Source organism: Neorhizobium lilium, from assembly GCF_004053875.1.
GTDB classification, from domain to species: Bacteria; Pseudomonadota; Alphaproteobacteria; order Rhizobiales; family Rhizobiaceae; genus Neorhizobium; species Neorhizobium lilii.
The window spans coordinates 1082789-1140459 of sequence record NZ_SBIP01000001.1; the positions used below are offsets into that span (position 1 = coordinate 1082789).

General features: G+C 59.7%; 50 protein-coding genes and 3 pseudogenes (1 of these 53 cut by a window edge). 20 read left to right on the top strand and 33 right to left on the bottom strand.

The window, feature by feature from the left end:
* A protein-coding gene (locus EPK99_RS05025) for a TetR/AcrR family transcriptional regulator (RefSeq protein ID WP_128441661.1) crosses the window boundary here: on the bottom strand, positions 1-623 show its 5' portion. Its footprint begins 28 nt before the window's first position; 623 of the gene's 651 nt are visible here — the first part of the coding sequence; the start codon lies at positions 621-623; the stop codon falls past the left edge of the window.
* Between the two features lie 158 nt (positions 624-781).
* On the opposite strand from EPK99_RS05025, the gene EPK99_RS05030 reads away from it, so the two are divergent.
* The 3 genes from EPK99_RS05030 to EPK99_RS05040 all read left to right on the top strand — a co-directional run bounded on the left by EPK99_RS05030 (position 782) and on the right by EPK99_RS05040 (position 5207).
* Positions 782-2932 (top strand): TonB-dependent siderophore receptor, encoded by a 2151-nt coding sequence (locus EPK99_RS05030; protein ID WP_128441664.1) that lies wholly within the window; start codon positions 782-784, stop codon positions 2930-2932.
* Positions 2933-3119: 187 nt separating this feature from the next.
* A complete protein-coding gene (locus EPK99_RS05035; protein ID WP_245455670.1) occupies positions 3120-4067 on the top strand; it encodes an ABC transporter substrate-binding protein in 948 nt (315 codons plus the stop codon).
* Positions 4068-4085: 18 nt separating this feature from the next.
* Positions 4086-5207: a siderophore-interacting protein gene (locus EPK99_RS05040; protein ID WP_128441666.1), complete on the top strand. Its 1122-nt coding sequence runs from the start codon at positions 4086-4088 to the stop codon at positions 5205-5207.
* A gap of 325 nt (positions 5208-5532) precedes the next feature.
* Here the strand turns inward: EPK99_RS05040 and EPK99_RS05045 are convergent, their stop codons facing one another.
* On the bottom strand, positions 5533-6591 hold the full coding sequence (locus EPK99_RS05045) for a nucleotidyltransferase family protein (RefSeq protein WP_245455740.1): 1059 nt from the start codon (positions 6589-6591) through the stop codon (positions 5533-5535).
* Between the two features lie 365 nt (positions 6592-6956).
* Positions 6957-7704: pseudogene (locus EPK99_RS05050) on the bottom strand (aromatic amino acid lyase); the annotation flags it as partial.
* Positions 7705-8133: 429 nt separating this feature from the next.
* Here EPK99_RS05050 and EPK99_RS05055 point away from each other — a divergent pair.
* The 3 genes and pseudogenes from EPK99_RS05055 to EPK99_RS25665 all read left to right on the top strand — a co-directional run.
* On the top strand, positions 8134-8523 hold the full coding sequence (locus EPK99_RS05055; RefSeq protein WP_128441670.1) for a DUF4260 domain-containing protein: 390 nt from the start codon (positions 8134-8136) through the stop codon (positions 8521-8523).
* A gap of 209 nt (positions 8524-8732) precedes the next feature.
* Positions 8733-9422 carry a haloacid dehalogenase type II gene (locus tag EPK99_RS05060; RefSeq protein ID WP_245455672.1) on the top strand — a complete coding sequence of 230 codons (690 nt, stop codon included), beginning with the start codon at positions 8733-8735 and terminating at the stop codon, positions 9420-9422.
* Between the two features lie 153 nt (positions 9423-9575).
* Positions 9576-9737 (top strand): annotated as a pseudogene (locus EPK99_RS25665) (NUDIX domain-containing protein); the annotation flags it as partial.
* A 351-nt stretch (positions 9738-10088) separates the two neighbouring features.
* Here EPK99_RS25665 and EPK99_RS05075 read toward each other — a convergent pair.
* The 7 genes from EPK99_RS05075 to EPK99_RS05105 form a co-directional block, all read right to left on the bottom strand.
* Positions 10089-10889 (bottom strand): SDR family NAD(P)-dependent oxidoreductase, encoded by an 801-nt coding sequence (locus tag EPK99_RS05075; protein ID WP_128441675.1) that lies wholly within the window; start codon positions 10887-10889, stop codon positions 10089-10091.
* Between the two features lie 27 nt (positions 10890-10916).
* On the bottom strand, positions 10917-11756 hold the full coding sequence (locus EPK99_RS05080) for a sulfurtransferase (RefSeq protein ID WP_164901698.1): 840 nt from the start codon (positions 11754-11756) through the stop codon (positions 10917-10919).
* A 36-nt stretch (positions 11757-11792) separates the two neighbouring features.
* Positions 11793-12647, bottom strand: a complete 855-nt coding sequence (locus EPK99_RS05085; protein ID WP_128441679.1) for an ABC transporter permease — start codon at positions 12645-12647, stop codon at positions 11793-11795.
* Positions 12648-12660: 13 nt separating this feature from the next.
* Positions 12661-13437: an ABC transporter ATP-binding protein gene (locus EPK99_RS05090; protein WP_128441681.1), complete on the bottom strand. Its 777-nt coding sequence runs from the start codon at positions 13435-13437 to the stop codon at positions 12661-12663.
* A 9-nt stretch (positions 13438-13446) separates the two neighbouring features.
* Complete coding sequence (locus EPK99_RS05095) at positions 13447-14811, bottom strand: NtaA/DmoA family FMN-dependent monooxygenase (RefSeq protein WP_128441683.1); 1365 nt, start codon at positions 14809-14811, stop codon at positions 13447-13449.
* 22 nt (positions 14812-14833) lie between these two features.
* Positions 14834-15832, bottom strand: coding sequence for an ABC transporter substrate-binding protein (locus EPK99_RS05100; RefSeq protein WP_128441685.1), 999 nt, complete (start codon positions 15830-15832; stop codon positions 14834-14836).
* 192 nt (positions 15833-16024) lie between these two features.
* Positions 16025-16927 carry a sulfurtransferase gene (locus tag EPK99_RS05105; protein ID WP_128441687.1) on the bottom strand — a complete coding sequence of 301 codons (903 nt, stop codon included), beginning with the start codon at positions 16925-16927 and terminating at the stop codon, positions 16025-16027.
* Here EPK99_RS05105 and EPK99_RS05110 point away from each other — a divergent pair.
* Positions 16915-17424, top strand: a complete 510-nt coding sequence (locus EPK99_RS05110; RefSeq protein WP_164901699.1) for a hypothetical protein — start codon at positions 16915-16917, stop codon at positions 17422-17424. The genes EPK99_RS05105 and EPK99_RS05110 overlap by 13 nt on opposite strands.
* Before the next feature lie 209 nt (positions 17425-17633).
* Complete coding sequence (locus tag EPK99_RS05115; protein ID WP_128441691.1) at positions 17634-17912, top strand: hypothetical protein; 279 nt, start codon at positions 17634-17636, stop codon at positions 17910-17912.
* Positions 17913-18384: 472 nt separating this feature from the next.
* On the opposite strand, the pseudogene EPK99_RS05120 reads toward EPK99_RS05115, so the two are convergent.
* Both EPK99_RS05120 and EPK99_RS05125 read right to left on the bottom strand, forming a co-directional pair.
* Positions 18385-18669, bottom strand: a pseudogene (locus tag EPK99_RS05120) (chemotaxis protein CheW); the annotation flags it as partial.
* Between the two features lie 65 nt (positions 18670-18734).
* Complete coding sequence (locus EPK99_RS05125) at positions 18735-19301, bottom strand: MCP four helix bundle domain-containing protein (protein WP_164901700.1); 567 nt, start codon at positions 19299-19301, stop codon at positions 18735-18737.
* Between the two features lie 899 nt (positions 19302-20200).
* Between EPK99_RS05125 and EPK99_RS05130 the strand changes: the two genes are divergently transcribed.
* The 6 genes from EPK99_RS05130 to EPK99_RS05155 all read left to right on the top strand — a co-directional run bounded on the left by EPK99_RS05130 (position 20201) and on the right by EPK99_RS05155 (position 26246).
* Positions 20201-21292 (top strand): Gfo/Idh/MocA family protein, encoded by a 1092-nt coding sequence (locus tag EPK99_RS05130; protein WP_164901701.1) that lies wholly within the window; start codon positions 20201-20203, stop codon positions 21290-21292.
* Between the two features lie 199 nt (positions 21293-21491).
* Positions 21492-22454, top strand: a complete 963-nt coding sequence (locus EPK99_RS05135) for an N-acetylglucosamine kinase (RefSeq protein ID WP_245455674.1) — start codon at positions 21492-21494, stop codon at positions 22452-22454.
* A 32-nt stretch (positions 22455-22486) separates the two neighbouring features.
* Positions 22487-23356, top strand: a complete 870-nt coding sequence (locus tag EPK99_RS05140) for an amino acid ABC transporter permease (RefSeq protein WP_245455676.1) — start codon at positions 22487-22489, stop codon at positions 23354-23356.
* Positions 23356-24141 carry an amino acid ABC transporter ATP-binding protein gene (locus EPK99_RS05145; RefSeq protein WP_281033442.1) on the top strand — a complete coding sequence of 262 codons (786 nt, stop codon included), beginning with the start codon at positions 23356-23358 and terminating at the stop codon, positions 24139-24141. Before EPK99_RS05140 ends, EPK99_RS05145 begins: the two co-directional genes overlap by 1 nt.
* A 73-nt stretch (positions 24142-24214) precedes the next feature.
* Positions 24215-25111: an ABC transporter substrate-binding protein gene (locus EPK99_RS05150; RefSeq protein WP_245455678.1), complete on the top strand. Its 897-nt coding sequence runs from the start codon at positions 24215-24217 to the stop codon at positions 25109-25111.
* A 124-nt stretch (positions 25112-25235) separates the two neighbouring features.
* Entirely contained in the window at positions 25236-26246 is a 1011-nt protein-coding gene (locus EPK99_RS05155) for an SIS domain-containing protein (RefSeq protein ID WP_128441697.1), read from the top strand.
* 110 nt (positions 26247-26356) lie between these two features.
* Here the strand turns inward: EPK99_RS05155 and EPK99_RS05160 are convergent, their stop codons facing one another.
* The 7 genes from EPK99_RS05160 to EPK99_RS05190 form a co-directional block, all read right to left on the bottom strand.
* Positions 26357-27562: an ROK family transcriptional regulator gene (locus EPK99_RS05160; protein WP_245455681.1), complete on the bottom strand. Its 1206-nt coding sequence runs from the start codon at positions 27560-27562 to the stop codon at positions 26357-26359.
* Between the two features lie 668 nt (positions 27563-28230).
* On the bottom strand, positions 28231-29271 hold the full coding sequence (locus EPK99_RS05165) for a 2,5-dihydroxypyridine 5,6-dioxygenase NicX family protein (protein ID WP_128441699.1): 1041 nt from the start codon (positions 29269-29271) through the stop codon (positions 28231-28233).
* 111 nt (positions 29272-29382) lie between these two features.
* On the bottom strand, positions 29383-30471 hold the full coding sequence (locus EPK99_RS05170) for an AbrB family transcriptional regulator (RefSeq protein WP_128441701.1): 1089 nt from the start codon (positions 30469-30471) through the stop codon (positions 29383-29385).
* Positions 30468-30875, bottom strand: a complete 408-nt coding sequence (locus EPK99_RS05175) for a nuclear transport factor 2 family protein (protein WP_128441703.1) — start codon at positions 30873-30875, stop codon at positions 30468-30470. Before EPK99_RS05175 ends, EPK99_RS05170 begins: the two co-directional genes overlap by 4 nt.
* 64 nt (positions 30876-30939) lie before the next feature.
* Entirely contained in the window at positions 30940-32430 is a 1491-nt protein-coding gene (locus tag EPK99_RS05180) for a 4-hydroxyphenylacetate 3-hydroxylase N-terminal domain-containing protein (RefSeq protein WP_128441705.1), read from the bottom strand.
* Positions 32431-32713: 283 nt separating this feature from the next.
* The gene (locus EPK99_RS05185) at positions 32714-32977 is read right to left on the bottom strand and encodes a hypothetical protein (protein WP_128441707.1); all 264 of its coding nucleotides are present in this window, start codon (positions 32975-32977) and stop codon (positions 32714-32716) included.
* 28 nt (positions 32978-33005) lie between these two features.
* Entirely contained in the window at positions 33006-33434 is a 429-nt protein-coding gene (locus EPK99_RS05190) for a hypothetical protein (protein WP_128441709.1), read from the bottom strand.
* 98 nt (positions 33435-33532) lie between these two features.
* Between EPK99_RS05190 and EPK99_RS05195 the strand changes: the two genes are divergently transcribed.
* From EPK99_RS05195 to EPK99_RS05210, 4 genes are all read left to right on the top strand, one after another.
* Positions 33533-34555: a putative B6 ABC transporter substrate-binding protein gene (locus EPK99_RS05195; RefSeq protein WP_128441711.1), complete on the top strand. Its 1023-nt coding sequence runs from the start codon at positions 33533-33535 to the stop codon at positions 34553-34555.
* Between the two features lie 90 nt (positions 34556-34645).
* The gene (locus EPK99_RS05200) at positions 34646-36229 is read left to right on the top strand and encodes a putative B6 ABC transporter ATP-binding protein (RefSeq protein ID WP_128441714.1); all 1584 of its coding nucleotides are present in this window, start codon (positions 34646-34648) and stop codon (positions 36227-36229) included.
* On the top strand, positions 36226-37335 hold the full coding sequence (locus tag EPK99_RS05205) for a putative B6 ABC transporter permease subunit 2 (RefSeq protein WP_128441716.1): 1110 nt from the start codon (positions 36226-36228) through the stop codon (positions 37333-37335). The genes EPK99_RS05200 and EPK99_RS05205 overlap by 4 nt, the downstream gene beginning before the upstream one ends.
* Positions 37336-37339: 4 nt before the next feature.
* Positions 37340-38272, top strand: coding sequence for a putative B6 ABC transporter permease subunit 1 (locus tag EPK99_RS05210; RefSeq protein ID WP_128441718.1), 933 nt, complete (start codon positions 37340-37342; stop codon positions 38270-38272).
* An 18-nt stretch (positions 38273-38290) separates the two neighbouring features.
* Here the strand turns inward: EPK99_RS05210 and ppaT are convergent, their stop codons facing one another.
* Positions 38291-39469, bottom strand: a complete 1179-nt coding sequence (gene ppaT, locus EPK99_RS05215) for a pyridoxamine--pyruvate transaminase (protein WP_128441720.1) — start codon at positions 39467-39469, stop codon at positions 38291-38293.
* 315 nt (positions 39470-39784) lie between these two features.
* Between ppaT and EPK99_RS05220 the strand changes: the two genes are divergently transcribed.
* Together EPK99_RS05220 and EPK99_RS05225 are read left to right on the top strand one after the other, a co-directional pair.
* On the top strand, positions 39785-40495 hold the full coding sequence (locus EPK99_RS05220) for a FadR/GntR family transcriptional regulator (RefSeq protein ID WP_245455683.1): 711 nt from the start codon (positions 39785-39787) through the stop codon (positions 40493-40495).
* Between the two features lie 133 nt (positions 40496-40628).
* The gene (locus EPK99_RS05225) at positions 40629-42161 is read left to right on the top strand and encodes a GMC family oxidoreductase (protein ID WP_128441722.1); all 1533 of its coding nucleotides are present in this window, start codon (positions 40629-40631) and stop codon (positions 42159-42161) included.
* On the opposite strand, the gene EPK99_RS05230 is transcribed toward EPK99_RS05225, so the two are convergent.
* The 13 genes from EPK99_RS05230 to EPK99_RS05290 form a co-directional block, all read right to left on the bottom strand.
* Positions 42148-43731, bottom strand: coding sequence for a gamma-glutamyltransferase (locus tag EPK99_RS05230; RefSeq protein WP_128441724.1), 1584 nt, complete (start codon positions 43729-43731; stop codon positions 42148-42150). The genes EPK99_RS05225 and EPK99_RS05230 overlap by 14 nt on opposite strands.
* A gap of 40 nt (positions 43732-43771) precedes the next feature.
* Positions 43772-44209: a RidA family protein gene (locus EPK99_RS05235; protein WP_128441726.1), complete on the bottom strand. Its 438-nt coding sequence runs from the start codon at positions 44207-44209 to the stop codon at positions 43772-43774.
* 27 nt (positions 44210-44236) lie between these two features.
* On the bottom strand, positions 44237-45295 hold the full coding sequence (locus tag EPK99_RS05240; protein ID WP_128441729.1) for an AbrB family transcriptional regulator: 1059 nt from the start codon (positions 45293-45295) through the stop codon (positions 44237-44239).
* On the bottom strand, positions 45295-46614 hold the full coding sequence (locus EPK99_RS05245) for an amidase (RefSeq protein WP_164901703.1): 1320 nt from the start codon (positions 46612-46614) through the stop codon (positions 45295-45297). The genes EPK99_RS05240 and EPK99_RS05245 overlap by 1 nt, the downstream gene beginning before the upstream one ends.
* A 17-nt stretch (positions 46615-46631) precedes the next feature.
* A complete protein-coding gene (locus tag EPK99_RS05250) occupies positions 46632-48020 on the bottom strand; it encodes an amidase (protein ID WP_128441733.1) in 1389 nt (462 codons plus the stop codon).
* The gene (locus EPK99_RS05255) at positions 48010-48888 is read right to left on the bottom strand and encodes a bifunctional riboflavin kinase/FMN adenylyltransferase (RefSeq protein ID WP_128441735.1); all 879 of its coding nucleotides are present in this window, start codon (positions 48886-48888) and stop codon (positions 48010-48012) included. The genes EPK99_RS05250 and EPK99_RS05255 overlap by 11 nt, the downstream gene beginning before the upstream one ends.
* Positions 48872-49534, bottom strand: a complete 663-nt coding sequence (locus tag EPK99_RS05260; protein ID WP_128441737.1) for an isochorismatase family protein — start codon at positions 49532-49534, stop codon at positions 48872-48874. The genes EPK99_RS05255 and EPK99_RS05260 overlap by 17 nt, the downstream gene beginning before the upstream one ends.
* An 84-nt stretch (positions 49535-49618) precedes the next feature.
* The gene (locus EPK99_RS05265) at positions 49619-50752 is read right to left on the bottom strand and encodes an ABC transporter substrate-binding protein (protein ID WP_128441740.1); all 1134 of its coding nucleotides are present in this window, start codon (positions 50750-50752) and stop codon (positions 49619-49621) included.
* Positions 50753-50867: 115 nt separating this feature from the next.
* Entirely contained in the window at positions 50868-51938 is a 1071-nt protein-coding gene (locus EPK99_RS05270; protein ID WP_128441742.1) for an ABC transporter substrate-binding protein, read from the bottom strand.
* A 107-nt stretch (positions 51939-52045) separates the two neighbouring features.
* Positions 52046-54073, bottom strand: a complete 2028-nt coding sequence (locus tag EPK99_RS05275) for an ATP-binding cassette domain-containing protein (RefSeq protein WP_128441744.1) — start codon at positions 54071-54073, stop codon at positions 52046-52048.
* Positions 54073-55002 carry an ABC transporter permease gene (locus EPK99_RS05280; protein ID WP_128441746.1) on the bottom strand — a complete coding sequence of 310 codons (930 nt, stop codon included), beginning with the start codon at positions 55000-55002 and terminating at the stop codon, positions 54073-54075. Before EPK99_RS05280 ends, EPK99_RS05275 begins: the two co-directional genes overlap by 1 nt.
* Before the next feature lie 90 nt (positions 55003-55092).
* Positions 55093-56127, bottom strand: a complete 1035-nt coding sequence (locus tag EPK99_RS05285; RefSeq protein ID WP_128441748.1) for a 2,5-dihydroxypyridine 5,6-dioxygenase NicX family protein — start codon at positions 56125-56127, stop codon at positions 55093-55095.
* 13 nt (positions 56128-56140) lie between these two features.
* Positions 56141-57616 carry a 4-hydroxyphenylacetate 3-hydroxylase N-terminal domain-containing protein gene (locus EPK99_RS05290; protein ID WP_128441750.1) on the bottom strand — a complete coding sequence of 492 codons (1476 nt, stop codon included), beginning with the start codon at positions 57614-57616 and terminating at the stop codon, positions 56141-56143.
* Between the last annotated feature and the right edge of the window lie 55 nt (positions 57617-57671).

The following is a 57671-nucleotide window of genomic DNA, read 5'->3' on the forward strand; positions in this document are numbered from 1 at the left end:
ATGAGCCAATGCCAAGTCCTGTCAAAATGTGCTTCAATATTCCGGCGCGAGTCAAACTCATTGCTTCCTATCAGTGCCGCGGTCGTCGGCAACACGACCATACAGTGAATGAGATGATGAGCGATCTCGGTAGCATCGCCAGCGCCGATGGCACCGAAGTCTTGCGCCTCGCCAACCGTCTCAATCAGCTTGACCATGATCGGATCTGGCTGCGGCGGTATCGGCCCGTTCTTCTCGAAAACAACGGCTTCACTGAAGGTGATACGCTTCAATGCGATGAGTTCCGGCTCCATATTCACGTGCAAGAGTTCGAGCATCAGTGATCGGAGCCGCTCAAGTGAGTTCCCGCTTGCCGCGGGCATCTTCTCGATCTTGGCAGTCGCGCACTGATGTGCGTGTTCGACGACCGCTTCGAACAGGGCCACTTTCGACGGGTAGCGGCGATACACGGTGTCCTTGCCAGCTCCGCAATGCGACGCGACCTGTTCCATCGACGTGCCCGCAAATCCCCTGCTGGCAAAAAGTGCGGTAGCCGCCTCTATAATTCTCTTTGCCGCTGCATCCTGTTTCGCTTTAGGGGGCCGACCCACTCGGGTCATCGTACGTACGTTTTCAGATGCCATCTTTTTCTCCGACTGTCCTAGGCTCGTCCCGTCTCAACACCGAGGGTTTGTTTGCCAGCATGAAAGCTGACGAAACCGCTCATATTTACTGGACAGGACGATCCCGTTTGATTTAATAGCCTACCAGATACTGCAAGCTGCGACCATGGGGGCGTTTCGTGAAGTACAGCATTTCCCTAAAACAGATACTGACGGCATCGACCTTTCTCCTCTTCGTCAACCAAGCCTGGGCTCAAGATCAGGTCACGCAATTAGCGCCCATCATAATCTATGGTGATGGAGCCACCAACGACACGTCCGGTAGTGTTCTCGTCAAATCTGCCCGATCCGCTACCAAGACCGTGACGCCCGTCGCAGAGACGCCGCAATCCATAACGACCATCACGCGCAAACAGATAGACGACCAGAACCCCCAAACAGTGAGTGAGGCGCTGCGTTATACGGCCGGCGTCCTTTCCGATCGGGATTCGAATTCGCGCTATGATTCGGTGTTTCTCCGGGGCTTCGGCGCATTCGGCACTGCCACGAACTATGTCAGCTATCTCGATGGCCTGAAGTTGCAGCGAGGACAGGCCTTCGCCACTCCGTCCATAGATCCGTTCTTCCTGGATCATGTGGACGTCCTGAAGGGGCCGTCTGCCCTTTTGTATGGGCAGATCAGCCCCGGCGGCCTCGTCAATCAGGTTAGCCGAGAGCCATCCGAGGTCCAATCAAATGAGGTCCGACTTGAGGTCGGATCGGACGGGCGGGTTCAGAGCGGACTTTACTCCACCGGACCTCTCACCTCCGATGGCACGGTGCAGTACGGGCTTGGGGTCATCGGCCGGTCCTCGGGCACGCGCTATGACGATGTCGACGAGCAGCGCCTTGGCGTGACGCCATCGCTGAAGTGGGAGCCGGACGCAGACACGTCGCTGGTGATCTCCGGCTATTATCAACGGGATCCGGAAGGCGGCTATTTTAATTCCCTGTATCCGAAGTTTCTGGCTCCTGCAGGCTATGCCGGTTTCCTGTGTCGCGATCTCAATGTTGGTGATCCAAACTATGACGCTTTCGAGCGCACCCAATACGGCGTTGGCTATAGGTTTGAACACAGTTTTGATGAACAGGTCACCGTACGTTCAAACTTCCGATATTCGGGCGTTGAAACTGACATGCAATCGCTCCAGATGAACGGCCCGATGTCGGCAACCGGTCTTATCCCTCGCTGGGCTGTGCATTCCATTGAAGAAGCGAGTGGTTTTTCGTTCGATAATCAGGCGGAGTTCAACTTCGAGACTGGCACCGCGCGTCATACACTTCTTGCAGGCCTCGACATCCAGCGCTCCAGCAGCAGTTGGGAGTATATGCTGGGTGGCGCGACGTCGCTTGATGTCACCAACCCCGTTTATGGTCAGCCGGTCGGCCCGTTCATGACTGCGATCGATAGCGATCAGACGCTTCGCCAGACGGGTATCTACGTTCAGGACCAGATTGAAATCGGCAGCCTGCGCGGTGTCTTCGGTGTCCGGCACGACTGGGCAAACCAGGATACGGATAATCGCCTCACCGGCACGTCAATCGAGCGATCTGACAGTGCGATGAGCTATCGAGCGGGCCTGCTCTATTTATTCGATAACGGCATAGCGCCCTACGTCAGCTACTCCACCTCATTCGAGCCGTCGACCAGCGTGGGAGCCAGCGGCAGTCCGTTAAAACCGACGGAAGCGCAACAATACGAGGTGGGTATCAAATATCAGCCAGCAGGGCTGGACGCCGTCTTTACCCTATCTGCCTTCGACATCCGCCAACAAAACGTCGTTTACTACAATGCTTCAACCGGCTTCAACGAACAGCAGGGCGAGATCCATTCGCGGGGCGTGGAATTTGAAGCCAGAGGTAACCTCACCAGCAATCTTGAACTGATTGCCGCAATGTCTCTGCTCGACACGGAAGTTTCCGAATCCAACATCGCGTCGATCGTTGGCAACCGTCCGCAGGCCGTACCGCGCTACTACGGTTCGCTCTGGGCAAACTATACTATGGACACCGGCGCGCTGGAAGGTTTGAGCATTGGCGGGGGCCTACGCTTCGTCGGGTCCAGCTACAGCAATGACGCGAATACGGTGAAGGCGGATGGCTACACGCTGCTCGACGCAGCGCTCCGCTACGATTTCGGAGCGAAGAACCCAAGCCTGAAAGGGCTTCAGGCAACGCTCAATGTCACTAACCTGCTCGACAAGGAATACTATTCCTCCTGCAGTTCCGAATATTATTGCCAGTACGGGAACGGTCGGACAGTCCTGGCCGGCCTGAGATACAAGTGGTGAGGCGGCAGTGACTTTAACAAGACGCCGTTTTTGCACCTCCATCGCGGCCGCGGGCATCCTTTCGGGGATCCGACCTGTGGCGGCGGAGGAACAATCACTGACAGTAACGGACATGGCTGGGCGCGAGGTGCGACTTCCCGCGCTGCCAAAACGGATCATACTTCTTGAGGCACACGATCTCCTAACCATGTCCCTCCTTCATGCCGATCCCGCCTCGCTCGTCGTCGGCTGGGCGGCTGTCGATCGGATCGATAGCGAGAGGCTGCAAGAGCGCCTGCTCAACGGCCATCCCGTCAGCACCGTCGGCAAGCAGTCTCCCGATACAGTTTCACTGGAAGGGTTGATCGGCCTCGCGCCAGACCTCATTGTCACGACAGCCTTCATGACGCCGCAGGGTGACGCCGATCCAATGGTGGAAAGGCTGAAGCAATTCGGTATTCCGGTGGTTTACAGCGATGCATCGAGCAATGCCATTGCCGGCGCGCAGGCCGCCGATCCTGTTTCCGAACTCAAGAACTCGATGAAAATGTGGGGCATACTCCTCGGCGCATCGGCAAAGGCAAATGCGTTCGCCTCCTTCTTTGAACGAGAGTTGGCAGGGATAACGGCACGCCTTGCAGGCACGACACCGGTCACAACCTATCTGGAGATCCAGTCCACCCTTGACGATTGCTGCTGGGCGGCAGGGCGGAAGGTCTGGGGCGATCTTCTGGCACTTGCCGGCGGACAACCCTTACCAGGCGTGACCGCATCTTGGTTTGAAAAGCTCTCGCTCGAATATCTGCTGTCCACGCCACACGACGTCTACATCGCCTCTGGTGGTGGATGGGCATCGGGCAGCCGGCCCGCGATCGGGCCCGGTATCGACCCCGCCCGCGGCCGGCAAGGTTTACAGCGCCTAGTCGACGGAAGGCCTGCCTTCGACCATTTGCCAAGCGTTCGCGCGAAGCGCGTTCATGGGATATGGACCGGGCTGATCACCAATCTTCCGCTCAACATCCTGTTCGTAGCCCAAACCGCAAAATGGCTGCACCCCGAACAATGCGTCGATCTTGACGCTGCGGCCATCCTCGATCGTATCAACCGCGATTTCGCGGCATTCCCCGTCGAGGGACCATTGTGGGCCTCGATCTGAATTCAAGGAGAAATCCGGATGTCACCGATCATCAACAAACGATATCGCGCAAGCGCCATGGTGAAGTTTGCGAACATCAGGGAATACGTCGAGCCGATCGTCGAATCGATCGCGACCCACGACATGACTGTTGAAGAAGCAGATGGAGTTCATAATATCCGCTCACCGTTCGGCGATGCCACGTTCGAAGCGACCGCAAACGGCTTCAAGCTGACGGCCGAATCCACGGACGCTGGCGGTCTCAATAGGCTTAAGCATGCGCTCGTCGGGCCGATCGGCTTCATCGCTGCCCGTGAAAAGCTGGAAATCCAGTGGGAAGGGGATTATGCTGAACCGGCTCTACCCGCCGATCTGCGCATCCTGCATGTGAAATCCGTAGAAGACATTGCTCCGCGCTTCCGCCGGCTAGTGTTCCGGGGGAAGAACCTGGAACGGTACGATCGCGACGACCAGTTCCAATGTCGACTCATTTTCCAGCCGCGTGGCACAGCCCAACCGCGATGGCCGATGCTTGACTACCGAGGCCATGTCGTATGGCCGGATGACAAAGCTGTTCCTACACGGGTCTACACGATCCGGCATATTGATGCCGCAAGCCAGGAAATCACGATCGACTTTGCACTTCACGCCAACCCCGGTCCGGCAACCCGTTGGGCCATGGACGCGCGGTCGGGTGATCTTGCAGGTATCCTCGGTCCGGCCGCCAATGGTCCCAAAGCCGCAGAGTTCTACGTCCTGGTCGGCGATGAAACCGCTTTTCCGGGTATAGCAAGGATCCTTGAGAACCTGCCCGTCACCGCGACCGGCCATGCGTTCATCGAGGTGGACACGAAAACAGACGAGTTACCACTTCGCTGCCCTATGGGCCTGAAGGTCGTCTGGCTGCATCGCAAGGGCGCTGACGCCGGCACGACGACGTTGCTGGTGGATGCCGTACGCTCAGTGAAATGGCCTGAGAAGCTCGATACGGTCTTTGTCTGGGGCGGATGCGAGCACCGGGCGTTCAGTGCTATTCATCGGTACCTGAAGAAGGATATCGGGCTTTCCCGCGATCGCTTCGTGCTCTACTCGCAATGGCACAAGCATCTCAGCGAAGAAGAAATCATAACCACAGGAGCAGAGGCATATTTGCCGCAGTGAAAGCCCAAAAGCTCTTTCTCGTCTTGAAGAGATTCGAACTCCTGTCGCTATATTCGCTGGGAGCAACTAGTCTTATCCCAATTTATTCTGTCAATTTGCCGTGCGAGGGAGAAGAAGCGCGTAAGGCTCAAGATCAAAATCCGAATATTCCCGCTCGATCTGTCGCCAGCTGGAAACAGACTGCCGAAACCTGGAGCTGGCACAGCAAAAGCGGAAATTGCAGCAGGAGGCGAGATCGTAAGCCCGAGGAGGAGCAGAAGGGTCCGGCACTTTAGCCTGCTCCCTTCCGAAACAGATGAGGCCTGCCTTGCCAGTGGGCTATCCATTATCTCTTGAGAATGCCAACCATCCGATTGACAGCGCCCCAATATTCCCGGCGCATGGTTTCGGCTGCCTCTGAGATCGCCTGCTTCCAGGCAGGCCCGCGATCCCAAGCCTCTTCCAAGGCGTCAGCCAGTGAAGGCCCATGGCCTGTGACCGGCAGGGCGTCGAATAGCATTCCTGCCTGTCTCATGTCTTTATCCCGTTTTGCCTGGCCGCCAGCGTCATTTTGGCGGCGGCCGGCAATGATGAGCTTATGCACTGCGTACCTGGAAGGATCAGGGATGACCACCGAGATACCGGCACCATGTAGCAGAATCGAACGAACGGGATCACGGATCAAAAAGTCCATGAATCTTAGCGGTTCGGCCGACGCGCCGCCGAGAGCAGGCATGCTGGCGGGCTTATCCGAATATTCTTCGGCTCCCCTGTTCGTCGTCATAAATTCGACCCTGTAGCCGGCTTGGTTCCGGAAGGCATGAGATTGAGGGCTACCGCTGATGTGCGGCACAGCCCGGAAAGTTGGATCAAGTCCTTTTAGGAGATCGAGGATCGGCGGCATTGAATCCGCCACTTCGGCGGAGATCGCAAAATCCTGGGCAAGGTCTGCATCACCTGTTAGGATCGCCGCCGAGGGCAGACGGATGCCGAGATATGCCGAGTAGCATTGAAAAGCGACCGTGCCGATGAGAACACCGCGTAGCCGGAACAATCCGGCCTTGGCAAGCGCTTGTACGACATCGCCGGTAAAACGATCAGCAGCGATCAAACCGGCTTCGCGCGTCAGCGTGGAAACGAACTTGCGGCGGGCCTTGTAGTCCGACTTCTCACCCTTAAACGTTTCGACCCGTTCTGAAATCATAGGATCGTCAGCAGGCCCAACATACCGGCGCTTCTGCCCCCCCTGGCCGTCAGGTTGGTCGAAATACCAGTAACGCCGATCATCCACATTCACCGGCACGAATCTACCCGCCGGAGGGAAGTCCTCCGCCCAATCGTCATCGAACGCCCGTTGTTGAAGCTCTGCGACCATGGTTCGGAACATAAGATCAATCTGCTTAATCATTACGACCTCTATATCGTTTTCGCAACTCTAGTATAGTCGCGAACTGTGAGCAAGCCGTGGTCGGTCCGACTCGATGGTACCGCCTCCCTCTATTCCTCGAACTTGCCACGAATGCTGCGGCATCGGCATTTTAACAAGCTCATCAACAGCAAGTTCGTAAGCGGTTCGAAGGTGAGATTTATCTCCATAAGGCACCCACGGTGCCCGTAATTGCTTTGGTATATAGCGCCCTGCCAAGGTTTGATCGCCTTCGTTTGACACGCAGACCGTCCTTATATTGGTTTTGCGAATCTAGTATAGAAACGTCAATCGTGTCACACGCCTTGACGGGATATGAACCGCCGTTATAATCAAGATGCGGAAATCGTCAGTGCTTTCCAGGCGGCCGGTGTGGCGTGGGTGAGAATATCCTCTTGCAATGCCGATGTGATGCCTCCGTCCAGACTTGCGGGTGCGGCCAGCCGGCGGTTTTCGGCGACAAGTGATGTCGCCGCATATTGCGCGGATCATATACCCGGAGCAGACGCCACTATTAGGCGCCAGGAATGCGGGCAGACCACTGACCAATGGGTTCACTAGGCGGTCGAGAAGCCGCTCAGAGATGGCGGCGAGCTGGGCAGCAGCGACGGAGAGGCTGTCCATCGCGAGTCCAAGTGCTGCGCCGACGGCATGGGCTTGCGAGAAGACGCGCGGTTCAGCGCTTGTGCCCGCGACGGTCGGGTTGTCGGTCACACTGGCAAGTTCGCGGTCGACCACCTCACCCACGTGATCGAAAACGTCACGCGTCGCGCCGTGAACATGCTGTATGCCGCGCAAACTGAGCGGATCCTGGGTCAGAGCCCCCGCGGTTTCCAACAGTATGGCACTGTCTTCAAGATAGTCGCGAAAGCGAGCACCAACGGTCTTTAGACCGAGGGACCGCCGCAGAGCCAGTGGCTCCTCGCCAAAAGCTTCGACCTGAATGCTGAGATTTTCGTACGTCAATGCAGCGGCGGCATCTGCCCAGTCTGCAAGTCGAGCCATGCCGGAAAGAGCAAGACGGGGAAGACCGGTAGCGCAAGGCGAACCGTTGACGATGCTTAGTCCCTCCTTGGCTTCCAACACCAAAGGGTCATGCCGATACGCCAGCCACCTGATCAATGCTTGGCACGCGCGGGCGATCTGCGGCCGCAACTGCTCGGCGGCCTGCAGGCTTTTTTTATGGCTCAGCCCAAGCCGATGCAGAAGTCGGCTGGCCGTCGAGCGGACGACCAAGACGCCCCGCCCCGCCAGTTCGACGCACAATTCGTCCAGCGTCGCTATCGCGTCCCTCGACCGAATAGCAGGCATCATCCGCGATGCTCGCGCGACATTGATATTCGAGCACGACCGGCAATCGGTGAGCCTTTTGCCAGCGTTCCGGAGGCTGCCGCTTGAAAAATTTGCTCTTTACCGGGTCAGGCAAGAGCGGCATCCGGTAGCATCTTGACGCCAAGGTAAACCGTGAAGCATACAATCAGTGAGGTGCCTGGAGATTTTATACATCGGCGAGATAACGCAATGAACGGCTTTGTTACCGGGACACCCAGAACTCTGCTGCGCCTTGAGGGGCTTCTGGTCCTTGCCGGCGCGACCATCGTCTATTCCAGACTGGAAGCCGGCTGGTGGTTGTTCGGCATCCTATTTTTTGCACCGGACGTGTTCATGGTTGGTTATCTGCTCGGACGGAAGGCTGGGGCCGTGGTCTACAATTTTGGCCACTGTTATGCTCTTCCCCTCGCGGTGGCCGGCATAGGCGTTTTTTGGGCTATACCCCAGGCCACGGCGATCGGAGTGATCTGGGCAGCCCATATCGGTTTTGACCGCGCGTTGGGTTATGGGCTAAAATACGATGATGGCTTCAGCTCAAATCATTTGGGACAGGCCGGTCAGGGCCGCTCTGCGTCATGAACTCCGAGCCGCAGCTCTCCGGGATCGACGACATCAGGTTCGCAATATACGTCTAGGCGTGGAGCTGTCGCTTTGGACGTTCTGTTCCTCGTCCGTGAATGACGGCTTGGTGGAACGCGGTTGGCCAAGTTGCGAGTTGGGATTGCCCCGCGCAGTGCTTAATCACGATGCAAGATGTGAGCTATTCAATGCCCAATTCTGACGTCCCAATGTTTAAATTCGATCCCGCCCCCAAGGTCATCACCTTCGACTGCTATGGCACACTCGTTCAGTGGTATGAGGTGCTGCTGCGGGAGATAGGAGTTGTTCTCGTCGCGCAAGGCCGCGACGCGGCAGACGCTTCCGCAGTGCTCGACACGTTCTCGGAGAACTCACGCCGCCTTGAGGCCGAGCGACCCCACCGGCTTTACAAGGACATCTTGCGCACCGGATTTCGCGCGGCTTTGACGGAGCACAACCTTGATGCCGGCCAAGATGTCGTAGAACGGCTCGCAACCGCGATTCCCACCATGGGCCCGCATCCTGAGGTCCCCGATGCCCTGCGGCGGCTGCGCAAGCGTTACAAGCTCGCAATCTTCACGAACTCGGATGAAGACATTATAGTTCAGAACCTGGCGCACCTCGGCGTGCCCATCGACTACGTCATCACCGCCGAGCGGGCGCAGGCATATAAGCCGTCGCCGAAACTCTTCGAGCATGCTTACCAAACGATGGGAGTGACAAAGGACGAAACAGTTCATGTCGCAATGGGCATGTTCCTTGACATGAAAGCTTGTCACGAACTCGGAGTACGAGGCATTTGGGTGAACCGGCGAGGGCAACGCGGCAACCCGAACTGGCTGCCCTACGCGGAAGTCTCCGACTTGGATGAAGCCGCAGCATTACTCCTACCAACTTGAGACAGACTTGGCTGCGCTCAGGCCGTCAGCCGTTCGCCTATAGACCGCCTGCTTTTCGAGGCTCGGACAATTGAAATTTCAGTCGCTGAATTACTGATTTTTCGCCTATTGCCGCGGATCGCGGGCGGAAGGAATAAAAATGATCGAGAAAGCCTGATTTACGCCACCAATTCCCATCGGCTTTTGGTGTTTGACGAACCCGATTTTTCTGAAGTACCTTTACAAGTACCCGGAGGCTCCGTGGAAGAAGGGGAACCGGTGATCGACGCCGCCAGCCGTGAATTCGGCGAAGAGACTGGATTGTTTGATCGAACGGGGTTTCAGCTTCTAAAGCCTGTCGCCATTTTTACGATTCAATCTTCTCAAATCGGCTTATCCGTGATTCCCCTTCGCTGTGAAGGAAATCATCATGGGCAAGTCACATCCGATTGCGTTGCGTGAGCGTGTGGTATGGTTTGTTGAAGAAGGCCATGGCCATCGCGAGGCGGCTCGGCATTTTCGGGTTCTGTGATCGAGATCGCCGGGGACGCATTCGCCACGTTTGTCGCGCCGTACAACTGAACTGAATTGACGCACTTGGTGTGATCGCCGGGTGGATCAAGCCGATTTCAGGTGCCGCCAGCTGCTGAAGCGTGTCTTGTGAGGAATGATTTAGCAAGGCCAGCATTACGCACCCGCAGTCTTGCCACCATCGATGGGAATCACTGTGCCGGTGATATAGCTGGCCGCGTCGGAGGCTAGCAGCAGCGCCAGTCCTTTGATCTCTTGAGGCTGGCCGAGCCGGCCAAGTGGAACGGTCGCCGCCTCCCCTGCCTCGTTATCCGCGTTGAAAAAGCGGCCATTGTTGATGTTCGTCTTGAACGGACCCGGCGCAAGTCCGTTGACGTTGACGCCGTACGGCGCCAGCTCGAGAGCAAGTTCCTTGATCAGAAGAACGAGGGCTGATTTCGAGGCGGTATACGAGTAACCAATCGATGGGTTAGCCCTCAAGCCGGCAATCGAGGCGGTCACTACGATTTTACCCGAGCGCTGTTCCTTGAGCATCGGCACGACCTGCTTGAGCGTTCGGATGACCCCTGTCAGATTGATCTCGATAGTTTTTTGCCAGGCTTCGAGGTCGATATTCTCGAACAGCCCTGCTTCGTTCGCGCCTGTGGCCGGGCCATATCCGCCTGTCACACCAGCGTTTGCAAACACGATATCAACGCCGCCGAGGTCAGACACCGCAGAATGGATAACGCTTGCTATCACGTCCTCTGAGACGTCTCCGGAGTACGTGCGAACATGAAACCCCCTGCCCGCCAGCCTGTCCTTTTCCGCCGCCAGGCGCGCTTCGTCACGATCGATCACCGCGACGTCGGCTCCGTTCTCAAGCAGGCCTTCGGCGATCGCGCGCCCAAGTCCGCTCGCGCCGCCGGTCACGATCGCTTTCTTGCCTTCAACCGAAAAAATTTGCTGTATCGTCATGTCAAATCCTCAGATTATTTTGCAAAATCAAACTTCAACGGGGCGGTTTGGGTCGGATGTCCATTCCGACCAAGAGCCGGGATAGAGCGCGACATCCTTGCCGATTTGTGCGAGCGCCAGCGTGAACAGGGAAGACGCTATCCCCCCGCCGCAATAAGCCGCCAAGGGTCGGTCGATGTCGATATCGGCGTCTCGCAGCCGCTGCCTGAGTTGCTCTTCAGCGACGAACTTGCCGTCGGGATCAACCAGACGGTCGGCGGGGAAGCTTTTGGCCCCCGGAATGTGTCCCGTCCCCTCTCCGCTGAAGGCGGCGGCAGGACGCACATCGACCAGAGTCCCGTGTTGCGGGAAGGCAGCGACCTGCTCGACGTGGAGACTCACCAATTTGCCCGGTTTCAGTTCGATGTCTCCGGGCTGTACGATACCGATCTCGCCGCTCGCGCGCGGGTAACCTGCGGCTTTCCAGGCCGAAATCCCGCCTTCGAGAATCCGAACCTCGGCCACTCCTGCCCAGATGAGCGTCCACCAGGCCCGCGCTGCCGCTGCGCCGTTCGTGTCGTCATAGACAACGATTTGACTATCGCGGAATACGCCGAGCTTTCGAAGGTCGTCTTGCAGGTTGGACACGGCAGGCAACGGATTGGAGCCACGCCCCTGTTGCCGGGCAACAGGATCTGCTAATTCTGTCGGCAGATCAATGTAATGGGCCTCCGGCAGATGGTCTTGGAGGTAGCTCTCCCGGCGCCCGGGCTTCCCCGGCGTGAACCGGACATCGAGCAGGACAAGATTCGCAGCTTTGCCCAAAAGAGTAGAAAGATCCTCCGCGCTGATGGTGTTTGCGCGGCGCAGATAAGGGTTTGAGGTCATGATCTGTCTCATTGGATTGAGTTGGTAAGGACGCCTTCAATGCTGGCCGGATGAGAAGGTGCGCCAACGGGTCAATCGGTGCTCGATGACAAGGAAGATTGCGTTGAGAACGTAGCCGACGGCCGCGACGGTCAGGATGCCCGCGAACAGGGCGCGGATGTCGAGTACCTGTTGGGCCTGCAGAATGTAGTAACCGATGCCGCTGTTTCCGGCGAGCATCCCGGTTACCACGGCGATGACGAGTGTTACGCCGAGGGCCTGCCGCATGCCGACCAGAATATAAGGAAGAGCGGCTGGCAACCCGATTTCGAGTTGGGCCTGAAGCCAGGAGAGCTGAAAGGTCTGCGCTGTCTGCCTCATCGTCTTTGAAACACTACGTGCGCCTGCGAAAGTGTTGAGCAGGATTGGAAAGCTTGCGGCAAGCACGACGATCGTGATCTTGAAACTGTCTGCTATGCCCAGATAGAGTATGAGCAGCGGGAGCAGTGCCGAGATCGGTATTTGTCTAACAAGCTCGACGGATGGCTCCGCCGCCCCCCAGATCACCGTAACCCGGCCCATCAGGAAACCGAGAATGATCCCGACGACCGTCGCGACTACAAAGCCGATCGCCGTGATCCGCATCGTGTCCGCAAGGGCGACGATAAGATCGCCGTTGACGACCTGCTCGACCCAGGTCCTGTAAATGTCGCTAAGGGCCGGAAGCTGCGGCATAGGGTAGATCGACGCAACGATCTGCCACACCGCCAACAGGACGAGAACGATTGTCCAGCCAAAAGCGCGGCTGGAAAAGAACGTTCTGGCAAATCCCGACGCGGAGTCAGACAGGAAATCCGATCGCTGCTTTTTCACTGGCGAAACCGCTTCTGAAAATACGTCAGATGATGACATTGTGTGATCCGTTTCAGTGCGCGGAAAGGACGCGCCCGAGAAGCTCTCGGCGCATTTCCAGGAAGGCCGGTTCCGAGCGTGTTTCGATCTGGTTTCGCGGCCTTGCAAGATCAACGTCGACGTCAAGCTGGATCCCGCCCCCGTTCGGAGCAAGAATAACGACCCTGTCGGAGAGATAGAGAGCTTCGTCGATGTCGTGCGTGACGAATACGATCGTCAGCCTGTGAGCTTCCCAAACCTTCAGAAGAAGATCCTGAAGGTTCGCGCGGCTCAATGCATCGACCGCCGAGAACGGCTCGTCCAGCAGAAGCACCTTCGGATTGGCCGCGAGCGCCCGCGCGATCGCCACACGTTGCTGCATGCCGCCGGAAAGTTCGGCCGGATATCGCTCCGTGATGCCCGACAGGCCGACTTCTTCGAGCTTTTTTTCGACCAGGCTGCTGATGTCAACGTCTCGGGGTGGCGCGCCGTGACAATGCCGCAGCCCGAAACGGATGTTTCCGCCCACCGTTTTCCATGGAAGCAGCGATTCGCTGTAGTTCTGGAAGAGGTAGCGAACGCTGGCAGGCGGGCGGACAATCTTTTCATTGCCGATCGACGCACCCCCCGAAGACGGAGTCTCAAGACCTGCCAGCAGCCGGAGCAAGGTCGACTTTCCACATCCGGAGCGACCGACGACCGAGACGAAAGCGCCCTCGGCAATCGAAAGAGTGACCGGCTTCAGCCCTGTCACGTCGTCGCCTCGCGCACTGCGATAGGTCTTGCTCACTGCCGAAACCGCAATCGTCATGCTTGTTCCTCACTCGGCCGCAAGGCGGCTGGCGCCTTCGGTAAATCTGTTGGCCGGACGTTCGATGCCGAGATGGCCGCGAAGCGTCGAGGCCTCGTATGACGTCTTGTAGATCCCAAGTCGCTGAAGTTCCGGAACGACAAGGTCGACGAACGCATCGAGCGGGGTTCGGGCGTAAGGCGGAAAGAGCTTCACACCGTCGAGCGCGCGTGCCTCGAAATTCTCGGCAATCCAGTTCGCCACCGTCTTCCCGCTGCCGACGACCGGCGGCTGGTTGAGGTGCCCCTTATTGGCGATGTAACGGAAGAGATCACGGAACGTGACCTGTTCGTCGCCGAAAGCCGCCAGCGCCGTTCGAAGCCACTGGTGCTTCTCGAAATCCGAAGTATCGAGCACATCGACGATCTTTTCGTGCCCGTCGATGCCTGAAACGTCTCTGCCAACGAGTGCGGAGACCTGGGCGGGTGCGTATTGCGAGACCACGAGGTCCTGGACTTCACGAAACTTCCGATGTGCTTCCACGTCGGTGCCTGCGACAAAGAACGTGATCCCCGGGATAATGAAGAATGAATCAGGATCGCGTCCGAACGGCTCAAGATAGCTTTTCACCTTCCTGTAGTATTCGATGTTCCACTCTGTCGAGACAAACGGACTAAACCGGATATCGGCGAACTCGCCGCCATACTGGAAGGATGCCTCGGAGCCGCCTGCGTGGATGATGGGGATTTGGCCCTGCGGCGGACGAGGAAGGTTGAGAGGACCCCGAACGGAAAAATGGTCGCCCTTGAAATCGATCGCGTGTGCTTTCGACGTATCGATGAACCGACCGGCGGCGCGGTCATCAAGGAAATATCCGTCTTCCCAGCTATCGCTCAGACCGTTGATGACCGAAATGAATTCGCGCGCCTTCCTGTATTTTTCGTCTCCGGTGATATGTTTCACTTGGCCATAATTCTGTGCAGGGGCATCCACACCCTCAAGCCCCGTGACGATGTTCAGCCCTGCCCTCCCGTTGCTCAGATGGTCGAGAGAAACGATGGCGCGCGCTGTGTCGAATGGGTCCTGATAGGAACTGTTGACCGTGACGACGAGACCGACGTTCCGGGTAATGGCCGCGACATAGGACGCGACCGTGAACCCTTCCAGTTTAAAGACGTCGTTGTGCCAGAACCCCTGCGCGTCCGGGGTACTCGAAATGGCATTGCCCATGAAATAATAGTCGAAAAGCCCTCTCTCTACCGCACGGGCCGTGTCGGCGAGATAGACGGGATCGACGGTCCCGTTATTGAAGGCCTCGGGCAGACGCCAGGCACTTGCGTGCCTGGCGGTCGGCCATGCGGAATAGGCGAGCTTCAACAGGCGCTTCTTAGTCATGACAAATCTCCGGGTATTGCGATCAGTTCTTCGCCGTCGCGAAGATGTGCTTGTTCAGATCGACGTCGCCAGGGACTTTGGCGTATTGCGTGCCGACCGCGACCCATTGGCGGAGATTGTCGAGGTCCACCGGCTTACCGAACCCGAAATACTCGGTGGCAGCATCGAAGACGCCGGGCGTTTCCTTTTCCAGCTCGGGCAGATCGATCTTGGTCTGCGTCTTGATGTATTCGGACTGCTTTTCCTTGGGCAGGCTTGCATACCATGCAACCGTCTCGCGCAATGCCGCCGTGAAACGCTTGGCCGAGTCCTCATTTTTTTCATACCAGGCGGTGGTCGCCCACCATCCGGCGATCGGAGATTGGTCGGCGATCTTCAAGTCGCGTGTACTGGTCTCGCCTACGCTGCGGAAGCCGAATTGGGCGATCCATTTGTAGGCATTGACCGCCGAGGATGTGAAGACTGCATCGGCCTGATCGCTCTGTAGCACCGCTCCGAACGTGGTCTGGTCCGGCACGATCGTGAATTTTACCAAGGCAGGATCCCCGCCCTGCGCCTTGACAAGCGAGGAAGCAATCACCTTGAACTGTGGCGGCGCGCCAAGTGCAATGTTCTTTCCTTCGAGATCCTTGACCGTCCTGATCGGGCTGTCCGGCTTTACCAAGATGAACTGGTAGGGGCTCAATCCGTTGTGAGGCGCAACGAAACCGATGTCGAAGCCGTTTTTGATCGACGACAGGCCTGCGAAAATATCGGCGTAAGCGATATCTGCGGATCCGTTCACAGCAGCTGTGATGTTGTTGGTGCCGGTTGCCAGTTCACTGATCTCGAGTTTTATTCCATGTTTCTCAAAAATTCCCTCGGCGATTCCCGCCCTGAAATCCTGAGGCATCACTGAAGCCGAAACTGCGGAGATCTTCAGAGTTACGAACTTGTCATCCGCGTCAGCGATATGCGCCGAGAAGGCTACGACAAACGAAGCAATGGTGGCAGTAACGGTTGACCGCAAAGTGAACAGCATTTGACATCCCTATCCAGAAACTCGGTTGCCGGGATGATGTATATTTTAATTAGAATTGTAAAAATCAAAATTCATGGATTTTATAGAGTTCTAAGAAAATCTAACTATCTCTTTGCCGATACTGAGATTTTGTCCTGGATGCGGAGGTCGGGGGCGAAGACGGAACATAAAGAACTGTCTCGAACTAAAATTTTATTTTGAATTTGTTATGTCCACTGAGCCGAGACCCGTTTCCATCTGAAGGTTCGGGTCGGCCAACCATTCGTTCAGCGAACCGTCGTACTCTACAGTGTTTTCGTAACCGATCACGTCCAGTGCCAGCGCGCCGTATGTGGAGGCGACACCTCCCCCACAGTAGGTGACAATCCGCTCACCCCGAAGCGGTGTCACCGAGCGAAACACATCTTCAAGCCGTTCGCGCGGAAGCATCGTGTTCTCATGCGTGTCGATAAGCTTCGTGAACGGTAGGTTCACGCTTGCGGGAATATGTCCGGCACGCGCTCTCACCGAGATTTTCCCGGAAAAATCGTCCGGTTGCAGGAGGCAAATGAGCTGCCCGTCGATTTGTCCGGATGAGATCGCCACCACTTCGGCCTTCTCGGCACGGGGTTTTTGCGCGTTGGCGATACGGTAAGTAGTCTTTTCGTAAACCACGAGATCCATCTCCAATTCGCCGCCAAGCGCCTTGTATCGTTTCAGCCCGCCATCCAGCACGCTCACATTGGAATGACCCAGTGTGCGGAACACCCACCACAAACGCGCAGCCCATTGTCCCGCCAGGCCGTCGTACACGACCACATGACTGCCGGGCTCGATCCCGAGCCTGCCCGCCGCACTTTCGAACTGGTCAGGATCGGGCCGCATGAACGGGAAGGGAGACGTCGGGTCGGAAAATTCCGTAAAGAGGTCTGCGAACCGGGCTCCTGGGATATGACCCGCGCCCCGAAACTGGTCGACACCCGAGCGGAACTCGCCGCGCGCTGCACCGGAGGGCGCCGGATCAAGGTAGACGCTGGCATCGAGGATAACCACGTCCGGTCCATCGAGCCGGGGCACCAGCCACTCGACCGGGACCAGGGGAGATGTCCGCTTCACGATTGGCGCTCTTTCCTGCTATGCTGGGACACTTTACCCGCCGACGTTTCAGAGTTAGAACTCTAACTAGAAAACCGGCGGAACTTCAAGCCTCGCCAAGCGCGGTTCAGCCGGAACGATCAGTACTTGCCACAAGGCCCATGTCGGGGATTCGTATTTCGTTGAACAAGCGGTATTCGGACGAGCTGCGCGAACGAGCGGTGGCACTGGTAGATGAGCGGCGCATCCGAAATCCCCGTGACCGGACGATTTTCCGGGTAATTGCTGATGAGCTCGCCGTCGGTGAACAGTCACTTCGGCTATGGGTCAAACAGTTCGATAAAGCTCGTGTCGGTGCTTCGGAAAAAAAGAGAAAACTGCATACTCATAGTGATCAGCCTCCAGAACATGTCGAGGCGGAACTCGAAATCCTGAGAAAGAAAATAGAAAAACTACAAGCGGAGAACGATGTGTTGAAACGAGCTTTTGTCGTTTTCTCTTCGGAATGGTCGGAGTAGCTGCTCGAACAGATAATTCGGCCGAGGTTCGACGATCTGTTGAGATTACCTGCTTGATCCAAACTAGGGCGTCGATTGGTGTGATACTGCGGGGCGCGCCTGGGCGACGGCACAACCAATCCGGACTGGTCGGCTTAGTACTGATTCTGCGCTATTCCACATCAAGTCCGAAAAACGAAAACCGCCCGCTTGATCTGCCTGGACAGGCAGTGGCCATCATTGCGCTGGCATCGCTGGCAACAGCGCTGCCAGACGCGGCGCATCTGGGCTGGACACATCCACAGGTTCTCGTCGTTCTTCTTGTGACCGCCGTTTCCGCAATCGGCTTCATCCTGATCGAGGCAAAAAGCCGTGCACCGATGCTCGCTTTCATGCATGGCATGCATCTCTCACTGATCGTCGCTGTGGTGCTGCTGTTTCTGGGCGCGGCGCTCTCGTTCTTCTGTCTCAGACAGGAAGACAACACTCTCGTGAGTACCGGAAAATAGACGTCAAGCCGCGAGATGCTTTTGCGTTTCGGGCGTCTGGCCTCTTGATCAAAATCGCGAAGCGCTAAAGGTAAAGCAGATTACACGCGAAATATACGAAACGAAGATCGATCGGTGGATCAAATTATGGATCGAGCTCGCAATCGTCGGCTGGGATCAATAATTGTGGCAAGCAGACTTTCCACACGGTCTGTCCGATTAAAGTTTGAATTTTGCGTCCGGGTTTTGCGCCGTCTGAGAATGAGGACTTTTGCGACGGAATCCATGCCCTCACAGCCGTGAGCATTGTAGGCCGATCTATATGTGATAATGTCCTGTATCACTCATAAGTAGTGCGCTTCGGTGGTCCTGCAAAGGGCGGCATGTGTCTGCCGCGCCTCATGCACTCTTGATTGGAAACATGTCTTCTTGCGTTCTAGCTCGTACGGTTCACCGGATGATCCCCAGCATATCCTTGGGATGCACGCCATGACTATGCCGCGACCATCTGCATTGCCGCCACCTTCTCGAACATGTGTTCGAGGTTGAGGAAGCAGATCATTCCATCTGGTTGGGCGATGATGCCTTCGGCATAGCGCATGCCTGATGAGATGCTGATTTCCGGGACCGGCTGAAGCAAGCTTTCGGAGATCGTCAGGATGTCCGAGACACGATCGACGACCAGCCCCATAGCCATGCCATGAACCTCCGCCACGACGATGGCGCTACGTTCGTTCGGCTTGGTGCTAGGCATGCCCAGCTTGTTGGCGAGATCGATACCCGAAAGCGCGAACCAGATGGAGCAGGCGATAGCTGCCAGGCAGGTTCCGATCGTGACGAATGTCAGCACCAGCGATGTGTTATAGACCTGCTGGCTTCCCGCGAAAGCCTCTTCCGCTCCCTTCTTGTTTGTCTCGACAAGTTGCGCTGCCGCTGCAGAAATTCTGTCTCCGATTGGTGATGTCTCAGTATAAGCGCTGTGATCGCCTTTTCATCTTGCCCTTGACGTGAAAAATCAAGCAACCGGGCTCCAGACGCGGCGTATGCCTGCAAGTCCGCGCGGATTCCGTCGGTAATTTTGGCATCCTGGTTCGTCGTATCCAAGCTCTCATAGGCGGCAATGGTGCTCTGAAGTGCATTGTTTACATCGCTGATGCGTGTTTCGGCTTTGGACCGTCCGGCATCATCAGTTGCCAATATATGGTCGCGATATGCGACTCGAAGCTGCCAGACGTTGACAGCAATCGTTTGCGCGCTCCCGGTGCTGGGCATCCAGGCCGTTGCCAGATCCCCCACATAACTATTTGTTTTCTGTAGGCATATCACCGAATAGGCCGCAAAGCCTGAAAACATAATGCCCATCAGCATGAACGCTCCGGCAAGAGCATTTTTGATTTTCGGACGTTTCATGACGAGCTCCGAGCAGAACGACGCTGCTGCAATTGACACAACGGCCGGAAGCAAAATCATTCTGCCGGAGGCAATGAAAAGGCGAATTCAACTTTGCCGATGATGCGTGAGACGACGATCTAACGTGCCGCCAGTCGTGGATGCGCGTTTCCAATCGTTCGGTGACATATTTCATGCGATCGCGCGATGCTCTGCGGCTATGAGGATGTCGTTCGCGCAACATGCATTTTCAGACGCAGTCGAGACGTAGACAGATCTGCATCAAACCGCCGAAACGGAATAATCACTGATATGACGGCTTTCTTTGAAGAAATTCAAATAGATTCTTGTTCTCGTTCAAGGAACGTCTTTTATTTCTGGAACTTAAGTTCAGATCATCCCATCTGTTATAGTTGCCGCGAACATCATCGATTTCATATAATGAATATAAGATAAGATAATTACACAATCATTAACTAGAGTTCTATTTGCTAAAAATTCTATGTAATCGAAAGCGCGTTGGGCACAAAGAAGTGCTGCCCATACTTAGCCTCTTCACCGGGAAGAGGCCGGGGCGTCCTTCATAGCCTGCGGCAGCTGCTGAAAGAAGGCCCTCTCCGATCGAGGCCCATCGTGCGTATCAGTTTTCCGTGTCCCGTGGTCAGCCCGAGAGGTTAACTCCAAAACCGGCTCAGTTCCGCGTGGAAACCAACATTTATCGTGAGTTTTAATTCAATTGCTATTCCGCCCCGCCTTATCGAACGCCCGGACAAAAGAGCAGTAACACCACAATTGACCGTTCCACGCGTTCTATCATGTTTCAAATCTCCTATAATTAGTTTAGTAGCTTTCCAAACTAAAGCGGAGAAGTCAGCCTCTGCGGCTCGGCACCCCCAATCAAGATGACAAAGGCAGTGGACATGAAAATCGGTGTTATTGGAACAGGATTTGCGCGCAAAGCCCATCTGCCAGCTCTGCGAACGGTGAAGAACGCTGACGTAGTGGCAGTGGCGAGCGCTCGCTTGGAAAACGCACAATTGACGGCGGCGGAGTTCGGTATCCCCCATGCCTATGGCGACTGGCGGACGATGCTGGAGGCGCACGATCTGGATCTCGTCTGCGTCTCAACACCTGTGTCCACACACTTTTCGATCGTGAACGCTGCGCTGGCGGCCGGCGCCCATGTTCTGTGCGACACGCCAGCTGCCATGGATGCAGTTCAGGCGCGCACCATGTCGGATCATGCACGCAGCGCCAGCCGCCAGCTGCTGATAAACCACGAGCTCCGATACGATCCGAACCGGCTGAAAATCCGGCAGCTGATCCTTTCCGGGGCCATCGGCACGCTGCGTCACATTCGGATCCAGAATGTGACCTCCGGCTGGAGCGATCCCGCCGGCCGTTCTTCCGACGATTGGTGGTCGTTCTCCGACAAGGGCGGCGGCCGCCTTCTGGCGAATGCGCCGCACCAGATCGACCTGCTGCGCTGGTGGGGCAGCGAAGTGACGGCCGTTTCCGGGCGCCTTCACACGGTCGTCAGGGATCGCCGCGATCGTAACAGCGGACAGGCATGGACCGCGACCGCCGACGATTTCTGCGAGATTGCTCTCGATCTCCACAACGGCGCAACCGCCTCTATCTCTCTGTTTTCCGTCTCGCACAATGAGCTCGGCAACCATGTCCAGATCTTCGGCTCGGCCGGGACCCTGATCCTCGATGAGCACGAACGATTGAGGCTTTCACAGGACGGGCAGGATTTCGCCGACATCACCGCACCCCTTGCTGACGTGCATAGGCACGACGCGGCAAGCTCGATCTGGAGCCGTGGCGTCATGGCGCTCCTGCCCGATGTCGTCGCGCATCTGGCCGCCGGCCGGCCCTTGCCCGAGGGAGTAGCGTTTCAAAGCGCCATCGAAAATCAGGTCGTGCTCGACGCGGTTCGCCAATCATCCGACGACCGTCGCTGGATAGAACTGGGGACCGGCACCGAAAGGGAAGACTCTATTTCCTGACATCGCATTCCGGCAAAATGCGGCCGCCCGAAAGCCCCGCGTGGCTCGATCTGGCGCGCCGCCGTAAGCCTTGCGACGAGCAGGTTTGTGTGCCCCGGCCTCATCGGAGGTTTTTTCGGGATTGGCGAAATAAGCAGTTGTCAACGTCATATTGGTTAGTTAAGTTTCCTAATAATATTTACGAAATGGAATGACCAGCATGGAACTGCATATCGGTGTGGATGTCGGCGGAACGAAGACGCACCTTCTGGGCGTTGCGGACGGCATCGTGCGCTTCGACGTCACGCTTGCCACCAGCGCGTGGCGCGCCCGTATCGATGCGGACGCGGACGCAGCGGCTCTCGTCGCTGAAATTCTCCGCCAGACGGCGGGTGCGGCTCCGGCAATCCTGGTCGTCGGCTCGCATGGCTGCGACAGCGACGCGGAGTGCATGGCGCTGCAGCAACGCCTGGCGGCGATTCTTCCCTCCGTCATCCTTGTGCTCAACGATTCCGAACTGCTGCTGCCGGCCGCCGGAAGGCAAGACGGTATCTGCGTCATCTCTGGCACCGGCTCCATCGCCGTCTCGCGCGACAAAGCCGGTGCGATGATGACATCAGGAGGGTGGGGCTGGTTTCTCGGCGACGAGGGCAGCGCTAGCGGCATCGTCCGCGACGCCGCGCGTGCCATTCGTGGATCCCTGGATCGTGGTGAGGCGCTGGACAGGCTCGGCCAGTCCCTGCTGGCCGCCATCGGCATCTCCAACCCCGCCGAAATCAGCCATAGCCTCGTCGAAGAAGGAAGCGCGGCCAGGATCGGCCGGTTTTCCCCGCTGGTCTTCGATGCCGCCGATGCGGGCTCCGCCATCGCGCAAACCGTCATCGACGAGAGTGGCCGGGCTCTGGCGGAAACGGTGCTGCGCCTCATTGAGCGCGGTGCGCAGGGCAACATCGTAGTGGCGGGCGGCGGTGTCATAACCCGGCAGCCCCGGCTGATGCGCGCCTTCAGCACCACTCTTTCTTCCATGGCACCCGGCTGGGGCATCGTCCTTTTGCGCGAACCGCCCGTCACCGGCGCCATCGTTCTTGCCGGAAGAATTGCGCGCGGGGAAGCGATCGGCCGTCTGCCGCAGCCGCATGCGGACGGCAAACCGCAAAAAGAGCGTCAACGGAGAGCGATATGATGCCGGCATTCGCGATGCAAGGAGAGGCAGACATGGCGCAGGAGATGAAAATCGTTCCGGCGAGGCACTGGGGGCAATGGCTTGTCGCCGTGATACTGACCGCCGCCGTCGGGTTTCTCGGCACTATGGTGCTCAGTAGCCCCAATGTCGCCTGGTCCTCGATTCCGCTCTATCTTTTCGATGGAACAATTCTGGAAGGCATCAAGCTGACCATCCTGTTCACCGTGCTTTCGATGGTGATCAGCGTCATTGCCGGGGCCGTGCTGGCGATGATGCGGCTCTCTTCGAACCCCGTCATCAACGGATTTGCCTGCCTCTATGTCTGGTTCTTCCGCGGCACACCGCTCCTGGTGCAGATCATCTTCTGGTTCAATATCCAGCTCTTCATACCGAGCATCGACATCGGTCCGCTGCATGTGGAAACCAACGCGATCATCACGGCCTTTGTCGCCGCCCTACTCGCGCTCAGCCTGGATGAAGCAGCCTATATGGCGGAAATCATGCGCGGCGGCCTGCTGGCCGTCGATGACGGGCAAAGGGAAGCGGCGGTCGCGCTCGGCTACACGCCCTCGCAGACGATGCTGCGCATCATATTCCCCCAGGCGCTGCGGGTTATTATTCCGCCGATCGGGAACCAGACAATCTCGATGCTGAAGACCACCTCTCTCGTCTCCGTCGTGGCCGCACAGGACCTTCTCACACGGGCCCAGAACATCTACGCGAAGAACTTCCTCATCATCGAACTGCTGATCGTCGCCAGTATTTGGTACCTGGTGATGACCACGGTTGCCTCCATTCTTCAATATCTGATCGAACGTCGCCTCGGCCGCGCCACCAACGAAGCGCCAGTGATCTGGCGGACGGTGCAGCGGCTGTTGCGGGCCGAAGGGAGCAAAGGCTGATGCAGCACACATCGACACACTCGGAAAACCCCATGGTCGAGGCCATCGGCGTCAGGAAATCTTTCGGTCTGCTGGAGGTCCTGAAAGGCATCAACCTGACTATCCACAGGGGAGAGGTCGTCTGCCTTCTAGGTCCCTCCGGCAGCGGCAAATCGACCTTCCTGCGCTGCGTCAATCATCTTGAGCGCATGTCGGCCGGGCGGATCGCCGTTGAAGGGAAGCTGATCGGCTATCACGAGCGCAACGGCAGGCTTCACGAGATGAACAGCAGGGAGCTGGCCAGCCAGCGCCGCGATATCGGCATGGTCTTCCAGCGCTTCAATCTCTTTGCCCACCAGGATGTCCTGACCAACATAACCCAGGCGCCGATGCTGATCCGCGGCGAGACGCGAGAAACCGCGGTCGCACGAGCGCGCGATCTCTTGCGGCTGGTGGAACTCGAAGGACGCGAGGGCGCCTATCCCTTGCAGCTTTCAGGTGGGCAGCAGCAGCGGGTCGCCATCGCTCGGGCGCTGGCGATGCGCCCCAAGCTGATGCTGTTCGACGAGCCGACATCCGCGCTCGACCCCGAATTGGTCGGCGAGGTGCTGGCAGTGATGCGTAAACTCGCCTCCGAAGGCATGACCATGCTCGTCGTCACGCACGAACTCGCCTTCGCACGCGAAGTCGCGGACCGTGTGATCTTCATGGATCAGGGCGTTGTCGTCGAGGAAGGTCCGGCCCGGGAGGTGATCGACACGCCTAAACACGAGCGGACCAAAGCTTTTCTCAGGCGCATGCACTGACCGGACCCGGCCGGCCGCATTCTTCCAAAAGCCGCACGTCTTCCACGTGCACAACAAAAGGGGAATAAACAATATGAGAAAGAAACTCCTGCAAATGTCTCTTGCCGCTGCTGCCATGATCGCCGTGGGAGCGTCGTCAGGCATGGCCGCGGAACTGGACAAATCGCTTCACGACATGCTGCCCGACGACATCAAGACATCGGGTGAGGTCAAGGTCGGCACCGAACCGCAGGCGCCACCCTATGATTATTACGCCAATGACAACACCACCATCATCGGCCTCGAACAGGATCTGATCGCCGAGATGTCGGCGCGCCTCGGTATCAAGTTCACGGTATTGCCGTCGCAGTTCGCCAGCATCATTCCCGGCATTCAGGCCGGCCGCTTCGACATCGGCATGTCCGCCATGGGCGATTTCGTCGAACGGCAGAAGATCGTCGACATCATCGACTATACGCTCGAAGGCACGAGCATCGTCGTGCTCGAAGGAAACCCGCACAACATCGCCAAACTTAAGGATGCCTGCGGCCTGCGCGCCGGTGCCGTTCAGGGCTCCATCCCGCTTGAGTTGCTCGACAAGCAAAAGACCCTTTGCCCGGCCGACAAGCCGCTCGAGGTCATGCAGTTTCCGTCCAACGACCAGATCAAGATCGCGCTGCGCAGCGGTCGCGTCGACCTGTCCATGGACACGACCGGGGTTGCAGCCTTCAGCTTCGCCAATCAGCCGGCAAGCGACAAGAAACTCGCCCTGGTTGAGGGCGTGAAATATGCCGCCGGTTACCAGGGCATCATGGTTGGCAAGAAGGACACGCACCTGCGCGACGCAATCGTGGCGACGCTGCAGAAAATGATAGACGACGGCAGCTACGCCAGGATTTTCGACAAGTACAAGCTTGGCGAGAACATGATCAAGACGATCACGGTCAACGACGGCGCCCGGTTCGCCGACTATCTGAAACTCGACGAGTAACAGAACCGCTGGCTGCGTCCCGCAACGGGCGCAGCCGTATTTCCCACCCAGGCATGCCGCCGGGAAGGAACGACCGAGCACCCCTTCCCGCGACATGCAGACACCGCGACATGGAATCCAAGATATGAGCGACGACATAACCTACCGCCAGGCCATCGCCTTGCAGCCGACTTCCCTCGAGGCGAGCCTTTCGGCCGTTTCGGCCGCACTGGAAACGCTGGACGTCGAACCGTTGAAAAAGGGCACGACCGTCATCGTCGGGATCGGGGCCAGCCTCTATGCTGCCAATGTCGGCGCCGCGCAGATGCGTTCACAGGGCATCCGCGCATTTGCGCTTCCCGGCACCGATCTTTATGACGCGTCAATCGATGCCGCCGATGCCTATATCGCCCTGTCGGCCTCCGGCCGCAGCGTCGAGCCCGCCCGCGCCGTGGAACTGCGGCCCGACGCACCGACCTATGGCATTGCAAAGGCCGTGGAAACGCCGCTGTCCAAAGTTGTTCGCTACACGCTCGCCACCCAAAGCGGAGCCGACAGCGGACCGAACACGACCAGCTATCTCGGTTCCCTGCTGACCATGGGGCTCCTGGCCGACAAGGTGGGCAGCGCTTCCGGCACCGATTGGCAGGCCCTTCCGGCCGCCGCTGCTACCGTCCTTGCCGCGGTGGCCGGCCAGGTGGAAAAGGCTGCGAAGCTGTTTTATGGTCGCAAGGCGATCGATTGCGTGGGCTCGTCCTGTGCCTATGGCACGGCCGGTTATACCGCGCTGCTGATCCGCGAGGCCGTCCGCGTTGCGGCGCAGGATTGGGATACGCTGAATTTCCTGCATGGCCCGATGGAGCCGAACGATAGCGAAACGGGCGTCATTCTCTTCGGAAACGGCCGTGAAGTCTCACTCGCGCAGACGCTTGCCGGCTTCGGCATTCCAGCTCTGCTGATCACCGATCGCACCGACATTTCCGATGCCGAAAATCTCGTGGTCGTTCATGTCCCGGCATTTTCCGCCGGTCTCGGCGATGCCATACTGCAGGCCATTCCGGCGCAATTGCTGGTCGCCAGCCTATCGGAAGCAGCCGGCCTTCCCGTCTGCGAGTTCCGCTACCGGCAGACGGATACCAAGCTGACACCGGCATAACGGAACGGAGCGGACGAGCAGTCTGCTCCAGATCGACGACCGAACCCAAGGCAGCCGATGCACTCCATCGGCTGCCTGTTCTGCAACCGGTCATCCGAATGGCCGGTATGTTACGTCCTGATGCCGTTCTCGGACCAACCGGCATCGTAGACGAAAACGGCGCCACTATCCTCCCCGAGCAGGCCACCGACGGCAAAGTCAATCGCCAGCCGCACTGCGCCGAGAACGGTCGCCTTGCGGGGCAGATGGCTAACGGCAATCTCGACCGGCCAGCACAATTCCTCCACCACCTTTTCGACACCCTTGATCAAGATCGTATTCTGCCCGACACCACCGCCGAGCACGACGAGTTGGGGGTCGAGCACGCTGACGCATGTCGCCACCAGGCGTCCGACGTCGTCGGCATGCCTGTCGATACAGGCCCTGGCAAATTGCGATGTTTCCGCGCGGGCAAACAGCTCGGCGGCCGTCTCCGGCGGCGCTCCATCTCGCATCGGCCAGCCGCTGCGGCAGCGTTCGATCAGTTCGACGGAACCAAGATAGGTTTCCAGCCCCTGAAACACCGGCCTTTCCGTTTGCGACCACGGAAAAGCCATATGGCTGATTTCGCCGGCCCCGCCGCGAAAGCCGCGAAACAGCTTGCCGTCGACGACGATGCCGAGGCCAATCTTCACGCCGATCTGGAGATAAATGGCGAAAGAATGATCCTTGGCGGCACCTTCGTGATATTCTGCAAGTGCGGCGCAGTTGACGTTGTTTTCCAGCAGGATCGGAACCGCGTAGGCGCGGTATAGATCGGCCAGCATCTCAAGCAGGCTCTCCTTTTCGCCCAGCCGCTCCATCGATCTGGATACGATGTTGGGCAGGGCGATAGTAATCGCCCGCAAGGGACCAAGGTTCTGGCATTGGGCAATGACGACTTCGACAGCCTGCCTTACCATAGCGAAACGGGAACGATCGGAATTCGTACTTCGATCGTCGAGAGAGGTTTCGGTTTCGAAGATACGCTGTCCGTCGAGCCCGGAGGCAACCGCATTAATCTGTGTCGTGCCACAGTCAAGCCCGATCACGAAGCCCGAGCGCGGCCCAAGGCCGTAGGTCACGGCGCTACGACCTAAGGCGCCTTTCGAAACACCGTGCGAGGCTACCAGCCCCTGTGCTTCAAGCTCTCCCACAGCAGCCGACATGGTTGGTTTTGAAAAGGCCAGAGCCGAGCTCAATTGAGGGCGGGTTACGGGACCGCTATTCACGATCATCTTCAGGACAGCACGGGCGCTATCGGTGAGCAAGGGAAGGGTCTCGGCTGTCTGCAGCAAGGAGTTTTTCAATTCAGGACTTTTCGTGATTGATGCGGATAACCCGACAGATATAGCCACAGCACCGCAAACTCAAAGCGAGTATACGAATTTGGAAGGATACTTTACGATTTTTGTAATGCTATACCAAGGATCTCGATTACCGCCTCCAAATGCACTGCCGGGCGGCGGCTGGCGAACCTGCGGGTCGCTTGGCGAGAGCGAGACACGGCATTCTCGAGCTGGAGCGAGATCGGGTCCATCGAACTCAGGTTTCTGCGTTCTGCATGCAGGCGGGGTTGGCTGGCCACGCCAGACGATGATGATCGCCTGCAACTCCTCTATGGAAAGCATCGGTTATCGCCGATGTACCATCGCGTGGCAGTTGAGGCAGACAGGCTTCAGGTCACCGATCGGATCGTCCTTGAGGTCTTCTTGATCTGCCTTGGTGGAACCAAGTGATGCACGTGCATAAAGTCGCTCCCATGCTCACCGCATCGGGAACCGAAGTCCATTCCGCATCCCTGACAGACGGCGCCGTAGTGGGCGACACATGCCTCGCGGGCGCCCTTATTTCTCTCGTAGCGGTTGACTTTGACATCGACGCTGGTGCCTTCAGTATTGTTAGCTTCATCCTTGGGCGCCCCTATGAATGCCCGTGACATTGCTGCGCCCGACCGACAGGGCAATTACATCGGCGGCTGAACGACCTTTCCCTCAACCGTCATTGCCTCACCATCCAGGGACAACGAACATTTCCTCAGCGGAATGTCGAGGTGGCAGGGCACGTCGCGCTTGCCGCCGGCTTCCGTGTTCGGGCCGGTTGAAAACAGGAAATTGCCGGCGAAGGTGCGGGAATCCATGCTGAGCCCGGATTCCCGATCGTAGAGGCCGAGCTGCGTCCAGGAAGCCCGTGGCTCGAGGCCCCAGCCGACATGCGCCATCGCATAGGCTTCCGGCGCGTTGAAACTGTCCATGAATTCCTTCATGTAATCGGCCGTGAAACCGCCGTCGATCCTGGTGACGAAACCCTTTTCGATAGTCAACACAACTCTGTCGCGCGCATACATCTTGAACGGGAGCATGATATCCCCCTCGTCGATGACGATCGTTCCCTCACAGCTCCCTTCATCCGGCCAGCGGGCGACGAAGCAGCTCGGCCAATGGTCCCAGCGGCCCTTTTCATCGGCAAGGCCGTATTGCGTCAGCACCGGATATTGGCCGAGGGCGCAACGGAAATCGGTGCCGGCCTTTGAGGTGACCGTCATCACCTTTGCCTTTTCCAGAAGCTTTTCGGCCGCCAAAACCCGCGCCTTGCCTTCCATCGTCGGCATCATACGCAGCATCACTTCCGGCGGCTCGACGGCCAGCAACATGCGGGTACCGCCCCTGAGGATCTGTTCCTGTTCCGGCGAAAACAGCAGCTGCATCGTGTCGATCACCATGTCGCTTGCTTTAAGGCAGGCGAGTGCCGCGCTGTTGAAGGCAAGCGCGGTTTTTCCGACATAACCGGACTTGTCGCGGCTGAGCGCCTTTTCGCCATTCATCGGCGGCAGGTTGAGAAGCGACACCACCGCGCCGATCTGGGTGGCGGCGATCCGGCAGGCGCCAACGATCTGCGGATTGGAGTCGTCGCTAGTCAGGATGGTGAGTTGCTCGCCGGCCGTGACCTTGCACATGTCTAGAACCTGCTTCCATGCGATGACGAGATCCGGATCACTGATTGCCATAGCTTTTCTCCAGAACGGGCTCTTCAGAGCCTATGAAATTGACGATCAAAATGAACGAGCGGCAGCGCCGGGCGAACCATGTCGGAAAGATCGGGCCACTCTTCCATCATGTCAGGATCTCCAGATCGGCAGCCGGGCCAACTCTTCCATGATCATCGGCCCGAATAGGACGACGACGAACATGCGCACGGTCTGGAAGGCGAGCACGACGGACACTTCCGCATGGCCGGCCACTGCAACGATCGCCACCGTCTCGGTGCTTCCGGGTGCCGTGGCGAGCAGCGCCGTCAGCGGATCGACCGGCATGACGAGACGAAGCAGAACGGCAAGCAGGCTGCCGAGTACGAGTAAAGCAACACAGGAGAGCATGATTGCCGGGATCATCCGCGCGAGTTCAGACAGTGAGGCGCGGGTGAACTTCAGGCCGACCTCAAGACCGATCACGGCGAAGATCAGCGCGACTACCGGATCGAGCAGAACGATGTGGAACGTGCCAGACGCTTCCAGTACCGCGCCGACGATCATCGGAAACAGCATGGCGGCGGCCGGGAGAAACCGCAATCGAACGGCAACCAGCGCACTTGCCGCCAGCAGTACCGAGATCAGCACGGCCGGCCAGTCCGACCATTGGATATCGGCCGTTTCGGCCGCCGCACCGGCACCGATATTCGGCAGGAAATGCGTCATGAGCGATACGGCGGCAATGACGCTTGCGAGCCGCGTATATTGCATCAGCGCTACGACACTCCCGTCTATGCCGCGTTCACGGGCAATGATGACCATGGCGCCGGACATGCCGGGCAGGCTGCCGAGTATCGCCGGCATCTTCGGCACACCGCCCCAGCGGTTCAGCATCCAGCCGACGAAGAAGGCGCAGAAAAGCGTCAGGATGGTCATGACGATCAGAATCGGCCAGTGGGCTGCGACATCGACCAGGATGGACGGCGTCAGGCTGCGGGCGATGAAGATCCCGGCAAAACCCTGGGCCAAAGTATAGAGCGGCTTCGGCACGGACAGCTGGGTGCCGCCGACGCCGAAGGCGATCCCGGCAAACATCGAACCCAGCAGCGTGGCGGCCGGAAAACCGACCAGCACGAGCAGATAGGAAAAGACGGCCGCGAGAACCAGGATCGGCAGCCATGCGCGAATGCGGCGCATTCCTGAAAGACGATCCGGCAGTTCGTTGAGAACCGGCGTCATGCGATCTGCGCAAAAAATTCGGCCTTGTCCCAATAATCGCGGCTGACGGAAATCAGACCATCGGCGATTTCGAGGACATGCAGACCGATCAGGGAGACGGATTTGGGAGGCGCTTGCGGCGGCACGCCTTCTTTTAGTTTCGGCGTGAATGTGCCCGTCATCTCGTAGAGGACCGCAACATGCGCTGCAGAACGGATGCGTTCGCGCTCGCGCCAATGCACGTCGGGCATCATCGTAAACAGGCCGCTCAGTCCTTTCCTGAGATCCTCATGACCATGCCGCTCGGACCCGAAAGCGATTTCCTCATGGCGTGCACCGTGCGCATAAAGACCGACCACGGCATCGGCATCATGATCGTTATAGGCGCGATAAAAGGCATCGACGACGGTGTCGGCGTTCTGCATGTCAAAACTCTCTTAAAGGGAATGCGGACGGCGCGACGATGCGCCGTCCTTTTCTGGCGTCCGCCTACCAGTCCATGCCGGCGAGCTTCTTCACCTGGGCGACGAAACCGTCGCGCTTGACCTCTTCGTAGAGGCGGGCGCGCAACCGCGGCGCCGGGCTGGAATTGACGTTTTCGAAAAGCGCTACGCGGCCGGCGAGCGCGCCGCTCGTCATGTCCCAAATAAAATTCATCAGCAGTTCCTTCTGCATGGCGGAAACACCGTGGCCGGGCAGAAGGTCCTTCAGGTAATGGCCGATATCCGGGTTTTCGAAGGCAGCCTTGCCGAAGCGCATCACGAGGCCCTGGCCGCAAAGTTCCTGCAGCGTGTGGATGATGCGCGGATAATGCTGGATCGAATAGAGCCGTCCGGCGGTCAGCATGCCGACATCCGGCGCCATGACGTCCGCTTCGGTCGGCTTGGCCAGCGCTTCGGCAGCAACGATGAAGGCGCGCAGCGTCTGCGCATATTCGATGAGTTCGCCGAGCATCATCTGCACGGCCGGGATCTTGTCGGTGCCGAGCACTTCCAGCACCATCTGGCCGGCGCCGACGAAGAGTTCGGCCTTGACCGCAAGGCGCGTCAGTACGTGCCAGTGGGCGAAGACGCAGACCGGGCCGTACCAGGACATGGCGCTCGGATCGCCGAGGTTGAAGATGCGGTCGGTCGGCACGAAGACATTATCGAAGACGATGAACTGGTCGGCCTCTTCGCCGAGATGCGAGATCGGATGGTCGAACGGATCGGCCCCCGGCTCGGACACCATTTCGCGCGAAATCATCTTGATGCCAGGCGTGTTGATCGGCACCGAACCCCAGACGCAGGCATCTGCCGGCGTCGACTGGATGCCGCCGAGATTGGTGAAAAAGATCTCGTTTGCCTGGGCGGCGATGGAACCGACCGTCTTTGCGCCGGAAATGCGGATACCGCCGGCCTCGACCGACTTGACGCGCAGGAGGGAGCCTTCGGCAGCTTTCGGATCGGAACGGTCGGTCTGCGGGCCGGCAAGGCTTTCGGATGCAGTCAGGTTGTTGTCCCGGCCATAAGCGATGTAATGCTCGATATTTTCGGCAAAGTCGGGGCTGCAGCCGTCGATCAGCGACTTCTTCTTCTTGAAAGTCGGCAGATAGGCGGCAAGGCCGACGGCGATTGCCGGCGCCAGATCCGGCGGACGCCCGAATGTACCGCCTGTCTTGAGGCTGGTATATTCGATCATCTTGCGGCGATCGACGAGATCCGCCTGACTGCGCGGCACCTGCCAGGAACGGCTGACGATCTCATTGGTCGTCGGCTCCAGATAGGTGGTCGCATCGGCATATTCTTCGGTGAACTGGTCATCGAACATAGACGCCAGAAGATCGACGCCGGCTGCGAGCGCCGGCTCGTCGGTCACCTTCTCGATCTTCTTGCCGCCAACCCAGATCTGGCGACCGTCATCGAGCGAGGCCTTGAATTCTGCGCCGGTCTTCAGCCGGTGGGCAATGCCCGCCTTGGTCTTCGACACGCTCGTGTCCATCTGCATTCTCCCGAATGATAACCCCTCGACATCCGCTCGCATCCGGGCGCGGTTGGCGCACTGTCGGAACCACGGCGAACTTGTGCGCTGAGGCTACACATCCCAACCATTATAAATCAACCAAAATTATTGGTTTTAACTTTTTTAAGTCTGCACAATGTGTAAGCTCATCCGAACAACGTGCCGCTTATCTCGCCACAAAATACTATAATCATGCAAAAACGCCCAAATTCAGCGATTTCTCCTGCCCGCTGATCCTTCGCCATTGATCAAAAAACCAGCATCACAATTTTGTATTTTTAGTCCAAAAATTTTCAACCAGAAAAAATGGTTGGCCTCTGTTGACGATGATCGAACCGGGCATATAGTCGGTCATCGAAGGCCGGACGGGCGGATAAAGAATGCCGAAACACGCCGCCAGCCAGCGCTTCAAGGCCCGATGATGGGCACGCTTCCAATTGAACGACTTCGGATGGATCGCAAGGGAACAGGACGGCAATGGTTCGGCGCGCGGGTCAAAAATCGAGCGGTAAAAGGCGCCTGCCATGGCAGACGCCGATCCGGTTGACATCCGCTCAGCCCGGATGGCAACCGGTTCGCTCGGCATTCGCCTCGCAAGTCACCGTGATCGTGCCGATCGTCTCGCCGCGGCGCCGCTCCAGCGGGATTTCGCTGCGGGTTGCCCAGGACTGCCCGTCCCTGCCGCACCACAGGCGCTCGACCGGCATCCGGTCCTCGAGTTGGTTGAGCAGGAAAACGGCGCCGGTCTCCCGCTGCAGCCAGAGACTGCTTTTCATCACAGCGCCCGGCGCGACCGTGCCGATCGGCTGGGAATACCAATGAGCCAGCGTCGCGCCGCAGGAGAGGACCTCCTTGCCGGCATTGGTGACGGCCAGCGAAATTTCATCGAGCCCGGCGCGACCACGCTCCAGCTTGGTGGCGGAAGCGTTTGCCGCGACAAGGCCGGCCGTGGTGAGGAACACGAGGAAAGCAGATTTTTTCATGTCAGCAACGCCTTTCATCTATGAAAAGGATTGCTAGCAGCGTGAAAAGATAAAGTAAATACGGTTTTAAATCTCGAAAACAAGGGGAACTTCCTAAAATGAAAAGTATAAAATCGGCATATATTGCAATCTTCACTGCAACTATGCTTTCGAATGCCGCCTATGCCGCGGATATCAAGTCGATTGCCATCCTCACTCCTGAACAAGGCACGGATTTCGGCTGGAACCAGCAGGGTGTCGACGGTGCCAAGGCCGCTGGCAAGGCAACCGGTGTCGAGGTGATCACCGCCGAAAACCTCGGTTATGGCGACGTCCGACCGACGCTGCGCGAGCTTGCTGAAGACGGCAACACGCTGCTGATCGCCCATGCCAGCGGTTATAATACCGCAGCACCCGAGATCGGCGCCGAAGCCAAGGTCAAGGTGGCGATCGTCGACAGCCCTGCCGCGCTGAAGAAGGACGCGATCGTCGATTATACGGCAAGCGGCCATTCCGGCGCCTATCTTGCCGGCCACCTAGCCGCCAAGATGAGCCGCACCGGCACGGTCGGTATCGTCGTTTCCGGCGAACCGCCGTCCTGGAATGCCCAGTCGGCCGCGTTTGCGGAAGGCGTGAAAGCCGAAAAACCGTCGATGACCATTCGTTACGCAGTGATCGGCCCGGCCGCCTATTCGGATGCCGCAGGCGGCAAGCGCGTGACGGAATCGCTGATCGCAGCCGGCGCCGACATCATCTTCGGTCAGGGCAACGGCTCCTCCTTCGGCATGCTGCAGGCTGTCGAGACGACCAAGGCAACCGATGGCGGCAAGGTGTTTTTCATCGACGTGATCGGCGACAAGACCAGCATCGACAAGGGCTTTCTGCTGAGCTCGGTGCTGTGGAACCTGACGCCCGTCTATACGGCGATGATCGAGGACATCAAGGCGGACAAGTTCGGCACCCGCAATTACGGCATCTCGCTTGCCGATGGTTCCGTCTCGCTTCTGAAGACAAAGCAGATCCCTGACGACGTCTGGAAGTCAGTGATGGATATCCGCGACAAGATGATCAAGGGCGAGATCAAGGTCGAACCTAAGTTCGATGCTCCCTCCGTTCATTCGCTGGTCAGCCAGCTGAACTGATCCGATCCTCAACATGGATAGGGCCGGATGCGACCCAACGCGCCCGGCCCCATTCCTGGCATTCCAATTCCATGCCCGCGGGATAGTTTGATGACCTTATCTTCTCAGCCGGCAGACGATGCCAAGCCGCTCGTGTCGCTTAAAAGCATAACGAAGCGCTTTCCGGGCATCGTTGCCAATGATTCCATCTCGATCGATTTCTTTCCCGGCGAAGTGCATGTCCTGCTCGGCGAAAACGGCGCCGGCAAATCGACGCTTGTCAGCATGTTGTCCGGTCTGCAGCAGCCGAGCGAAGGCAGTATAATGGTCGACGGCACCGAAATGCCGATCGCCTCGCCGCAAAAGGCGCTGGCGCTTGGCATCGGCACCGTTTTTCAGCATTCGATGCTGGTGCCCAGCCTGACGCTGACAGACAATGTCAATCTCGGCGGCGCCTGGTGGAAAACGCCGGATCGCGAAGCGATCGCCACCCGCATGGAAGAGACGGCGCGTTCGATCGGCGTCGAGGTCAATCCGACCGCGATCACCAGCAGCCTGTCGCTCGGCGAGCAGCAACAGGCCGAGATCGTCCGCGCCCTGATGCGCGGCAGCCGGTTCCTCATCCTCGACGAGGCGACAGCCATGCTGACACCGAAGGATGCGGAAAAGCTCGGGCAGTTGATGCGCCGTCTGGTGGCGCAGGGGCTGGCCGTCATCTTCATCACCCACAAGCTCAACGAGGCGGTGGCCTATGGCGACCGCATCTCGGTCCTGAGGCTTGGCCGCAAGGTCGGTGCGCTTGGACCGGACGAACTGAAATCGCTCGGGCCGGAAGCGGCCACCAAGGAAATCATCCGGCTGATGTTCGGATCCAACGGCAACCAGGCCGCCGTGACGGCCAAGGCGGATGGCGCGATGCGTCCACGCATCAACGGAGCTGGAACCGGGGCCGCTCCCGTCCTCGAAATCCTGGCGCTGGAAGTGGACGACGATTCCGTCCCCGTATCCGGCATCGAACTGAAGATCGGCGCCGGGGAGATCGTCGGTATTGCCGGCATAGACGGCAATGGACAGAAACAGCTTGCCGAAGCGCTGGCTGGCCAGCGGCCCGTCAAGAACGGCCGGATCTATCTCGACGGCCAGCCGATCGAGGATCTCCCCATCGGCGCGCGGCGCCATCGCGGCCTGCGTTATGTCACCGATGATCGACTTGGCGAAGGCACGGTCGGCGCCTTCCCCGTCTCGATAAACCTGCTGCTGAAGCAGATCGGGGAGGCGCCTTTCTGGCGTTCCGGCATCGAACAGGGTGGGGCGATTGCCGACAATGCCCGCAAACAGGTGAAGGATTACGACATCCGCACACCGGATATCGAAACCCCGGCCGGAAAGCTGTCGGGCGGCAATATCCAGAAGCTGCTGCTCGCCCGTGAGCTGACCGGCAGCGCCCGTGCCGTGATCTTCGCCAAACCGACCTACGGGCTGGACCTCAACAATATCGCCGCCTCCCGCCGCCGCATCCGCGAAGCGGCCGATGGCGGCAAGGCGGTGATCGTGCTGTCGACCGAGCTCGACGAACTGATCGAGCTTTCGGACCGTATCGCGGTCATGTCGCAGGGAAGGATCGTCGGCATTGTCGAAAATGACGGCGATGCGCGCCAGAAAATTGGTGAATTCATGAGTGGTGTCGCGGCATGAGCGTCGAAGTGCAAGATCCATCCGCGAACAGCCAGGCCGCTGCAAAAAGCGACATCATCGTTCGTCGCCGTCTTCTCTCAGACCGGCTGCAGCTTATTGCCCTGTCGCTTGGGCCGCTCGTTGCCGCCATTCTGGTCGCGAGCCTGATCCTCATCGCGATGGGCGTCGATCCGGTCGCCTATTACACCTATATCGTCAATCGCGGGCTCCTCTCCCCCTCAGGCATCGAGGCGACGCTGACCCGCATGGGGCCGCTTCTGCTGATCGCCGCAGGCCTGATCGTCGCCTTCCGGGCAGGGATCTGGAACCTTGGCGGCGACGCGCAATTCCTGCTCGGCGCCGTGGTGGTCGCGGCGCTTGCGCCGGTGCTGACCGCCTATATGCCGGTCTGGCTGGTGCTGATCGTCACGCTGATCGTCGGCGCCATCATCGGCGCGCTGTGGTCGCTGGTACCGGCGCTCTTGCGCGCCCGTCAGGGCGTCAACGAGATCATCACCACGATGATGATGTCTTTCCTCGGCATTTCACTTTCCAACGTGCTGGTGAAAATCTTCTTCCTCGATCCGGCCACCAACGTGCCGCAGACCCGCACACTTCCCGTAGAAGATCGGTTGCCCCGGCTGTTCGACACGACGATTTCGAGCGGCGTACTGATCGGCCTCGTCGCCATCCTCGTCGTCCATTACGTCATGGCGAAAACCGCCTTCGGGCTGAAGCTCCGGATTGTCGGCGCCAATGCCAAGGCGGCCGTGCATGCCGGCCTTTCCGTCTCGGCACTGACGATCGGCGTCTTCGCCATTTCGGCCGGCTTTTCGGGCCTTTCCGGCGCCATTGCCGTACTTGGCCAATATGGCAATGTCCGCGCCGACTGGAACCCGGCCTATACACTGACCATCGTGCCGCTGGTCTTCCTCGCCCGGTTCAACGGCTTTGCCACGATTGCCTACGTCTTCCTCTTCTCGGTCCTGTCGATCGGCAGCGAGAGCGCTGCAAGACGGCTCGGCGTGCCTAATTATTTCACTCTGGTGACCATGGCGATCCTGCTGATCCTGCTCGGCATCACCGAAATGCTTGACCAGAAGCGGCGCGAAAGCCGGAGGACCTGACCCCATGACCCTGCTTACCGCAGCCTTCCTCACCGCCCTTCTTGCCGGAGCCATTACCGCCGGCATCCCGCTCCTCCTGGCCGGCCTCGGCGAACAGCTTTCCGAAAAGACAGGCGTTCTCAATATCGGCATCGAGGGCATGATGCTGGCCGGCGCCTATATGGGGTTTCTTGTTGCCTGGAAGACGGATTCTGTTTTCCTCGGTTTTGTCGGCGGCGCCGGTGGCGGCATGCTGGTCGCGGCCATCATGGCGCTTCTCTGCGTGCGTTTCGGCCTCAACCAGATCGTCATCGGCATTGCGCTGACGCTCGGGGCCGAAGGCGCAACCGCGATGCTGCATTATTTCCAGTTCGCCCAGACCTATCCGCGCCTCGGCGCCATCGCGTCGCTGCCGATCCCGCCTCTTGCCAATATCCCGGTCCTCGGCCCAGCCCTCTTTAACCGCCCGCCGATCGTTTACATCGCGCTGCTTCTCGTCGCCGTCTTTGCTTATGTCTATCGGAAAACCTATTGGGGCATCGCGCTGCAGGCGGCGGGCGACAAGCCGGCGGCGCTGGATTCCTCCGGCGTCAGCGTGCTTGGCATCCGCTCCGTGGCCGTTCTCCTGACCGGCGCGCTGGTCGGTCTCGGTGGCGCTTTCATGGCGATCGTCGGGGCCGGAATTTTCGTGCCCTTCATGACCAATGGCAATGGTTTTATCGGTATCGTGCTTGCCATGCTTGCCCGCGGCCGACCGCTCTGGGTGCTGGGCGGTGCCGCCATGTTCGGTGCCTGCCTGTCGCTGACGACCGCCTTGCAGGTGGCCGGTGTCGATATCCCGACCGACGTCATCCAGATGCTGCCCTTCGCGGCGGTCATGGGCGTCCTGGTCATGTTGGGGCGCAAGGCCAATCTGCCGAGTGCGCTCGGTGCCGCCTATGTGCGGGGCGCGCGCTGACGCCCCGCTTGAGGTCGGTCACTTGCCCGTGTCGATCACGGCCATGACGGCGGCCGAACCTGCGCCGACGTCATAGGCTTTGCCTGTCACCTTGGTGAGCGCCGCACCGAGTGCGGCGACCGCCACCAGCGCGTAGATCGGCCGCGCCGTCGGCCCCATATGGCCGATGCGCACCAGCTTGTTGAGCGTCGCGCCGCGGCCGGACGAGATGGTAACGCCATAATCATCGCGCATCACCTGACGAAGTTCTGCCTCCTCGACGCCTTCCGGCAGGCGGACGGCGGTCGTGGTCGGCGACACGAAATTTTCAGAGGCCGTCCAGAGTTCCAGCCCCATCGCCTTGATGCCTTCGCGGCAGGCCTTGGCCGTCAATGCGTGGCGCGCCCAGACCGCTTGCGGGCCTTCGTCCAGATAAAGATCGAGCGCCGCCTCCAGACCGTTCACCTCCGCAACCGAAGGCGTGAACGGAAAGCCGGTCTCCTTGCGCCAAGCGTTTTCCCAGTCGAGCACACTCAAGATCGAGCCGCGCGGCGCCGTCGGATTGGCCTTCATCTTCGCCCAGCCCTTGTCGCTGATCGCCAGCATGGAGAGGCCGGGCGGGCAGCCCATGCACTTGTTCGGGCCGGTGATGAATATGTCGGAAAACACCTCTTCCGGCAGAATATCCATGCCGCCGAAGGACGAGACCGCATCGACGACGAAGACAGCCTTGGTCTTCGCGACGATCGCGCCGATCTCCTTCACCGGATTGATCGTGCCGGAGGGCGTGTCGTGATGGCAAACGGTGACGACGGTGATATCCGGCCGCTCCTTGAGCTTCGCCTCGACCGCGGCGGGATCGACCACCTCGTTGAAGGGCACGCGAATGTCCAGATATTCGCGGCAATGCGGCTCCAGCCACGAGCGGTAACCGTCCCCGTAAACGCCGGAGGCCAGATTGAGTAGCACGTCGTCCTTGCCGACCACGGATATGCCGACTGCTTCCAGCGCCAGCACCGGCTCGCCATGCAGGATGACCGGAACGTTTTTCGTTTCCATGGCCTGTTTCAGCTTCAGGCTGATCCGCTCATAGGTCGCCAGGAAGGCGGGATCATAATCGTAATAGACCGGCCGGCCGAGCGCGCTTAGCACTTCCGGATAACAATTGACCGGACCGGTGGTCAGCGTGAAGACGGGCTGCGAAGGTTTGGCGGTCATTGAGGGAGAAGCTCCTGAGCTTTGAGCGAAAAGACTGGCGGGCGAAATCTTTCAACCAATTTTCCGTCCAAAAAAATTTATTGGTCAAAACATTGGTGCATAATATGATCGCATTGCCATAAATCAATTGCACCCCTTGGAACGATGACATATTGGCCGATATAAATGACGATAAACCGGCCGTGGTTGACGGGTTCGGGGCCGACCACCTCAACCATTTTATGACTGTTCCGACCGGCGGATGGCAACCAGTATGGTGCCGGCATACATGAGAACAAATTCCGCGGCGCGGACGCTTTGACAAAAGGAAACTCCATGCAGCAGCCCGATACGGACATGACGGACGAAGATACCGTCTCCTCCGGTGCCGAAGAGGCGGCTGACGTGGTGAAATCCCTGCGCCGGATCATCGACGAGGAAGGTGCGTTGCCGGCCGAACGGGTGCTGGCGGAACGTCTCAACGTCAAGCGCCACCAGCTGCGCAAATCGCTGCAGATCCTGCGCGGCCTCGGAGAACTGGAGCCTGCCCGCAGCGGCCGGCGCGCCTCCTCGCCCGATACCAGCATTCAGAGCGGCAAGCTGGTTCTTTCGACCAATCCGCTGGAAGTGATGGAAATGCGTATGATGCTGGAGCCGACGCTTGCGCGGCTTGCGGCGCTGCGCGCATCGCCGGCCGAGATCGCCCGCATCCTCCAGCATGCAAAATCGCCGGCCGGCATGAGCCCGAGCCAGGCCGACCAGCTTTTCCACCGTGCGATCGCCGCCGGCTCCCGCAACAGCCTGGCAAGCGAACTGCATATCCTGCTGCATCAGGTGCAGAATGACGGCCGGCTGCGCTTCGCCAACAGCGACGACGAAACGACGGTCGAACGCGTGGCACAGCGTGATGCGGAACACCAGGTGATCGCCGAAGCCATCGCGGCGCGCGATCCCAAACGGGCCGAAAAAGCGATGTGGGACCACCTCGCCGTCGTCCAGAGAAAGATTGCCAGCCGCCTCGGGGTCGGGAGCGTCAATGCGGCCTGAAACCGCACGCGACCTGCCCTCAAGCCCTTAGACCAACCACTTCCCGTGCGAAAACCTTTTCGCGCGAATGCCGTGTCATGCCTGATCTCTTGCCGCCCAATCTCTTGCCGATCATCTTCGGAGCATCCTGCCCATGCCGCATTTCGATATCCTGATCATCGGCGCCGGTTCTGCCGGCTGCGTGCTTGCCAACCGACTTTCGACCGATCCGTCGCGCACGGTCGGCGTTCTGGAAGCCGGCGGCCCGCCGGTCGATCCGGATATTGCCGTGCCGCAGAAATGGCCGTTTATCCAGGGGCGCGATTTCGACTGGGCTTTCGAGACGATCCCGCAGCAGGGCACCGCCGCCCGCATCCACCCCTGGCCACGTGGAAAAGTGTTTGGCGGCTCCAGCTGTCTGCATGCCATGGCGCATGTGCGCGGCCATGCGGACGATTTTGCCGTCTGGGCGGAAGCGACGGGTTCGAACCGCTGGTCTTATGACGGCCTCCTGCCCGGCTTTATCGCTTCCGAAAACTTCTCCGGCGGCGCGAATGCCGTGCATGGCGATAGCGGGCCGATGCCCGTCTGGCTGCCGAAGCAAGAAGTGAGCCCGGTCGCGCAGGCCTATATGGCAAGCGGCAGGGCGCTCGGCGTTCCGAGCCTGGCCGAACACAATGGCGGCAACCTCACCGGCACGTCTGCCAATTCGCTCACCATCCGCGACAGACGCCGCGTCAGCGCCGCCGATGCCTATCTTACGCCGGTCATGGAGCGCCCGAACCTGACGGTGACGCCCTGGGTCACCGTCCATCGGCTCAGGATAGAAGGCGGCCGCATCTCCGGCGTCGAAGCGACGGTTGAAGGTCGCGACGAGATTTTTACCGCCGAGACCGTCATTCTTTCCGCCGGTTCGGTAGCCGATCCGCTGCTTCTGATGCGTTCCGGCATCGGCGACGCTGACATCCTGCATCAAGCGGGTGTCGACTGCCTCCTCGACCGGCGCGAGATCGGCCGCAATCTGCATGATCACTTGCTCGGCGCCGGCAATGTCTATCGCGCCCAAAAGCCCGTGCCGGCATCCAAGCTGCAGATCTCGGAATCGCTAATGTACCTCAATGGCGAAGATCCGACGATTGCGGAAGGCAGGCCAGATGTAGTGCTCGGCTGCGTCATCGGCCCCGCAGCCTCCGAATGTTTTACCGCGCCTGCTCCGGGCGAGGCCTATACGCTGCTTTTCGGTGTCACCCATCCGACCAGCCGCGGTCATCTGGCGATCACCGGCCCCGGCATCGGCGACAGGCCGATGATCGATCCCGCCTATATGCAGACGGACCATGACCGTCGCCTGTTCCGGCGCGCACTCGAATATGCGCGCATGGTCGGTCACGGCGCCGAGATGGACGAATGGCGGGCGGAGGAAGTGCTGCCGGGCAAGGCTGCAATGTCAGAAGCGGAGATCGACGCATTCATCGCCAAGGCCGTCATCACACACCACCACCCCGTCGGCACCTGCCGGATGGGGGCCGACGATGCGGCGCCGGTGGACGCCGATCTGAAATTCCGCGGCCTCGATAATCTTTATGTCGTCGATGCCTCGGTCATTCCGAGCATCACGTCCGGCCCGGTCCATGCGGCGGTTCTGGCGATCGCGGAGAATTTTGCCGCGGGCTTTACCGGACAATAAAATTTTCCTCGAGGCTGGTATCGCCCCAGGGCGCCATGATCTCGGTGGCACCGCAATTGCGGCCCTCGCTGCGCATCACGCCGACCGGCACCGCGAAGGCATAAGGATGGACGGTGCGCCTGGCGGCGACGGTCGGCGCAATTTCGCCAAGTGCTGTCTGGATCTCCATCGAAAGATCCTCGTCGGCGATGATCTGAGTGAGGCCGCTGACATCGATCCGCGGGTGATGAAACGCCTCTTCAAGGCTCATGTCGAAATCAACCATATAGCTGATCAGATTGGCAACGGCGGGCAGGATCTTTCGTCCGCCGGCAGCGCCGATCGCAAACATCCGACCGCGGTGTTTGCCAATCGTCGGGCAGACATTCATCAGGCAGGCTTTTCCCGGCGCAAGCGAGTTGGGTTTGCCCGGTTCCGGGTCGAACCACATGATGCCGTTGTTCATCAGCATGCCGGTCGAGGGCGACACGACACGGCTGCCGAATTTCGACAAAAGCGTCTGGGTGACATTGACCATGTTGCCGGCCTTGTCGACGACGCTGAACGAGGTCGTGCAAGGAGCTGCCTCCGCATCGCCGCTTTCGTCGCCGGCATTTTCAAGCCGGTCCTGATAGGCCGCCTGCAAGGCGCGGGCCATGGCGACATAACTGCCGGAATCGGGGCTTTTGCCAGCCGCAAGCTCAGCCTCCATCAGCCGTAGCGTCGTCACCAGTTCGCTGCCGGCGCTAAGACCCGACGGCGCATGGATTATGGCATCCCTGTAGGATACGGTGCGGGTCGGGCTGACACGGGCGCGATAGGTTTTCAGATCCTCATGAGACAGCGGGTTGCCCTTGTCTCGCATGTCGGAAACGAGAGCATCGGCCAGCTGACCCTCATAGAAATCCCGCGGCCCGGCTTCCGCAAGGCGCCGCAGCGCGGTCGCCATGACGGACTGGTCGAGCCGGCTCTCCTTGATATCGGTCCAGCCGGCAATGTTCGGCCACTGCCCGTCGATCAGGAAAAGCTTTGCTGCATCCTTGTCCTTCGCCAGCTGACGCGTCACCGAGGCGATCATCAGCGAGGCATACCAGTCGATCAGCATGCCCTTTTCGGCCAAAGCCACGGCCGGCGCCAGAAGCTCCGCCCAGGGCTTCGTCGCATAAAGCTGATGCGCGAGTTCCATCCCGGCCACGAGGCCGGGGACGGCAATCGAATGGGGACCGAAGATATTGCGATCGTCCTTGACCCGCGCCCAGGTGAAAAGATCCGAGACGCCGCCGCTTTCGACCAGCGGATAATCCGACAGTTTCAGCCCGACCGGCGCGCGCATGCCGAATTCGATCGTTTCGGCACGTTTTTCGCCGGTCCGCCAGAGCGTCATCATGCCGCCGCCCATCGGGCCGCTCATCCATGGCTCGACGACACCAAGCGCGAAGGAAGTGGCAATCGCCGCATCCATCGCATCACCGCCCTCGGCCAGGATCTTCGCACCGACCTCGGCTGCCGTGCGATGATGGGCGGCAACCAGCCCGCCATCGGTCCAGACGACATCCTTGCTGATGCGCTGTGTCTTTGAAAAATTGCTCATCGGACGTTCCTCAAACAGGCTGGCCTCGCAGATACGGCTATCAATCGTCACTCGGCACGTAGGCAATGACCTCGATCTCGAGCCCGCAATCCATCGGCGTGCGGCCGGCCTGCATGCGGGCGCGGGCGGGAAGCGCTTCGTGGCTGGAGAAATACTTGATATAAACCTTCTCGAATTCCTCGGCCTGGGTCTGGTCCTTCAGCCAGACATTGGTCTTCAGCAGGCAATCCATGTTGGAGCCGGCCGCCTCGACCAGTTTCTTGATATTGTCCATGATGATCTCGACCTGCCGCGGAAACGGCGTGTCGGGCATGGGCGGAACCTTGGTGCCGGCAGCGCGGGCGGCGGCAACTTCAGCGCAGAAGGCCGCATCGAAGGGCGCCAGCCCGGAAAGATAAAGCATGTCGCCGTAACGGACGCAGAGATTGTAGGCGCCGCCATTTTCCGGCACGTCGGCTCTGATGATCTGCTTGTGCATGAATGTGTTCTCCGGTTGGTGTTGGTATCAGCTCGGTTTCCAGCGATGCAGCATGTTGACCATGCTGCGCGCCACGAAGGGACCGAAGATGGAAACGGCGAAAAGGCGCAGTGTCTGCAGCGTCATGACGAAGGTCATATCAGCGCCGGCATTGACGGCGATCAGCGCGATGGAATCTATGCTGCCGGGCACCGTCGCCAGAAGCGCGCTCATCAGATCGACGCCGGCGACGACCGAAAGCACGGCCCCCGAGACCCCGCAAAGCGCCATCAGCAGGAATGCGGCACCCACCAGCGACGGCAGCGCGCGGGCACCCGCGCGCAAGATCTCCGGTGTCATGCGAAGGCCGATATGCGCACCGAAGGCGAGATAGGCGAGCGCCACCAGCCAGGCCGGCACGGCAAGATTGACGCCGGAAACCTGCAGCGCGCCGCCAAGGGTCAGGGGCACGAGCGAGGCGGCCGATGGAATGAAGCGCAGGTAGCGGGCGCTGAGCGCGCCGACCAGCGCCAGCCCCAGCACGATCGATACCGAGGTGAAATCCGGTGCGGACCCGGCAGCCGGATGCGCAACCGCAGCACCAACGATAAAGAGCGCCGCGACGACCATGGTGGCGATGACCACCATGAGCCGCACGGTCTGGATCAGCGCCACGAGACGGCTGTCGAGGCCATGCTCGTGCGCCATGGCAATGACCGTGCCCGCCATTCCCGGCAGAAAACCCCAGATCGCCACCTCGCCGTCTATCCCCGACGTGCGCGCCGACATCCAGCCGGCAAAACATGAGGCAAGAAAGGTCAGCGCCACGAAAACAATGACGATCGGCCAGATTTCGCCCATCCGGACCAGCAATGCGGAATCGAGATGGGCGGCGATCAGGCAGCCGGCGACACCCTGTGCCATGCGATGCAGCAGGCCCGGAATACGGACCTCGCAGCCGCCCCGCGCCATGACGATGCCGACGACCATCGGGCCGAGCATCAATGCGGCGGGAAGCGACAGCAGCTGCAGGACCTGTCCGAGAACGAGGCCCGGTGCCAGCAACAGAAACCATTGCAGCGGCACCGGCAATGTCGAGACCTTCATCACGCTTCTGAAGGCCGCGCCTCGATGCCTGCGGCGCGCAGGCGATCTTCCACCGCCGCTGCCTGCCGAAGGAGAGCTGCATCCTCACCCGGACGGGCGACGAGCTGCAAGCCGATCGGCATGCCAGCCGGGCCGAAACCGGCCGGAATGGTGACGCTCGGGCAGCCGAGCAGCGTCCAGCGGATATTGTAGGTCGCGGGGCCGGTTCGTTCGAGCCCAAGCGGCGCTTCACCCGGCGCGGCGGGTGTTATGAGGAAGTCGGCGCCGCCGAACAGCGCGGCGAGATTGCGCAGGGCAGCGTCTCGCGTCGCAAGCCCGGTCTGCCAGCCGGCAAAGGTGCTTTTCGCCTGACGTTCCATGAATTCATGGGTAAGCGGCCGCAGCTTGTCCCAATGAAGGTCGCGGTCTGTGGCAAGCGCGATCGACGCTTCCCAGCCGAAAACGTCATCCTGCGCGGGGCCGATAGCCTCGAACCACTCGGGCACCGGTTGGGCGGTAACCGAACCAAGCACGGAAGCCGCCTTCTCCAACGGCGCAAAATCCGCGACCGGGTCGTGAACGGGCAGGAAAAGGCCCATCGGCTGCAAGGGGAGATCACCTTCCGGCGCCAGAACATCGGGGGCAAGTTCCGGACGGCGCATGCACACCGACACGAGCAGTGCAAGATCGCGAATGTCACGCGCCATCGGCCCGACGACGTCGAGCGTCTGCGACAGCGGCTTGACGCCAAATGTCTCGATCAGCTTTGGCGAAGGCTTTATTGCCGCGACGCCGCAATAGGCAGCCGGTCGGATGGTGGAACCGGAGGTCTGGGTGCCGAGGCCAAGCAGGATCAGCCCCGCGCCGAGCGCCGCCGCCGTGCCGCTGGAAGAGCCGCCGGGCGTGCGTTTCGGATCGAACGGATTGACGGTGGCACCGGGGGATGCTGTAGCGAACTCCGTCGAGACCGTCTTGCCCATGAAGACGGCGCCGGCCTGACGGGCGAGATGGACGACCGGCGCATCCCGGCAGGGCTGCCAGCCGGGATAGGCGGCCGAACCGTATTCCGTCGGCATGTCGCGGGTTTCGATGACATCCTTGATGCCGAACGGTACGCCCGCGAGCGGCCCTTTCGGTGCCACAGCGGCGAACGCGCGGGCCTTTTCCGGCGCATGATGGATGAAGGCATGCAGCGACGGCTCGACTGCGGCGATGCGATCCAGCCAGACTTCGGTGACGGCCTCGGCCGTGAGCGTGCTGGCAGCAACGGCCTTGGCGATCGCGCGTGCGCTCATCGATGTGATATCGGCAGGGGACGGCTTGGACGAATTCATGGTCATGATGTCACCTTCGGGATTCATGCGGAGAGTTTCGGACGGCGCATCGCCCAGGGGCTTGCGGCCTCAAGCTGGCCGGCAAGGCTGAACAGCAGGGCTTCGGCACCGAAAGCGGCACCGAAATGTACGCCGACGGGGATGCCAGCCTCGGTCCAATGCAGGGGCACGCTCATGGCTGGGCAGCCGGAAGCGTTAAAGACCGCCGTCAGCGGCGCGTGGTTCCAGAAGCGCTGAAAAAATTCCTCGACGGAAAGGCCGGCGCCCGCCAGATGGCCGAGTTTCGGCGCCACTTCCGCCGTCGTCGGCGAGAGATAGATGTCGTAATCGGAGAGATAGCGGCCCATCGCCCGGCTCGACTGATGCAGCGCATCGATCGCGCCGAGATAGTCGGTGCCGGACAGTTTTTCGCCCATCCTCACCCATTCGGCATTGACGGGCTCGAGCAGCGCCAGCGGATCGACGATGTTTTTTGCCTTGGCGAGATTGCCGGTGCCACGGGCAATATTGACGGCCGCAATCGTCAGCCAGGCCCGGCTCACCGCCTCGCGGTCATAGGCCGGAGGGGCAAGCTCTACCGTGTGTCCCAGACTTTCGCAGAGCGCCGCCGCGGCTTCGACGGCAGCCCGGCAGTCGGCATCGCCGTTGACTTCCATGCCGATCCTGAGCGCGCGCGGCGGACGGGAAACGGCCTCAAGGAAAGTGCCTTCCATCGGCGGCGGTCCCCATGGATCGCCGATATCGGATCCATGCGTGACATCCAGCATGGCGGCGCTGTCGCGCACCGAGCGGCTGATCGCATGCAGCGTTCCCATGCCGCCGACGGTCTCGACAATGGCCGGACCAAAGGGATTGCGGCCGCGCGAGGGTTTTAGGCCAAAAACACCGCAATGGGCGGCCGGAACACGGATCGAGCCGGCGCCATCCGAGCACTGCGTCATCGGCATGATACCGGCCGCGACCGCTGCGGCAGCGCCACCGGAAGAGCCGCCCGGTGTGCGCGTCAGATCCCAGGGGTTCCGGGCCGGTCCATAATACGTGCCTTCGGTGGTAAAACTCAGCGCCAGTTCGGGCGTGTTTGTGCGACCGAGAAAGGCAAAACCCGCCTTGCGCAGCCGTGTGCCCATCGTGCTGTCGGCCGAGCTGATGACGCCTTCGTGCAGACGCGTTCCCGACGTGATCGGCATGTCCTTCAAGGGCACGCCGGTATCCTTCAGAAGAAGCGGCACGCCGGCGAAAGGGCCTTCGCTGGGGTAGGACGTTTCATCCGGAAAATGGTGCACGACCGCGTTCAGGCTGGGGTTCAGCGCCGCGATACGGGTCTTGGCTTCCTTGACGAAGTGATCCGGCGCAACCTCGCCGCGCCTGACCAGATCCGCCATGGCGAGCGCGTCGAGACTGTCATAGTCCATTGTTTGTCCTTTCAAATCTTGTTTCCGCTGCTCCGACAGATGCCGCCGCATGCCAGAGAAGGGTCGATGTTCCGGCCGGCAACCGGGCTTCGGGACGGCGTCCTTTCAGGACGAGCATCCTTCGGCCCAGCCGCCGGCCGGCGGCTCCTCGTGCCTCAACCATAAAAATTCCATCCGGTGGCAGGATCTGCATCGGATCGAACTGCCAGCCGGTCGGGCCGGCTTCGATCGCCGTCTCGAAAGGGCGACCAAGCAGCCGTTCCGCCTCGTCCAGTCGCCCGCTCCGGATGAACTGGCGGACCTGGCTGGAGGAGATGCGAACACCCTCATCTCCCCGATCCCGGCATTCGCCTACCACATGGGTGGCAAAACCGCAGATCCGGCCCATCGCCTGCAAGAGCGGCACATCGCCCGCGCGGAACTGGCCGAAGCGGAAATCCGCGCCAGTCACCACGGCCAAAATACCGAGTCGAGCAACGAGATGGTTGAGCACGAAACTTTCCGCCGGCTGGCCCGCAAATTGCGCATCGAAAACAGGCGCATAGATGAGGTCGATGCCGGCCTCGGCCAGAAGCCGCCTCTGCACCGCGTTGCCCGCGATCAGGAACCCCTGCTCTCCTCGGAAATGATGCCGGGGATGCGGGTCGAATTGTAGGATCGCCAAAGGGCACCCGACCTTTCGTGCGCGTCGCGCGGCAAGCGCAAACAGTGCCTGATGGCCGAGATGCAGCCCGTCGAAATTACCGAGCAGCAGAACAGAGCCACGCAAGCCATCCGGCAGCGTACCAGTGCCGTCATGAACGACGACCGGAGCCTGCGGGATGAAGCGGTCTTGCTTCATGGCAACCATGTCAGCCGAGTGTCGCATACCAGTCGTTCACCTCTGACACGGGGATGCAGTCGGCATATTTCTTGTGCATGTCGTAGAGATTGGCGAAATGCGGGCTCTCATGCAGGTCCGCCACGCATTCGATCGGCACGATCGTCCGGTAACCGCGCGACAGGCTGTCGACCACGGTTGCCCGCACGCAGCCGGAGGTCGAGCCGCCGGTGACGATGACCGTATCGACCTTATGGTATGTGGCGAGAGACGCGACATGCGTCTCGAAGAAGGCGGATGGCATCTTCTTGTTGAGGATGACGTCACCCTTGACTACATCGAGGCGCGGATCGAGGGCGGCGCGCGGAGAACCTTCCTTGATGTTCTGCAGGCTGTCCGGGGTATCGGTGCGCGAACCGAACACGCCGCAATCGTCGCCGCTCTCCGAAAAGGCGACATAGGTCCAGATGACCGGCAGGCCAAGGCGGCGAGTTGCCGCCGCCAGCTTGTTGACGTATTCAGCCTGCCGTGGATCGGTCTCGTAGGCCGTCTTGTAGACGTCCGGCTGCGTATAAGCGCATTGCAGGTCGACATTGATCAGCATAGGCCGGGAGCCGAAACCATAACGCGGGCGTGTGGGGTTCTTGCTCAGATGTTCGAACATCTGGCGAGCGGTCATATCGGACAATTCCATGTCGGCTCCTGCGGGCTGCACTGCAATTTATTGATGGCGACGCCTTGAGGTTCAGGCCTCGCCCTTGGTCAGGGAAGTTTTGGCTCAGCCCTTGCTCATCCAGTCGAGCCAGCGGAGGCGGACCTGATCGGCATTCGCCACCCACCAGGCTTGGTCGATCTGCACGTTGTGGGCCGAATTTTCCGGAAAGCCCGGAAGCTGCTGCTTCATGTCGTCGGGGATTCCGCCGTAAATCGACGTGTTCGCGAGGCTGAACGGCATTTTCTTTGCAAAACCGAGCGAGCCCTTGGCCATCAGCGCAAAGGCGATCAGCTTCTGCGCATTGGCGCCGCCGGGTGCCGATTTCGGGATGACCCAATAATCCTGCTCGACAATGCTCTGGTTGAAGGTGAAATCGACCTTGCCGGTCCGCTTCTTCTCATCGAGCGTGCGCGACAGGCTCGACCCCATCAGGTCGACCTCGCCATTCTGCATCAGCACACCCCATTGGGAGGTCTTTTCAACCCAGAGATTGACCTTCGGCCGCAGCTCGTCGAGCGCCTTGAAGGCGTCGTCGATATTGATTGGGTAGATCTTTTCCGGCGGAACACCGGCCGCCATCAGGGCGATCTCGAAGGAAGGGCGGGGCTGCGCATAAAGTGCGCGGCGGCCCTTGAAGCGGGTCGTATCAGCCCATTCCTTCCAGTCTTTCGGGCCATCCTTGCCGAACAGCGTCGTATTCCAGGCAATCACGGTCGAAAAGCCGACCGAGCCGACGCCATATTCCTTGATCACCTTCGGGTCGATCTGCTCCTTCGGCACGATATTGAAGATCAGATCATAGTCGATCTTCTGCAGAAGGCCCTTCTTCATCGCCAGTTCCATCTGGGTGCCTTCGGCATCCATCAGGTCCCATTCGACATTGCCGACACTTTCCATGACTTCGAGCTTGGCGATATCAGGCACGGATGCGGTCGAGACGTTGACGCCGCTCACCTCGGAAAACGGCTTGAACCAGACTTCCTTCATGGCGTCGGTCGAAGCGCCGCCCCAGGTGCAGACGACGACGTCGCCGGAACCCTTCAGCAGCGACATGTCCTGCGCGAGGGCAGGCTTGATGCCGCTTGCAAGTACAAGGCTTGTGACTCCCATGCCGGCGAGAAAGCTGCGGCGGTCGAGTTCGATGCCTGTGGTTTCCGTCGGCTGAACGGAATTGGATGCGTTATTATCTTTCATCATGGCACGATCTCCGGGAGGGAAGGACGAGATAAGATTCGGCAACCCTTGACCCTGGCCGGCGCGATATCCGCGTCGGCAAAGGCAGAAGTTGCAGCTCAGAGAATGGAGCGCCGGCTCAGCGGCTGCTCAGCCAGCTCAGCCAACGGGTCTGGACTTCGGCATCGTGCTCCAGCCACCACTGGGCATTGATCGTCAGGCTATTGGCCGAGTGTTCCGGCGTGCCGGGCATCTTCGCAAGAAGCTCCTTCGGCAGGCCGTCATACGCCGTCTTGTTGGCGACGCTGTAATAGGGAAACAGCTTGAGCGACGCCCGCTCGCCCTCGGCCTGCGCCATCCAGGCAACGAGTTTCTGGGCGTCCTTGACGTTTGGTGCACCCTTGGGGATCGTCCAGAAAGACTGTTCCATTATGCTCTGGTTGAAGTTGATCGCGAGCGGCTCACCCTTGTCGATCTGGGTGACCGTGCGCCCAAGGCTCGATCCCATCAGATCGACTTCCTTGTTCTGGATCAGCACGTCCCATTGCGAGGTCTTTTCCACCCAGAGATCGACGCTCGGACCGAACTTTGCCAGTGCCCTGAAGGCCCGGTCGATATCGATCGGATAGATGTCCTTCGGCGCCACGCCATCGGCCATCAGCATGATTTCCAGCGTCGGCTTCGGACGGGCATAAAGCGCGCGGCGGCCTGGGAAGGCCTTCTTGTCGAAGAATTCCGTCCAGTTGGCAGGACCTTTCTTGCCGACGGACTCGGTGTTCCAGGCCATGATCGTGCCGAACGCAATCGAACCGATGCCGTATTTCGTCATCTGCGCCGGATCGAGCTGATCCTTCGGCACCAGCTTGTACATCAGGTCGTAATCGATCGGCTCCAGCAGGTCGTCCTTCATGGCCTGCAGCATCTGCGCGCCTTCGAAATCGACGACGTCCCATTCGACATTGCCGACCTGGCTCATGATTTTCAGCTTCGCGACGTCGGGGATGGACGTGAAGGTGACATCGATGCCGGTTGCCTTCGGGAAATCGCCATACCAGGCGGCATGCATCTTCTCGACCGTCGGGCCGCCCCAATTGTTGACCACGAGCTTGCCGGTTCCCTTGAATTCGGTAGGCGCTTCCGCAGCATGGAGGCCGATCGGCAATGACATCGCCAGTGCCACGAGGGCGGATAATCCAAATCTAGATTTCATCGGTCTCTCCTGTTGGAAACATTGGCCCGGTGGACGTGCTTGGGAGGCGTTCGGGGCGGTTGGGTGAATTTGGTTTTCTGCCTGCTTGGTCGAGACGGCGTTGGCCGTCAGTGGGTCATCACGTGTGCGGTCTCCGGAGCCCAGAACAGCCGGCGGACGGCGCCCTGTTCGGGAATCTCGATCGTGCCATCCAGCGGCCGCGTCACGACGAGCGTGCCGTAGGTCGTCGCGAACTGCATATGCAGAAGGCTGCCAAGGAAACGGGCATTGGTCAGCGTCCCCTCGATCGCCCATTCAGGCGCCGGCTGGCCCGGAGCTGCGAGACGCACCGTTTCCGGCCGCACGCAGAGGATCGCCGTGTCGGAATTCGCTTGGCTTAACGGAAAGTCCCGATCACCGCATTTCAGGCTGTTGCCATCGGCCGTGCCGTGGAAGAGGTTGGATTCGCCGAAGAAGTTGGCGACAAAGCTGTTCTGCGGCTTCAGATAGAGATCGCGCGGTGTGGCGACCTGCTGGACGCGGCCTTCATTGATGACTGCGACGCGGTCGGACATGTTGAGCGCCTCTTCCTGGTCATGGGTGACGAAGATCACCGTCTGGCCGAGGCTCTGCTGCAGGCTGCGGATCTCGCGCTGCATTTCGACGCGCAGGTTCCGGTCAAGCGCCGAGAGCGGTTCGTCCATCAAAAGTGCGCGCGGACCGAAGGAGATGGCGCGGGCAAGCGCGATACGCTGCTGCTGGCCGCCGGAAAGCTGAGCGATGCGGCGTTCGGCAAAGTCCTGCATATGGACCCGTTCCAGCGCCCATTTCACCTTGGCCTGCTGCTCGGCTTTCGAGACGCCACGGGCTCGGAGCGGATAGGCGACGTTCTGCGCCACGGTCATATGCGGGAAGAGGGCATAGGACTGGAAGACGACACCGATATCGCGCTGATGCGGCGGCACGCGGGAAATGTCGCGCTTGCCGAGCATGAGGCGGCCGGCATCGGGCGAAATGAAGCCGGCAACCAGCATCAGGAGCGTGGTCTTGCCCGAACCCGAAGGGCCGAGAATGGTCAAGAACTCGCCGGGCTTGACCGAAAAGTTCGCCTCTTCCACGACGACCTTGTCGCCGTAGAACTTGCTCATGTGCTGGAAATCGATGCCGTAGCCATGCTGTTCGCTGGCCTTGGCGGGACCTGCCTCTGCGGAGGGGAGGATGGCGGGCGTGCCGACGGGCGGAGCAGACTTGAGTGCGACGTTCATGGGCAAAGATCCATTGGCAGGGAGGTCAACGGCGGGCGCGTTTTTTGTATTCGCGGCAATGGCGGCAAGCGCTCTCGCACGGCTGGCGAGAACACCGGTGCGAGCAGCTTTCCAGATGTTCCAGCCTGCAAAGGCCACGAGCACCATGAACAGTTGGACGGAGGCGATCGAGGTAACGGTCTTGTCGAGACCGTTCTGGCTCAGACCATCCCAGACCTTGCGCGGCAGGGTTTCGAAACGCGGGCTTGCGAGGAATTGTGCAAGCACCACTTCGTCGAAGGAAAAGACGAAGGAGAAGATCGCGGCGGCAATGATGGCCGGCACGAGCAGCGGCAGGATCACTTCGAAAAGCGTGCGGATCTGGGTCGCGCCGAGCGAGGCGGACGCCCGTTCATAGGCCGGGTCGAGGCTCGCGAGCCGCGACATGACCGGCATGACGACGAAGGGCAGAACGACGATGGCATGGGCGATCGCCAGCGCCCACATCGAACCGAGCAGACCATTTCGTGCAAAGACGATATAGAGGCCGACCGAAATCACCATCAGCGGCACGATCATCGGCGCGATGAAGAACATTTTCAGGAATTTGGACAGCGCCTTGTTCTCGATGCGCGACATGCCGATCGCCGCAGCCGTGCCGGTGACGGTCGCCAGCAGGGTGGCGACACCGGCCACCTGCAATGATAGCAGTGCGTCGCGGCCCCAGCGGGGATCGTCGACAAGGTTATAATACCATTCGAGCGACAGTTCTTTCGGCGGGAAAACGATGGCGCTGCCTGCGCCAAAACTGATCGGCACGATCATGATCACCGGCAGGATGATGATGACGAGCATCACCCAGCCATAAGCCTTCAAAACACGGGCGGCATTGCCCTGGACGAGAACTTCCATCACTTGCCTCCCTTGTCGTAGATGCGGTCGATGCCGGCGAGGCGGTCGTAGAGGAACAGCAGGCCGAGGCAGAAGACGAGTAGGACCATGGATGTGGCTGCCGCGAGCTGCAGATTGCCGAGCTGCTGGATCTGGTCGCGGATCGCCATGACGATGGTCGGCGCGCGACCGCCGCCGAGAATGGCCGGGGTGATGAAGAAACCGAAAGCGAGCGTGAAGACCAGCATCGAGCCGGCGACGAGGCCGGGAAGGCTAAGCGGCACGTAGATATCGCGGAAGACTTTGGCCGGGCTCGCCCCGAGGCTGAGGCCCGCCCGGACATAAGCCGGATCGATCGCCTTCATGGCCGGGATCAGGGTCAGGACCATGAAGGGCAGAAGGATATGGACCATGCCGATATAGGCGCCGAGCTTGTTGTAGACGAGTTCGAGCGGGCTATCGATGACGCCGATGCCGACTAGGAAATTGTTGATGATGCCGCGCCGCTGCAGGATAATGATCCAGGCGAAAGTTCTGGCCAGAAAGCTCAGCCACAGCGTGATGAACAGCACGACGCCCATCCAGGCGGCAAAACGCGAGCTGACATTGACCATCAGATAGGCGAGCGGATAGGCGAACAGCGCGCAGAGCATGGTGGTGATGAAGGCCAACTGCAGCGTGAACATCAACAGCTTCAGATAGACCGGCTGCATCAGGTCGATATAGCCCTGAACCGAAAAACCAGTCTTGCTGCCGCCGCCAAAGCTCATCCAGAGCAGGACGAGCAGCGGCATGACAAAAACCCCGATCATGGCGGCGGTCGGCAGCGCCATCAGCGAAACCGTCAGGCCGCGCTGTTGTCTCTGCCAGGCCGTCAGCGTCACGCTCGGCAGACCGGGCATGAGCCTTTTGCCCTTTTCTGCAGTTTCTGATGCGTCGATCGGGGTCATCGCCTCTCCTGTATTCTCCGCCGGTCCGGCATGGGATTTCAGGCCCAGATTTCAGGCATGAACGGCCCCCCGGCAGGGGGCCGGCACGGTTCAGACGGCCATTTCGGGAATGGCGATGCGGCCCTTGTCGACGATGGTGACATTGTCGAGCGACAGCGAGGTTTTCCTGAGCGGAATATCCATGTGACACATCGTGTCGTTCTTGCCGCCGAGCTCGGTATTCGGGCCCGTGGAGAACAGGACGTTGCCGTAATAGCTCAGCGAGTTGACGCTGATTTCCTGGGTACGAGTACGGGTGATCGCCCGATGGAACCAGGTCGCGGTGTTGAGCAGGCCCCAGCCGATATGGCTGATCGCATAGGCACGCGGGTCGCGGAAGCTCTCCATGTAATCGCGCAGCAGCGGCGCATCCATGCCGTCGCCTTCGATATCGGTGACGAAGCCGTCCTTGATGGTGAGCTTAACCGGGCTTTCAATCATCCGCTGGAAAGCGGTGACGGTATCGCCCGGCATGATCATCACGGTGCCGTTGACCTTGCCGTCGGTGGCCTGGCTTAGCACCTGACCGGTGCCCATATGGTCCCAGCGGCCGGGCGTATCGGTGTAGCCATACTGGGTCATCACCCGGTAGCCGCCCATTTCATAGGTGACATCGGTGCCGACATCGGACCAGATACGCAGCGTCTTTGCCTTTTCCAGAAGCTTTTCGCCGTGTTCGATGCGCCGGCGCAGATCTGTATTCGGGAAATTCTGGGCAAGCACGTCATAAGGTTCGCGGACGAACAGCATGCGGGCGCCGGCTTCGCAGATCTCGTCCTGTTCAGGCGAAAACAGCGTGCCCATGACGTCCACGATCAGATCCGCCTTCTTGAGTGCCTCGATCACCGGCCGGTTGCCGGCAATCGCGGTCTTGCCCGTCGTCTGCCGGGCCGAGCGCTTTTCACGCAATGGCACGGTGATCTGGAAAGGCGTCGCACCAAGATCGCGCGCCGCCAGCATGAAGGCCTGGGCGTAATCGGCGCGAATATCGTCCTCGCAGAGGATGATCACCGTCTCTTCCGGCTTCATCGCGCAAAGCCTGAGCTGTTCGGTGAACAATTTCACCATTTCATGTTGAGTAGGCATGGTTTGAAATCCCTTAGTCGAGCTCGGCAATCTTCTTGAGATCCGCGACCATGGCGGACGTATCGAATTCAGCGACGAGACGCTCGCGCATGCGGGGCGCCGGGCTGGCATTGACGTTTTCGAACAGCGCTACGCGGCCGGCGAGCGACGAGCAGGTCAGGTCCCAGATGAAGTTCATCAGCTTCTCCTTCTGCATGCCGGTCACACCCTTGCCCGGCAGAAGCTCTGCAAGATCCGGGCCAATGTCGGGATTTTCGAAGGCGGCCTTGCCGAAGCGCATGACGAGGCCCTGGCCGCACATTTCCTGCAGCACGTGGATGATGTGCGGATAGTTGCGGATAGCGTAGAGCCGGCCTGTCGTGATCATCATCACGTCCGGGCACATGACGCCGCTCTCGTTGATCTCGGCATTGGCTTCGGCCGCGAGAATGAAGGCTTCGAGCGTGCGGTTATATTCGATGATCTCGGCGAGCATCGCGCGGACGCCCTGGATCTGGCCGGTGCCGAGCACTTCCGTCACCATCTTCGCGCAGGCGACGAAGACTTCCGACTTCACCTTGAGGCGGGTCAGCACGTGGTAATGGGCAAACAGGGTTGCCTTGCCGGAAATCGCCGAGACGTGTTCGTTGCCGAGGTTGAAGATACGGTCCTTCGGAACGAAGACATCCTTGAAGATGACGAGCTGGTCGGCTTCCTCGCCCTTGTAACCGAGCGGATGGTCGAACGGATCGGCACCCGGATTGGAGAGCATCTCGCGGCTGACGAGCTTGATGCCTTCGGAATTGATCGGCACCGCGCCCCAGATCGCGGCTTCCGCCGGCGTGCCGGGATAGGCAAGGTTGGAGAAGAAGATCTCGTTGGTCTGCGCCGCGATCGAGCCGACCGACTTGGCGCCGGAAATATAGACACCGTCCTTTTCAACGCGCTTGACGCGCAGAAGTGAGGCGGCCTGGGCAAGCGGCGAGGAACGGTCGTTCTGCGGGCCGGTTAGGCTTTCGGCGCAGGTGATCGAGTTCATCCGGCCGAATTCGACGTAACGCTGGACGTTTTCGACGAAATCCGGCTGGCACTCCGGAAAGGCCGACTTGAAATCCTTGAACAGATGCAGATGCGCCAGGATGCCGACCGCAAGCGTCGGGCCGAGATCCGGCGGGCGGCCGAAGGTTCCGACCGTCTTGCGGGATGTGTATTCCATCATCATCCGCCGGCCGATCATTTCTTCCTTCGTCTCCGGCACCTGCCAGGAACGACCGGTGACGAGGCCTGACTTCTTGTCGAGAACCGTCGTCGCCTCGGCATATTCCTCGGTGAACTGGTCGTCGAACATCGACGCCATCAGCTCGATACCGGCAGCAAGCGCCGGCTCGTCCATCACCTTGGCGATCTTGGTGCCGTTCACCCAGAGCTGGCGGCCGTCGTCGAGCGAGGCCTTGAATTCCTCGCCAGTCTTCAGCGCGTGTTTCGGAATGATTGTCGTCATCGTGTTCATATCTGACTTCCGTCTTCTTCCAGATCCGGCCGCAAGTTGATCGGGCAGGATGGGC

Coding starts and splice junctions, on each gene's coding strand:
- EPK99_RS05190 (WP_128441709.1), bottom strand. CDS start 33,434: ATGAAAAAATCTGCTTTCCTCGTGTTCCTCACCACGGCCGGCCTTGTC.
- EPK99_RS05225 (WP_128441722.1), top strand. CDS start 40,629: ATGCCGCATTTCGATATCCTGATCATCGGCGCCGGTTCTGCCGGCTGC.
- EPK99_RS05035 (WP_245455670.1), top strand. CDS start 3,120: ATGTCCCTCCTTCATGCCGATCCCGCCTCGCTCGTCGTCGGCTGGGCG.
- EPK99_RS05175 (WP_128441703.1), bottom strand. CDS start 30,875: ATGCAGAACGCCGACACCGTCGTCGATGCCTTTTATCGCGCCTATAAC.
- EPK99_RS05245 (WP_164901703.1), bottom strand. CDS start 46,614: ATGACCATGAATTCGTCCAAGCCGTCCCCTGCCGATATCACATCGATG.
- EPK99_RS05085 (WP_128441679.1), bottom strand. CDS start 12,647: ATGTCATCATCTGACGTATTTTCAGAAGCGGTTTCGCCAGTGAAAAAG.
- EPK99_RS05155 (WP_128441697.1), top strand. CDS start 25,236: ATGAGCGACGACATAACCTACCGCCAGGCCATCGCCTTGCAGCCGACT.
- EPK99_RS05195 (WP_128441711.1), top strand. CDS start 33,533: ATGAAAAGTATAAAATCGGCATATATTGCAATCTTCACTGCAACTATG.
- EPK99_RS05125 (WP_164901700.1), bottom strand. CDS start 19,301: ATGAAACGTCCGAAAATCAAAAATGCTCTTGCCGGAGCGTTCATGCTG.
- EPK99_RS05110 (WP_164901699.1), top strand. CDS start 16,915: ATGTCCGCTTCACGATTGGCGCTCTTTCCTGCTATGCTGGGACACTTT.
- EPK99_RS05130 (WP_164901701.1), top strand. CDS start 20,201: ATGAAAATCGGTGTTATTGGAACAGGATTTGCGCGCAAAGCCCATCTG.
- EPK99_RS05230 (WP_128441724.1), bottom strand. CDS start 43,731: ATGAGCAATTTTTCAAAGACACAGCGCATCAGCAAGGATGTCGTCTGG.
- EPK99_RS05205 (WP_128441716.1), top strand. CDS start 36,226: ATGAGCGTCGAAGTGCAAGATCCATCCGCGAACAGCCAGGCCGCTGCA.
- EPK99_RS05250 (WP_128441733.1), bottom strand. CDS start 48,020: ATGGACTATGACAGTCTCGACGCGCTCGCCATGGCGGATCTGGTCAGG.
- EPK99_RS05270 (WP_128441742.1), bottom strand. CDS start 51,938: ATGAAATCTAGATTTGGATTATCCGCCCTCGTGGCACTGGCGATGTCA.
- EPK99_RS05170 (WP_128441701.1), bottom strand. CDS start 30,471: ATGACGCCGGTTCTCAACGAACTGCCGGATCGTCTTTCAGGAATGCGC.
- EPK99_RS05260 (WP_128441737.1), bottom strand. CDS start 49,534: ATGGAATTGTCCGATATGACCGCTCGCCAGATGTTCGAACATCTGAGC.
- EPK99_RS05100 (WP_128441685.1), bottom strand. CDS start 15,832: ATGCTGTTCACTTTGCGGTCAACCGTTACTGCCACCATTGCTTCGTTT.
- ppaT (WP_128441720.1), bottom strand. CDS start 39,469: ATGACCGCCAAACCTTCGCAGCCCGTCTTCACGCTGACCACCGGTCCG.
- EPK99_RS05220 (WP_245455683.1), top strand. CDS start 39,785: ATGCAGCAGCCCGATACGGACATGACGGACGAAGATACCGTCTCCTCC.
- EPK99_RS05090 (WP_128441681.1), bottom strand. CDS start 13,437: ATGACGATTGCGGTTTCGGCAGTGAGCAAGACCTATCGCAGTGCGCGA.
- EPK99_RS05150 (WP_245455678.1), top strand. CDS start 24,215: ATGAGAAAGAAACTCCTGCAAATGTCTCTTGCCGCTGCTGCCATGATC.
- EPK99_RS05275 (WP_128441744.1), bottom strand. CDS start 54,073: ATGGAAGTTCTCGTCCAGGGCAATGCCGCCCGTGTTTTGAAGGCTTAT.
- EPK99_RS05265 (WP_128441740.1), bottom strand. CDS start 50,752: ATGATGAAAGATAATAACGCATCCAATTCCGTTCAGCCGACGGAAACC.
- EPK99_RS05240 (WP_128441729.1), bottom strand. CDS start 45,295: ATGAAGGTCTCGACATTGCCGGTGCCGCTGCAATGGTTTCTGTTGCTG.
- EPK99_RS05165 (WP_128441699.1), bottom strand. CDS start 29,271: ATGGCAATCAGTGATCCGGATCTCGTCATCGCATGGAAGCAGGTTCTA.
- EPK99_RS05060 (WP_245455672.1), top strand. CDS start 8,733: ATGTTTAAATTCGATCCCGCCCCCAAGGTCATCACCTTCGACTGCTAT.
- EPK99_RS05210 (WP_128441718.1), top strand. CDS start 37,340: ATGACCCTGCTTACCGCAGCCTTCCTCACCGCCCTTCTTGCCGGAGCC.
- EPK99_RS05255 (WP_128441735.1), bottom strand. CDS start 48,888: ATGCGACACTCGGCTGACATGGTTGCCATGAAGCAAGACCGCTTCATC.
- EPK99_RS05200 (WP_128441714.1), top strand. CDS start 34,646: ATGACCTTATCTTCTCAGCCGGCAGACGATGCCAAGCCGCTCGTGTCG.
- EPK99_RS05290 (WP_128441750.1), bottom strand. CDS start 57,616: ATGAACACGATGACGACAATCATTCCGAAACACGCGCTGAAGACTGGC.
- EPK99_RS05075 (WP_128441675.1), bottom strand. CDS start 10,889: ATGACGATACAGCAAATTTTTTCGGTTGAAGGCAAGAAAGCGATCGTG.
- EPK99_RS05285 (WP_128441748.1), bottom strand. CDS start 56,127: ATGCCTACTCAACATGAAATGGTGAAATTGTTCACCGAACAGCTCAGG.
- EPK99_RS05080 (WP_164901698.1), bottom strand. CDS start 11,756: ATGACCTCAAACCCTTATCTGCGCCGCGCAAACACCATCAGCGCGGAG.
- EPK99_RS05185 (WP_128441707.1), bottom strand. CDS start 32,977: ATGGCAGGCGCCTTTTACCGCTCGATTTTTGACCCGCGCGCCGAACCA.
- EPK99_RS05145 (WP_281033442.1), top strand. CDS start 23,356: ATGCAGCACACATCGACACACTCGGAAAACCCCATGGTCGAGGCCATC.
- EPK99_RS05235 (WP_128441726.1), bottom strand. CDS start 44,209: ATGCACAAGCAGATCATCAGAGCCGACGTGCCGGAAAATGGCGGCGCC.
- EPK99_RS05140 (WP_245455676.1), top strand. CDS start 22,487: ATGGCGCAGGAGATGAAAATCGTTCCGGCGAGGCACTGGGGGCAATGG.
- EPK99_RS05055 (WP_128441670.1), top strand. CDS start 8,134: ATGAACGGCTTTGTTACCGGGACACCCAGAACTCTGCTGCGCCTTGAG.
- EPK99_RS05135 (WP_245455674.1), top strand. CDS start 21,492: ATGGAACTGCATATCGGTGTGGATGTCGGCGGAACGAAGACGCACCTT.
- EPK99_RS05040 (WP_128441666.1), top strand. CDS start 4,086: ATGTCACCGATCATCAACAAACGATATCGCGCAAGCGCCATGGTGAAG.
- EPK99_RS05280 (WP_128441746.1), bottom strand. CDS start 55,002: ATGACCCCGATCGACGCATCAGAAACTGCAGAAAAGGGCAAAAGGCTC.
- EPK99_RS05095 (WP_128441683.1), bottom strand. CDS start 14,811: ATGACTAAGAAGCGCCTGTTGAAGCTCGCCTATTCCGCATGGCCGACC.
- EPK99_RS05180 (WP_128441705.1), bottom strand. CDS start 32,430: ATGGACACGAGCGTGTCGAAGACCAAGGCGGGCATTGCCCACCGGCTG.